47 protein-coding genes and 2 pseudogenes (1 of these 49 running past the window's edge) are annotated in these 57,671 nt (G+C 70.4%); 25 read left to right on the forward strand and 24 right to left on the reverse strand.

Annotated elements, in window-relative coordinates; translation table 11 throughout:
- Positions 1–356: 356 nt before the first annotated feature.
- From ACIHAR_RS06625 to ACIHAR_RS06640, 4 genes and pseudogenes are all read right to left on the reverse strand, one after another.
- A pseudogene (locus ACIHAR_RS06625) lies at positions 357–1,534 on the reverse strand (ABC transporter substrate-binding protein).
- Positions 1,535–1,910: 376 nt separating this feature from the next.
- A complete protein-coding gene (locus ACIHAR_RS06630; RefSeq protein ID WP_400017439.1) occupies positions 1,911–2,597 on the reverse strand; it encodes a response regulator in 687 nt (228 codons plus the stop codon).
- Positions 2,594–4,006 carry an ATP-binding protein gene (locus ACIHAR_RS06635; RefSeq protein ID WP_400017441.1) on the reverse strand — a complete coding sequence of 471 codons (1,413 nt, stop codon included), beginning with the start codon at positions 4,004–4,006 and terminating at the stop codon, positions 2,594–2,596. Before ACIHAR_RS06635 ends, ACIHAR_RS06630 begins: the two co-directional genes overlap by 4 nt.
- 10 nt (positions 4,007–4,016) lie before the next feature.
- Positions 4,017–5,993, reverse strand: a complete 1,977-nt coding sequence (locus ACIHAR_RS06640; RefSeq protein WP_365453591.1) for an APC family permease — start codon at positions 5,991–5,993, stop codon at positions 4,017–4,019.
- Positions 5,994–6,837: 844 nt separating this feature from the next.
- Here ACIHAR_RS06640 and ACIHAR_RS06645 point away from each other — a divergent pair.
- The 8 genes from ACIHAR_RS06645 (at position 6,838) to ACIHAR_RS06680 (ending at position 19,828) form a co-directional block, all read left to right on the forward strand.
- Positions 6,838–7,599: a nucleotidyltransferase gene (locus tag ACIHAR_RS06645; RefSeq protein ID WP_400017443.1), complete on the forward strand. Its 762-nt coding sequence runs from the start codon at positions 6,838–6,840 to the stop codon at positions 7,597–7,599.
- Positions 7,600–7,681: 82 nt separating this feature from the next.
- Entirely contained in the window at positions 7,682–9,991 is a 2,310-nt protein-coding gene (locus ACIHAR_RS06650; RefSeq protein WP_400017445.1) for a protein kinase, read from the forward strand.
- Between the two features lie 295 nt (positions 9,992–10,286).
- Positions 10,287–10,709, forward strand: coding sequence for an SseB family protein (locus ACIHAR_RS06655; RefSeq protein ID WP_400017447.1), 423 nt, complete (start codon positions 10,287–10,289; stop codon positions 10,707–10,709).
- Positions 10,699–11,355, forward strand: a complete 657-nt coding sequence (locus ACIHAR_RS06660) for a hypothetical protein (RefSeq protein WP_365453579.1) — start codon at positions 10,699–10,701, stop codon at positions 11,353–11,355. Before ACIHAR_RS06655 ends, ACIHAR_RS06660 begins: the two co-directional genes overlap by 11 nt.
- 2 nt (positions 11,356–11,357) lie before the next feature.
- Entirely contained in the window at positions 11,358–16,076 is a 4,719-nt protein-coding gene (locus ACIHAR_RS06665) for a putative T7SS-secreted protein (protein WP_400017449.1), read from the forward strand.
- 128 nt (positions 16,077–16,204) lie between these two features.
- A complete protein-coding gene (locus ACIHAR_RS06670) occupies positions 16,205–16,534 on the forward strand; it encodes a hypothetical protein (protein ID WP_365453573.1) in 330 nt (109 codons plus the stop codon).
- Positions 16,535–16,628: 94 nt separating this feature from the next.
- The gene (locus ACIHAR_RS06675; RefSeq protein ID WP_400017451.1) at positions 16,629–17,732 is read left to right on the forward strand and encodes a DUF6183 family protein; all 1,104 of its coding nucleotides are present in this window, start codon (positions 16,629–16,631) and stop codon (positions 17,730–17,732) included.
- Between the two features lie 260 nt (positions 17,733–17,992).
- Positions 17,993–19,828, forward strand: coding sequence for a glycoside hydrolase family 15 protein (locus tag ACIHAR_RS06680; RefSeq protein ID WP_400017453.1), 1,836 nt, complete (start codon positions 17,993–17,995; stop codon positions 19,826–19,828).
- Between the two features lie 137 nt (positions 19,829–19,965).
- Here ACIHAR_RS06680 and ACIHAR_RS06685 read toward each other — a convergent pair whose 3' ends face one another.
- A complete protein-coding gene (locus ACIHAR_RS06685) occupies positions 19,966–20,487 on the reverse strand; it encodes a hypothetical protein (RefSeq protein ID WP_400017455.1) in 522 nt (173 codons plus the stop codon).
- A 266-nt stretch (positions 20,488–20,753) separates the two neighbouring features.
- Positions 20,754–22,214, reverse strand: a complete 1,461-nt coding sequence (locus tag ACIHAR_RS06690) for a dihydrolipoyl dehydrogenase family protein (protein ID WP_400017457.1) — start codon at positions 22,212–22,214, stop codon at positions 20,754–20,756.
- Between the two features lie 436 nt (positions 22,215–22,650).
- On the opposite strand from ACIHAR_RS06690, the gene ACIHAR_RS06695 reads away from it, so the two are divergent.
- Complete coding sequence (locus ACIHAR_RS06695) at positions 22,651–23,670, forward strand: alcohol dehydrogenase (RefSeq protein WP_365453558.1); 1,020 nt, start codon at positions 22,651–22,653, stop codon at positions 23,668–23,670.
- A gap of 80 nt (positions 23,671–23,750) precedes the next feature.
- Here the strand turns inward: ACIHAR_RS06695 and ACIHAR_RS06700 are convergent.
- Together ACIHAR_RS06700 and ACIHAR_RS06705 are read right to left on the reverse strand one after the other, a co-directional pair.
- Positions 23,751–23,876: pseudogene (locus ACIHAR_RS06700) on the reverse strand (glyoxalase); the annotation flags it as partial.
- Between the two features lie 156 nt (positions 23,877–24,032).
- Positions 24,033–24,938: an NAD(P)H-binding protein gene (locus ACIHAR_RS06705; RefSeq protein ID WP_400017460.1), complete on the reverse strand. Its 906-nt coding sequence runs from the start codon at positions 24,936–24,938 to the stop codon at positions 24,033–24,035.
- 425 nt (positions 24,939–25,363) lie between these two features.
- Here ACIHAR_RS06705 and ACIHAR_RS06710 point away from each other — a divergent pair, with 425 nt between their 5' ends.
- Positions 25,364–26,788 carry a family 43 glycosylhydrolase gene (locus ACIHAR_RS06710; RefSeq protein ID WP_365454057.1) on the forward strand — a complete coding sequence of 475 codons (1,425 nt, stop codon included), beginning with the start codon at positions 25,364–25,366 and terminating at the stop codon, positions 26,786–26,788.
- Positions 26,789–26,870: 82 nt separating this feature from the next.
- Here the strand turns inward: ACIHAR_RS06710 and ACIHAR_RS06715 are convergent, their stop codons facing one another.
- Positions 26,871–27,620 (reverse strand): NAD(P)H-binding protein, encoded by a 750-nt coding sequence (locus tag ACIHAR_RS06715; protein ID WP_365453552.1) that lies wholly within the window; start codon positions 27,618–27,620, stop codon positions 26,871–26,873.
- Positions 27,621–27,757: 137 nt separating this feature from the next.
- Between ACIHAR_RS06715 and ACIHAR_RS06720 the strand changes: the two genes are divergently transcribed.
- From ACIHAR_RS06720 to ACIHAR_RS06730, 3 genes are all read left to right on the forward strand, one after another.
- Complete coding sequence (locus ACIHAR_RS06720; protein WP_400017462.1) at positions 27,758–28,336, forward strand: hypothetical protein; 579 nt, start codon at positions 27,758–27,760, stop codon at positions 28,334–28,336.
- An 81-nt stretch (positions 28,337–28,417) separates the two neighbouring features.
- Positions 28,418–28,597: a hypothetical protein gene (locus ACIHAR_RS06725; protein WP_400017464.1), complete on the forward strand. Its 180-nt coding sequence runs from the start codon at positions 28,418–28,420 to the stop codon at positions 28,595–28,597.
- A gap of 656 nt (positions 28,598–29,253) precedes the next feature.
- Positions 29,254–30,093: an endonuclease/exonuclease/phosphatase family protein gene (locus ACIHAR_RS06730; RefSeq protein ID WP_365453543.1), complete on the forward strand. Its 840-nt coding sequence runs from the start codon at positions 29,254–29,256 to the stop codon at positions 30,091–30,093.
- A 43-nt stretch (positions 30,094–30,136) separates the two neighbouring features.
- On the opposite strand, the gene ACIHAR_RS06735 is transcribed toward ACIHAR_RS06730, so the two are convergent.
- Positions 30,137–31,267: an XdhC/CoxI family protein gene (locus ACIHAR_RS06735; protein WP_365453540.1), complete on the reverse strand. Its 1,131-nt coding sequence runs from the start codon at positions 31,265–31,267 to the stop codon at positions 30,137–30,139.
- Positions 31,268–31,927: 660 nt separating this feature from the next.
- On the opposite strand from ACIHAR_RS06735, the gene ACIHAR_RS06740 reads away from it, so the two are divergent.
- From ACIHAR_RS06740 to ACIHAR_RS06755, 4 genes are all read left to right on the forward strand, one after another.
- Positions 31,928–32,398, forward strand: a complete 471-nt coding sequence (locus tag ACIHAR_RS06740) for a winged helix-turn-helix transcriptional regulator (RefSeq protein ID WP_400017467.1) — start codon at positions 31,928–31,930, stop codon at positions 32,396–32,398.
- A 508-nt stretch (positions 32,399–32,906) separates the two neighbouring features.
- The gene (locus tag ACIHAR_RS06745; protein WP_400017470.1) at positions 32,907–33,437 is read left to right on the forward strand and encodes a (2Fe-2S)-binding protein; all 531 of its coding nucleotides are present in this window, start codon (positions 32,907–32,909) and stop codon (positions 33,435–33,437) included.
- The gene (locus ACIHAR_RS06750; protein ID WP_400017472.1) at positions 33,424–34,413 is read left to right on the forward strand and encodes an FAD binding domain-containing protein; all 990 of its coding nucleotides are present in this window, start codon (positions 33,424–33,426) and stop codon (positions 34,411–34,413) included. The genes ACIHAR_RS06745 and ACIHAR_RS06750 overlap by 14 nt, the downstream gene beginning before the upstream one ends.
- A complete protein-coding gene (locus ACIHAR_RS06755) occupies positions 34,410–36,620 on the forward strand; it encodes a xanthine dehydrogenase family protein molybdopterin-binding subunit (RefSeq protein ID WP_365453531.1) in 2,211 nt (736 codons plus the stop codon). Before ACIHAR_RS06750 ends, ACIHAR_RS06755 begins: the two co-directional genes overlap by 4 nt.
- 152 nt (positions 36,621–36,772) lie before the next feature.
- Here the strand turns inward: ACIHAR_RS06755 and ACIHAR_RS06760 are convergent, their stop codons facing one another.
- Positions 36,773–37,423 carry an NAD(P)H-dependent oxidoreductase gene (locus ACIHAR_RS06760; RefSeq protein WP_365453528.1) on the reverse strand — a complete coding sequence of 217 codons (651 nt, stop codon included), beginning with the start codon at positions 37,421–37,423 and terminating at the stop codon, positions 36,773–36,775.
- A 141-nt stretch (positions 37,424–37,564) separates the two neighbouring features.
- On the opposite strand from ACIHAR_RS06760, the gene ACIHAR_RS06765 reads away from it, so the two are divergent.
- A complete protein-coding gene (locus ACIHAR_RS06765) occupies positions 37,565–37,933 on the forward strand; it encodes a helix-turn-helix domain-containing protein (RefSeq protein WP_365453525.1) in 369 nt (122 codons plus the stop codon).
- 480 nt (positions 37,934–38,413) lie between these two features.
- Here the strand turns inward: ACIHAR_RS06765 and ACIHAR_RS06770 are convergent, their stop codons facing one another.
- The 4 genes from ACIHAR_RS06770 to ACIHAR_RS06785 all read right to left on the reverse strand — a co-directional run bounded on the left by ACIHAR_RS06770 (position 38,414) and on the right by ACIHAR_RS06785 (position 43,511).
- On the reverse strand, positions 38,414–39,619 hold the full coding sequence (locus tag ACIHAR_RS06770) for a VWA-like domain-containing protein (protein ID WP_400017873.1): 1,206 nt from the start codon (positions 39,617–39,619) through the stop codon (positions 38,414–38,416).
- A 443-nt stretch (positions 39,620–40,062) separates the two neighbouring features.
- Entirely contained in the window at positions 40,063–41,382 is a 1,320-nt protein-coding gene (locus tag ACIHAR_RS06775) for an AAA family ATPase (RefSeq protein WP_400017476.1), read from the reverse strand.
- Positions 41,383–41,499: 117 nt separating this feature from the next.
- Entirely contained in the window at positions 41,500–43,002 is a 1,503-nt protein-coding gene (locus ACIHAR_RS06780) for a hypothetical protein (RefSeq protein WP_365453519.1), read from the reverse strand.
- Positions 43,003–43,154: 152 nt separating this feature from the next.
- Entirely contained in the window at positions 43,155–43,511 is a 357-nt protein-coding gene (locus tag ACIHAR_RS06785; protein ID WP_365453516.1) for a helix-turn-helix domain-containing protein, read from the reverse strand.
- A 64-nt stretch (positions 43,512–43,575) separates the two neighbouring features.
- Between ACIHAR_RS06785 and ACIHAR_RS06790 the strand changes: the two genes are divergently transcribed.
- From ACIHAR_RS06790 to ACIHAR_RS06810, 5 genes are all read left to right on the forward strand, one after another.
- Entirely contained in the window at positions 43,576–44,475 is a 900-nt protein-coding gene (locus tag ACIHAR_RS06790; RefSeq protein ID WP_400017479.1) for an LLM class flavin-dependent oxidoreductase, read from the forward strand.
- Positions 44,472–45,782, forward strand: coding sequence for an FAD-dependent oxidoreductase (locus ACIHAR_RS06795; protein WP_400017481.1), 1,311 nt, complete (start codon positions 44,472–44,474; stop codon positions 45,780–45,782). Before ACIHAR_RS06790 ends, ACIHAR_RS06795 begins: the two co-directional genes overlap by 4 nt.
- Before the next feature lie 146 nt (positions 45,783–45,928).
- The gene (locus ACIHAR_RS06800; RefSeq protein WP_400017483.1) at positions 45,929–46,411 is read left to right on the forward strand and encodes an HIT family protein; all 483 of its coding nucleotides are present in this window, start codon (positions 45,929–45,931) and stop codon (positions 46,409–46,411) included.
- A gap of 124 nt (positions 46,412–46,535) precedes the next feature.
- Positions 46,536–47,552: an alpha/beta fold hydrolase gene (locus ACIHAR_RS06805; RefSeq protein WP_400017485.1), complete on the forward strand. Its 1,017-nt coding sequence runs from the start codon at positions 46,536–46,538 to the stop codon at positions 47,550–47,552.
- Between the two features lie 153 nt (positions 47,553–47,705).
- On the forward strand, positions 47,706–48,332 hold the full coding sequence (locus ACIHAR_RS06810; protein WP_365453501.1) for a glyoxalase: 627 nt from the start codon (positions 47,706–47,708) through the stop codon (positions 48,330–48,332).
- A gap of 320 nt (positions 48,333–48,652) precedes the next feature.
- On the opposite strand, the gene ACIHAR_RS06815 is transcribed toward ACIHAR_RS06810, so the two are convergent.
- Entirely contained in the window at positions 48,653–49,435 is a 783-nt protein-coding gene (locus ACIHAR_RS06815) for an alpha/beta fold hydrolase (RefSeq protein ID WP_400017488.1), read from the reverse strand.
- Positions 49,436–49,688: 253 nt separating this feature from the next.
- On the opposite strand from ACIHAR_RS06815, the gene ACIHAR_RS06820 reads away from it, so the two are divergent.
- Positions 49,689–50,069, forward strand: coding sequence for an antibiotic biosynthesis monooxygenase family protein (locus ACIHAR_RS06820; protein WP_400017491.1), 381 nt, complete (start codon positions 49,689–49,691; stop codon positions 50,067–50,069).
- Positions 50,070–50,162: 93 nt separating this feature from the next.
- On the opposite strand, the gene ACIHAR_RS06825 is transcribed toward ACIHAR_RS06820, so the two are convergent.
- From ACIHAR_RS06825 to ACIHAR_RS06860, 8 genes are all read right to left on the reverse strand, one after another.
- Positions 50,163–50,507 carry an STAS domain-containing protein gene (locus ACIHAR_RS06825; RefSeq protein WP_400017493.1) on the reverse strand — a complete coding sequence of 115 codons (345 nt, stop codon included), beginning with the start codon at positions 50,505–50,507 and terminating at the stop codon, positions 50,163–50,165.
- An 8-nt stretch (positions 50,508–50,515) separates the two neighbouring features.
- Entirely contained in the window at positions 50,516–51,820 is a 1,305-nt protein-coding gene (locus ACIHAR_RS06830; protein ID WP_400017495.1) for a PP2C family protein-serine/threonine phosphatase, read from the reverse strand.
- The gene (locus tag ACIHAR_RS06835) at positions 51,820–52,623 is read right to left on the reverse strand and encodes an alpha/beta hydrolase (RefSeq protein WP_365453490.1); all 804 of its coding nucleotides are present in this window, start codon (positions 52,621–52,623) and stop codon (positions 51,820–51,822) included. The genes ACIHAR_RS06830 and ACIHAR_RS06835 overlap by 1 nt, the downstream gene beginning before the upstream one ends.
- Before the next feature lie 236 nt (positions 52,624–52,859).
- Complete coding sequence (locus ACIHAR_RS06840; RefSeq protein WP_400017498.1) at positions 52,860–54,146, reverse strand: SpoIIE family protein phosphatase; 1,287 nt, start codon at positions 54,144–54,146, stop codon at positions 52,860–52,862.
- A 136-nt stretch (positions 54,147–54,282) separates the two neighbouring features.
- On the reverse strand, positions 54,283–55,242 hold the full coding sequence (locus ACIHAR_RS06845; protein WP_400017500.1) for a hypothetical protein: 960 nt from the start codon (positions 55,240–55,242) through the stop codon (positions 54,283–54,285).
- Positions 55,243–55,275: 33 nt separating this feature from the next.
- Positions 55,276–55,434, reverse strand: coding sequence for a hypothetical protein (locus tag ACIHAR_RS06850; protein ID WP_365453481.1), 159 nt, complete (start codon positions 55,432–55,434; stop codon positions 55,276–55,278).
- 62 nt (positions 55,435–55,496) lie between these two features.
- The gene (locus tag ACIHAR_RS06855; RefSeq protein WP_400017502.1) at positions 55,497–56,045 is read right to left on the reverse strand and encodes a hypothetical protein; all 549 of its coding nucleotides are present in this window, start codon (positions 56,043–56,045) and stop codon (positions 55,497–55,499) included.
- A gap of 126 nt (positions 56,046–56,171) precedes the next feature.
- A complete protein-coding gene (locus ACIHAR_RS06860) occupies positions 56,172–56,888 on the reverse strand; it encodes a Crp/Fnr family transcriptional regulator (RefSeq protein WP_400017504.1) in 717 nt (238 codons plus the stop codon).
- Positions 56,889–57,125: 237 nt separating this feature from the next.
- Here ACIHAR_RS06860 and ACIHAR_RS06865 point away from each other — a divergent pair, with 237 nt between their 5' ends.
- A protein-coding gene (locus tag ACIHAR_RS06865) for an ATP-binding protein (RefSeq protein ID WP_400017506.1) crosses the window boundary here: on the forward strand, positions 57,126–57,671 show its 5' portion. It continues 2,229 nt past the right edge of the window; only the first 546 of its 2,775 coding nucleotides appear in the window; it begins with the start codon at positions 57,126–57,128; the stop codon falls past the right edge of the window.

Genomic DNA, 57,671 nt, shown 5'->3' on the forward strand with positions numbered 1-57,671 from the left:
GCCGGCACCCCCCAGGCGCCCCCAGCCCCCCAGGGCCATCCTGGAAGAAGACCCCGACACGGGGAGAACGCCATGACCGGCCCCCCCCCCCCCCCCCCCCCCGGGGCCCCCCCCCGCCCCCGGCGGCCCCCCCCCCCCCCCCCCCCCCCCCCCCCCCCCCACAAACCCCCCCCCCCCCCCCGCGGGCCCGCCCCCGCCCCCCCCCCCCCCCCCCCGACCAAGTCGAAAGCCCCGCTCAAGCCACGAGCCCGTATTAAGCGGAGAGAGCGTGTTGAGCCCAGAGCCCGTATTGAATTCGTAGACAGGTGGGAGCTCCCGGTGCGGACGCATCCGGGCAGTCGGAGCTCCGTGCTCCCTCAGCCGGAGTGCAGAACCCGAAAGCGGCCGGGTTCCGCCGGATCTCGATCAACGACTTGGATCGGCGCCGCAGCCCATTGCCAGACGCTGACGCCCGGCATGCGGGAGAACCGGATCCGCCCGCGGGTGCCCTCGACCGCGACGCGCGGCCAGGACCCGGCAGTGCGTGCCCGGTCCGTGCCGTGAGAGCGCAGCACCTCGGCGAGGACGGTGACCGCGTCGTAGCCCTCGAAGGCGACGAAGGAGGGCGCTTCGGCCAGCCGCTCACGGAGGGCCGTCTCGACCCGCGCTCCGAGCGGGCCGAGGCGCTCGGGCAGATAGCGCAGGAACGGGATCGCGGCGCTGTCGTCGCCCAGCGACGTCGCCCACTCGGCGAACTCCGGTTGCCCGGCCGGAGCACCGATCGTGATCCCGGCGAGGCGCTCGTCGCGGCGGACGGACTTGACGATCGACACCGCCGGCTCCGGGTGGCCCACCAGAAGAAGGAGGGCTGTCGCGCGATGGCTGACGATTTCGTCGCAGACGGCTCCGGGTGGCCCACCAGAAGAAGGAGGGCTGTCGCGCGATGGCTGACGATTTCGTCGCAGACGGCGGTGGGGGTGAGCGCGCGCATGTCGAGTTCGATGACGGTGCCCCCGAGGGGAGCGAGGTGGTCCCGGAGAATGCGGGCCCCGGAGGCCCAGTAGACACTCGGCTCGGCTGCTACGGCGATGCGATGGTGCCCCGCGTCGAGGAGGAAGTCCGCGTAGATCCGCCAGCCGCGGGACTGCGCCGGGGGAAGGCGCGCCACCCAGTCCGTCGGCTGTTCGGTGAGCGTGTCGAGAACCGCTGAAGAGCAGAGGAACGGCAGGCCGAGAGCGTCGGCCCTGGCAGCGGCGGCGCGAGCGACGACGCTGTGGTACTCCCCGGCCAAGGCGGCCACGCCCAGGCGAGCCAAGTCATCCACGGCGGCCGCGGCCCTCTGTGGATCGGCCGCGGTGTCTCGGACCACCAGCTCGAGTGGTCGTCCGGCGACCCCGCCGGCTTCGTTGACGTGGCGAGCGGCCAGCTCGAGTCCGGCGAGCAGGTGCCGGCCTGCCTCGACCCAGCCGGGGCGAGTCAGCGGAACGAGAGCGCCGATCCGGACGGACGATCCGTGAGCCCCGCCCGTCTCAGGTGGCATCGCTGGCGTATTCATGCGGCGGCGTCTCCCGTGCGACGACTCGGCTGCAGTCTGCCGGGCTCACAGAGTGACAGGGCCCGGCAGCACGCGTTCATCTCATCTCGCCGTGACGGGCGCACCTGGCCGACCATGCCGGACATTGCATCCACCGACACCGCCGACAGGCAACCGATTATCTGCAGGTAGCCAGCCGCGTTCCCGTCGCGGTGGCGAGGGAGGTGCGTCCGCACCCCAACGGCAGCCTGTTGAGGGACACGGCCGCACGCTGGAGGTCGTCGCCTCGTTGATGCGACAGGTGTCGTGACTTGGTGCGGTTCCGGCCCCGCACCCTACGCTGAATCCGACCAGACCAATCCCGCAGGTTCCCGAACGTGCGTTGCCGACCGTGGAGTCAGGCAGGGGCGTCGGGAGTGAAGCGGTAGCCGATGCCGGGTTCGGTGATGAGGTAGCGGGGCCGGGAGGGCTCGGGCTCGAGTTTGCGGCGCAGGTTGGCCAGGTGGACGCGCAGGTAGTTGGTCTCCTTCTCGAAGCGCGGTCCCCAGACCTCCTGGAGGAGCTGGCGTTGGGTGACCAGGCGTCCGGGGTTGCGGACGAGGATCTCCAGCAGGTGCCATTCGGTGGGGGTGAGGCGGGTTTCGCCGACTGCGGTGGTGACGCGCTTGGCGGCGAGGTCGATGGTGAAGGCCGCTGTGGTGATCACGGGCTGTTCGTCGGCGGGGGCGGCGCGGCGCAGGGCGGCACGGATGCGGGCGAGGAGTTCGCCCATGCCGAACGGTTTGGTGACGTAGTCGTCCGCGCCGGCGTCCAGAGCGTTGATCTTGGCGGTCTCGTCGTGGCGGGCGGACAGGACGATGATCGGGGCGGTGGACCAGCCGCGGAGGCTCTCGACGATGTTGATGCCGTCGAGGTCCGGCAGGCCGAGGTCGATGACGGCCAGGTCGGGGGCGGCGGTGGCCGCGGCTTGTAGGGCGGTGGTGGCGTCGGAGGCGGCGTGTGTCCGGTAGCCGCGGGCGGTCAGCGCGATCGTCAGGGCGCGCAGCAGGTGGGGGTCGTCGTCGACGATGAGGATGCGGGTCATGGCGTTGTGGGGAGGGTGAGGGTCATGGTCAGGCCGCCGCCGGGGGTGTCGGTGGGGGAGAGGGTGCCGTTCATGGCTTCGGTGAAGCCGCGAGCGATGGCCAGGCCCAGGCCGAGGCCGTGATGCGTGGTGCGGTCGTCCAGGCGCTGGAAGGGGGCGAAGATTCGTTCTCGCTGGTCGGCGGGGACGCCGGGGCCGTGGTCGGTGACGTGCAGGCGGATCACGTTGCCATCCTGACGGGCGTGCACGTGGACGGGCTGGTCCGGTGGTCCGGCTTCGAGCGCGTTGGCGACCAGATTGGCGATGACCCGTTCCAGGAGGCCGGGGTCGGCCCAGGCGGGCGGCAGGTCGTCCGGGACGTCGACATCGACGGCGCGACCGGGGGCGGGCGGGGTGTGCAGGAGGGCGGCGGCGGTGATCTCGTCCAGCGCGGTGCGGCGTGGGTGGACGCTGAGGGCGCCGGCCTGCAGGCGGCTGAGCGCGAGGAGGTTTTCGACCAGGTTGTTCATCTTGTCGGCGGAGGCGTCCACGGTGGCCAGGAGTTCGGCCTGCTGGACGTCGGTGAGTTCCAGGTCGGGTTCACGCAGGCTGGACACGGACGCCTTGATGCCGGCCAGCGGCGTGCGCAGGTCGTGGCCCACGGCAGCCAGCAGGGCGGCGCGCAGTCTGTCGATCTCGGTCAGCTCCCGTGCGCGGGCGGCCTCGGATGCGAGACGCTCGGCTTGCAGCGCGCGGGCGGCCGCGGTGGCCAGCAGGGCGAGAAAGCGTTCGTCTGCGGCGAAGACGGGCGGCCCGTCGGCCACCAGGCGCAGGTGTTCCCCGGCCGGCACGGACAGCGTCGGATCGGCCGATGGCGGCTCGCCGACGACGGCGACCGGGCGTTCGCCGTCGGCGTCCCGTTCCAGCAGCGCGGTGCCGGTCATGCCGAAGGTCTCCCGGACGTGCTCCAGCACCGCGCTCAGCGGCCGCTCCTCCAGCGGCGCCTGGGTGATGCGGGCCAGCAGGGCGGCCTCGACGCCGCTGCGGGCCGCGGCGGCGCGCTGCCGGGCGGCCAGGTCGACCGCGACGCTGACGGTGGTCGCGACCGCCACGTAGACGGCCAGAGTGATGACCGAGTCGTGGCTTTCCACGGTCAGGGTGTGGAAGGGCGGCACGAAGAAGAAGTTGACCAGAACGTCGGAGGCCACCGCGGCCGCCAGCGCCATGGGCAGGCCGCTGGTGGCGGCCACGATGACCACCGCGGTGAGGTAGATGAGCACGATGCCGGCCAGCGACAGCGTCTGACGCGCGGGCACGAGGAACGCGGTGAGGACGGTCAGACCCGCCGCGTCGGCGCCGGCCGTGGCCAGCCGACGGCCGATGCTCCAGCGGCGCCGGCCACCATGGTGCGGCAGTTCGAAGCCCTTCATGAGCGGAACGCTAGCCGACACCGGCACCGGCGCCGCGCCGGTCTTCGCGCGGCTGCATGCGGTCGCTGGAGTTCAGCTGCCACGGCACGCTGGTCACCATCACCCCGCGCAGGAACAACAGCCGGGCCTTCAGCCGCAATGCGGACTGGTTGTGCAGCAGATGCTCCCACCAGTGGCCCACCACGTATTCGGGGATGTAGACGGCGATCAGGTCCTGGGGGTGCTCACGGTGCAGGCCGGTGATGTACTCGAGCACCGAACCGGTGATGTCGCGGAACGGGGAGGCCATCACGGTCAGCGGAACCGGGATCCCGCGTTCCTCCCAATCGGCGCGCAGGGCGCTCACCTCCTCACCGCTGATCTCGGCGGTGAGTGCGGTGAGGGTGTCCGGGCGGGTGGCGCTGGCGTAGCCCAGCGCACGCAGGGTCGGCTGGTGGAGCTGGGAGACCAGCACCACCGCGTGGATACGGCTGGGCAGCACGATGCCGCCGGGCTGGGGGCGCAGCTCGCGGGCCACTAGGTCGTAGTGGCGGCGAACGCCGCGCATCATCGCGTACAGCACCGGCATGGCGATCACCACCAGGTACGCACCATGGCTGAACTTGGTCACCAGGACCACGACCAGCACCAGCGCGGTCAGGCAGGCGCCCAGCGCGTTGATCGCGCGGGAGCGGTGGATGCGTCGCCGCCGTACGGGGTCGGTGTGGTCGGCGAGTTCACGGTTCCAGTGCCGCACCATGCCGGCTTGGGAGAGGGTGAAGGAGGTGAACACTCCCAGGATGTAGAGCTGGATCAGACGGGTCACCGATCCTTCGAAGGCGTAGATCAGGGTTCCGGCGACCACGGCCAGGATGACGATGCCGTTGGAGAACGCCAGCCGGTCTCCGCGGGTGTGCAGCTGCCGGGGCAGGTAGCGGTGCTCGGCCAGGATCGCCGCCAGCAGGGGAAAGCCGTTGAACGCGGTGTTGGCCGCCAGGATGAGGATCAAGGCGGTCGCGGCCTGGATGCAGAAGAACATCACCGTGTCCGTGCCGCCGAAGACCGCCGCCGCGAGCTGCGCGATCACCGTGCGCTGCGAGTCGGTCGCACAGTCGCCGGGGAACCCGACGAGCCGGCAGGCGTCCTCCACGTACCGCACGTCCGCGATCAGGGCAAGCGCCGTGATCCCGGCGAACATGCTGATCGACAGCCCACCCATCACCGCCATCGTGGTGGCCGCGTTCCGCGGCTTGGGCGGCCGGAACGCCGGCACACCGTTGGAGATCGCCTCCGCACCGGTCAGAGCCGTGCAGCCGGAGGAGAACGCCCGCAGCGCCAGCAGCACCAGGGCCATCCCGGTCAGTCCCGTCTCGCCCGGCTCGGCGTGGACCTCCCACCCGGCGCTCTCCGCCACCGGCGCGTGGCCGAAGGCCGTCTGCAGCAGCCCGGTGACGACCATCGCCAGCACGCCGGCGATGAACAGGTAGGTCGGCACCGCGAACAACCGCCCCGACTCACGGACCCCGCGCAGGTTCATCGCGGTCAGCAGCGCCACGAATCCCAGGTTCACCGCCACCCGGTGCTCGCCCAGTGCCGGCACCGCCGAGATGATGTTGTCCACGCCGGCCGCCACCGACACGGCCACCGTCATCACGTAGTCCACCATCAGCGCCGAGGCCACCACCAGCCCCGCCCCTGGACCCAGGTTGCGGGAGGCCACCTCATAGGAGCCGCCGCCGGAGGGATAGGCGTGCACCACTTGCCGGTAGGACAGCACCACGACCGCCAGCAGGACCACCACCGCGGCCGCCACCCACGGCGCAAGGTGCAGGTAGGCCAGCCCGCCCAGCGTCAGCACGAGCAGGATCTCCTGCGTGGCGTAGGCCACCGACGACAAGGGGTCACTGGCGAAGACCGGAAGGGCGATCCGTTTGGGCAGCATCTGCTCACCCAGACGGTCACTACTGAGCGGACGGCCCACGATCAGCCGTTTGATGGATATCGACACAACCGGCAGCCAACGCGCCTGTCCGAGCGGCGCCCGTATCTTCGCGCGTTCTTGACGCCGGCACCGTCGGTCTTCACGCCGTCTTGGCGTGAGCGTCCAGCGGCCGTACAGCCGTTCGTCCGACCGGGGCGACTGCGCACGATCCCACGGGCGCCCGGGCCCTGCCTAGGCCCGACCGGAGCGCAGGGCGACCGCACGCAGGAGAGCGTCCCGGCAGGCCCGCACGGCGGGGTGCCCGCTTCCACCGCGGCGTACGAACGTGAAGACGCGCCGCGTGCGCTGACCGCGGGGGAGCTGCCGCAGGGCGCCGCTGGGGGACTGCCCGTTCCAGACGAGGTCGGGGAGGAAGGCCGCGGCGTGCTGCTCCTCGACGAGGCGCAGGTGGAGCAGCAGGTCGGTGGTCTCGGCGGGATCGTCACCGGACCGCTGCTCTGGGGCGCGGTGACCGTGGCCGGACTCGCGGCGGTGCTCGCCGCCGCCGGCGGCCTACCTGGCCGTCAAGCTCCTCGGCGCGGGACACCTGGTGTTCCTGGGCGCGCCGGCGCTGTGGCAGAACCGCCCCACCGCCCCCACAGCCCCCACCGCCTCGACGGACACCGGTCCGGCCGCCGTCGGGAGCCCCTGGGCGGACGGGCCTGATCAGCAACGTCGTCAACCCGAAGATCGCCGTCTTCCACACCGGGCTGCTGCCCACGCCGGCCCCGCCGCAACTCCCCGTCGCCTGGGCCATGGCGCTCCTCATCCTCCTCCACACCGCCCTCACCCTCGTCTAGCTGGGAAGCTACGTGATCCTGCTGTCCGCAGTTCTTCAAGCAGGTTGTCCTGGTACCGCGGTGGTTCGTCGATGGAAGCTGCCCTGCGCCGTGTCAGTTTCGATCCCAGCACGTCGATGCCGCCCGCGCACATCCCCGAGACGTTCGGCAGCACGCGTCTGCACAGCGCCTACCTCTACGGCAGCATCCCCCGTGGCACCGCCACCCCCGGAGTCTCCGACCTCGACCTCCAGCTCGCCCTCCACGACGAGCCCACCGGAGCCGACAGGGCCGACGCCCGAGCGATCGAGGCCGTACTCGACCGTGCGTTCCCGCAGAGCGACGGCGTCGGGATCCTGCTGAGCAGCACGCGGGTTCTGCTCAGCGACGTCGAGCGTCACGACGGCGGATTCTTCATCGCCTGCCTCTGCACCCCGTTGCTCGGTCCTGACCTCGCGGAACAACTGTCCCGGTACCGCACCACAGCACTGCTCGCGCGGGAGACCAACGGTGACCTCGCCCGCGTGCTTCCCAACTGGCGGGCCGAGGCGGCCGAAGCCACCACGGACGCCGACCACAGGAGGCTCAGCCGTCGCGTCGGCCGGCGCGTCGTCCGCACAGGACTCACGCTGGTCATGCCCCGGTGGGGCGGCTGGACCAGCGACCTCGACCGGTCCGCCGAGCTCTTCGGCCGCCACTACCCCGAGCGCGCCGAGCAGATGCGTGTCGCCGCGTCCGTCGGCCGTACCCTCTCACCCGACCCGACGGTGCTCGGCATGCTCGTCAACGACCTCGGCCCCTGGCTCGCAGCCGCGTACACAGCCGTGCACGGCGAGAAGGCCCCGCGGCCCTGAAGGGCGGCCCACGCCGTGGCCCGGCCTTCCGCCACCGCCCCCGCGCTCTTCGTGTCATGCCCCCGCCGTAGAGTACTGACGCGTGCGCGGACGACGACTTGGCCAACGCTACGAACTGACAGAGCTCTTGGGCTCCGGCGGCATGGGGGAGGTCTGGCGGGCCCGGGACTGCGAACTGGGCCGTGAGGTGGCGGTCAAGGTCCTCCTCGAGACGCGGGACGACGGCGCCGACCGGGAGGAGTCGCTGGCCCTTTTCCGGCGCGAGGCGAGGGTCGCCGCTGCCCTGGACAGCCCGCACATCGTCGCCGTGCACGATCACGGGACGGACGGCGGGAGCCCGTACCTCGTGATGGCTCTTGTCGAGGGGCGGACACTGGAGCAGATCCTGCGGGAGAGCGGGCGGGTCCCCGTCGCCGACGCGCTGCGGTGGATGGCGGACGTGTGCCGGGGCCTGGACGCCGCGCATACGGCCGGCGTCGTCCACCGTGACATCAAGCCCGCCAACATCATGGTCACCGGCGAGGGCACCGCCAGGATCGTCGACTTCGGCATCGCCAGGTTCACCGAGCTCCGGGCTAGCGACCCCCGGTTGACACAGACGGGGCAGCTCCCCTTCGGCAGCGTGCAGTACCTGGCGCCCGAGCGCTTCCACCAGCGCCGCGGTGACGGCCGTACCGATCTCTACGCCGTGGGGTGCGTGCTGTACGAACTCCTCGTCGGGAGGAGCCCGTTCGTCGGCGACGCGGCCGGCGTGATGTACAACCACCTGCACGACGAGCCCCTTCGGCCCAGTCGGGCACGCGCCGAACTCGCCCCCGCCGTCGACCGGTTGATCCTCGACCTCATGGCCAAGGACCCGGACGACCGGCCCGGCGACGCGAGGACCGCGCTCGCACGGATCGAGGCGGTGGCTCAGGCACTCGCTCCGACGTCCGGGGCGGAGACGGAACCGCCTCCCGCGCCCGAGCCGGAGGCCGGACCCGCGCCCGCGTCGCTCCCGGATGTCGTACGGGAACGCGGCCCCGAGGACGCCGAGCCGCCCGCCACCCCACGGCCGGTGTCCCACGGCGTCTCCAAAGGAACCTCGGCGCAGTCCCCCTGGATCCCCGCCTCCCCACCCCCCTCCGCTCCGCGCCGCACTCGCCGCACCCCCGTCCTCGCCGCCGTCGCCGCCCTGCTCGCCCTCGGGGTCCCGGCCGGCATAGGCCTGAGCCTGTCGTCCGGAGACGGGGACGACGGCGGGGGCCAGGCGCAGGCGCCGTCCGCCGGCAAAGCCTCCGCGGCTCCGACGTCGTACACGCTCGGTGTGGCATACCACTGGGGAGACGACGAGGCCGACGGGCAGGATCCCCGGATCACCACGCAGGTCGTCGAAGCCGCGCTGAAGGAGGCCGAGCGCAGGGCGAAGCGGAAGATCCCGGTGAACGTCGTCGCGGTGCAGGATTACGGCGGGACGCCCGCGCAGGAACTGCTGGAGCAGCACCCCGGGATGATCGCCCTCGTCGGAAAGATCGACGACTTCGCGGACGTCGACACCAACTGGGCCGACGACATGGCCGTGGTCGACACCTGCGACGGCGGCGGCGCACCGGAGTGGGAGTACGCCCTTCCCGCGACGGAGTTCGAGGTGGGACGGCAGGCGGCCCGTTACCTCGCGGGGGCGTACGGCGTCAACAGGGTCGTGGACGCGTCGGAGAGCCACTGGGACACGGACACCGACCGGGACACCTTCGGACACGGCCTGCGCGACGCCGGCCTCACCGCGCTGCCGCTGCCCTCGCAGAAGGGCACCGACGACCTCACCGCGAGCCGCGTCACAGCGGACCTGGACACCTCACGGCCGGACGCCGTGACCGTGTCCGATCTGCGGACCGCCGAAGAGGCCGTCGTCCCGACCGTGCGGAAACGCGGCACGCTGATCGCCGTCCACGCGCGCTACGCGTCGGCCTGCGACATCGGCGACGACTTCGAGATGTTCGCCAGGGAGGACGCGCAACTCCCTGACGGCAGCCTTCGCTTCCGTACCTTCGACGACGAGCGGCAGAAGCGCGACTGCACGGAGTTCCCCGCATTGTGCGCCGCCCCGGCCGACCTGAGGAAACTGCTTGCCCACCGCGGCGCGGCCGAGTTGTACGACGGCACGCTCGCGATCGCCGCGGGCCTCGACCGCGTGCTGGGTGACGGTGCACGGCCGCCCGCCGACAGCGTCCGTCCACAGCTCCGGGCCGCGCTCGACTCGGTGGTGACCGACGGGCTCCTCGGGCACTACTCCTTCAAGGGGCACCAGGCGCAGAGCCGTCCGGTGTGGGTCGACCGCCTGGTGGACGGCCGTTGGAAGCAGCTGGGAACGGTCCAGCGGCTCACGGGCGAGGCGCCGAAGGGGACCGGATGACGACGTATGGGCGAGGTGTGTGCCGTACGGCCGACTGTACGCCGACGACGACCGCCCGTTCTGCCCGAGCCACCCGGGGACTGTCGGTGCGTCAACTCGAGCGCCGAGCCGGGTTGTGCCGCTGGGGGCACTCGCTGACATTGCCGGCCTCAGCGACGCGAAGGAACGGTCGGCACGTCCAACGGCCGCCGGGCCGCGCCCCTTTCCTCCCGGGCGAGCCTTCACGAAACCGCCTGCTCCTTCGTGCGCGTCCTGCTCTACGGTGCCAATAGTCACATAGGTACAGGGAGGAACCGTGCAACAGTCAGGGGCGGCGCTCGCCGAGCGGATTGCCGAGCGGAGGAGGGGAGACGACGACCCTCGTGCTCTGGTCGGTGAGATGCGGCGTTCGGTCCTGCTGGTGCCGGTGGCCGACGGAGGGCTGTGGTCGGCGCGTTCGGGCGGGGTGCGGTGGATCTGCGCCTTCACCGACGAGGCCGCACTGGCACGGTTCGCCTTGCATCACGGTTCCGGTGACCAGCCCATGGAGTACGCGGCGTTGCTGGGGGCGCGCATCGTGGACGAGATCGTGCCGTCCTTGGGTGAGCCCGCCGGGCTGGCGGTGGACATCGCCACCGAGGACGGGTCGATGTTCTTCCCGCCGGTCATCGGCATCGTTCCGGACGGAGTCGCGGTCGACGCCGGTGAGGCGGGGGAGGGGCGCGGTCATGGGCGGTGAGGGTCAGGATCTGCGGCTGGGCAAGGCGGCGGTCGCGAAGTTCACGCAGGGCGTGGGCGCGACCATCGACGAGCTCGGTGAACTCGGCGGCGCCACCGGTTCGGTGATGGGCAAGGGCTTCTCGGAGTTGGCGATGACCGGGATGGAGGCCGGGCACCACGGCCTCTCGGTCGACTTCGAGGACTTCTGCGAACGCTGGGAGTGGGGCGTGCGGGCCCTGGTGAGCGACGCCAGCGCGATCGCGAACCTCCTCGGCCTGGCGGCGGGCACGCAGTGGGAGCACGACCAGTACGTAGCGGGCTCGCTGAAGGTGGGCGTGAACGCCGTGATGGGCGGCAATCCGCACGCCACGGAGGAGGAGATCGCCCGGCAGGACTGGGGTGACGTCTTCACACCGGACGCCCTGAACCCGGACTGGAGCGCCGAGTCGTGGGATCGGGCCGGTCAGGACATCGAGCAGACCTGGAAGGACACCGGTCGCACGGTGCTCACCGAGGGGCAGGGCGGCCAGCGGTCGGAGGTGCTCAAGGACGCGTTCGGCATCTCCGACGACCAGTGGGACCAGGCGCTGGACGAGACGTTCGGACCGTCGCCGCAGGAGCGCGCCCAGCAGGCGCAGCAGCAGGGTGAGTCCGGGGGGAACTGACGGTGGGTATCGGCGACTTCATCAGTGACATCACGCCCGACTCGGTCGAGAACGCGGTCGAGGACGGCGTCGAGTGGGTCGGCAACCGGGTCGAGGACGCGGGCAACTGGACCGCGGACCGGCTGGACGACGTCGGCTGGGAGTCCGGCGCGGACTGGGTGCGTGAGCAGTCCCGTTCGGTCGCCAACCGGATGGGCGCCGAGGTCGACGAGATGGACCTCGGGCAGACCGAGGACAAGACCAAGCTGATCTACGGCAGCGCGGACAAGCTCCGCTCCACCGCCGAGAAACTCCGGGCATTCCAGAAGGCGTTCGACAACGCCGGCGAAGGGCTCAAGGGGCTGGACTCCTCCCAGCTCAAGGGTGAGACGGCCGAGGCCGTGCGGACCGCGGTGAGTACCCAGCCGCCCAAGTGGTTCACCGGTTCCGATGCCTGTGAGAAGGCGGCCGCCGCGCTGGAGGCGTTCGCCGGCACGGTCACCTGGGCGCAGGGACAGGCCCAGACGGCGATCGACAAGTGGAAGGAAGGAGTCAAAGCGTCCGAGGACGCCGCCGAGGCCCACCGCAAGAAGGTCGACGACTTCAACAGCGCCGTCGACCGCTACAACGCCCAGCCCGCCGACAAGCGCGACCCCTCCACGCTCCCGCCGCGCCCCGCGGCCACGTTCGACGACCCCGGCAAGAAGCTGATGGCCGATGCGCAGGACATCCTCGCCGATGCCCGCAAGCAGCGGAACGCGGCGGCGGAGACCGCGCGCTCCGCGGTCCGGGCCGCCCGCGACCTGGCCCCGAAGAAGCCGTCCTACGCCGAGCAGTTGGGTGACGGCGTCCAGGAGCTGCAGATCATCGGCGACCATGTCGGTGGCGGCATCATCAAGGGCACGGCCGGCATCCTGAACTTCGTCCGCTCGGTCAACCCTCTGGACCCGTACAACATCACGCACCCCGCCGAGTACGCCACGTCGCTGAACAGCCTGGCCGCGGGGCTGGTGGTGGCGGCCAACGACCCGGTCGGCACGGGCAAGCAGATGGTCAGCGACTTCATGAAGGACCCGGCCGAGGGGTTCGGCCGGCTGATCCCGGACCTGGCGCTGACGGCTGCGACCGGAGGCGGCGGCGCCGCGGTCAAGGGTGTGCGCATCGCCGAGGAGGCCGCCGACGCCGCACGGGCGCGCAATCTGGTCGACGACGCCCCGGAGGGGACCCACAACCGACCGGACGGGGAGCGCACCACCGACGGCACCGACCCCGTCGACCTCGCCTCCGGCCGGATGTTCCTGCCGCAGACCGATGTGGAGATACCCGGCATCCTGCCGCTGGTCTTCACCCGCCGCACCGAGTCCGGCCTGACCACCGGCCGCTTCCTGGGGCCGTCCTGGTCCTCCACCGTCGACGAGCGGCTGGAGATCGACGCGATCGGCGTCGTCCACGTCACCGCCGACGGCCTTCTGATCACCTATCCGCACCCCGTCCCCGGCGATCCCACCCGCCCGGAGACAGGCACCTCCCGCGCCCTTCTGGCCCGGGACGGGCACGGCGACTACACCATCACCGACCCCGACACCGGTCTGACCCGCCACTTCGCCGCCCCGTCCGGCAGCGAACCGGGCGGCGACGGAACCGCCTGGCTGACGTCCATCGCCGAACCCAACGGCCACACCGTCACCGTCGACCGCGACGAGGACGGCCTGCCGCTGGCCCTGACCCACTCGGCGGGCCACCAGGTGGTGCTGTCCATAGCCGACGGCCGCGTCACCGCGCTGTCCCTGGCCGGTGCGGGCGAGGAAGGCGCGAACCTGCCGCTGATGGGCTACGGCTACGAGGACGGCAATCTCACCGCCGTCACCAAGCCCTCCGGCGCCACCACCGCCTTCCTCTACGACGACCGCCGCCGCGTCATCGCCTGGATCGACTCCAACGGACGCCGCTACGACTACGTCTACGACGACCGCGACCGGGTCGTCGCCGAGGGCGGTGAGGCCGGCCACGTCCAGATCACCCTCACCTACACCGAACCCGACCCCGAGACCGGCCACCGCACCACCACCCTCACCACCGCCGACGGGCACACGACCCGCCATCTGATAGGTGCGGGCTCCCGGGTCCTGGCCACCACCGACCCTCTCGGCCACACCACCCGCTCCACCTACGACACCCACGGCAACCTGCTGACCCGCACGGACCCACTGGGCCGCACCACCGTGTTCTCCTACGACGAGGAGGGCCGGCTCGTCACGGTCTCCCGTCCCGACGGCACCGAACTCCGTGTGACGCGAGGCTTGTTCGGCCTGCCCACGGAGCGTCAGGATCCGGACGGCGCCCGGTGGCTCCAGGAGTTCGACGAGCGGGGTAACCGTACGTCGGTCACCGATCCGGCCGGCCGCACCACCCGCTACGCCTACGACGAGTCCGGTCTCCTGACGTCGGTCACCGATGCCCTGGGGGCCACCACCGTCGTGCGTTGCGACGAGGCCGGCCGTCCCGTGGAGGTGACCGATCCGGCCGGCGGCACCACCCGCCTGGAACGCGACGCTCTCGGCCGTTCGGTCCGCATCACCGACCCGGTGGGCGCCGTCACCCACCTGGAGTGGCACGCCGACGGGCAGCTCGCCCGGCGTACCGGCCCCGACGGCGCCACCGAGTCATGGACCTACGACGGCGAGGGCAACTGCCTCACCCACACCGACGCTGCGGGCGGAGTGACCCGATTCGAGTACACCCACTTCGACCTCATCGCCGCCCGCACCGGGCCCGACGGCGCCCGGTACGAGTTCGCACACGACGCCGGCCTGCGGCTCACCCGGGTCACCGACCCGCAGGGCCTCACCTGGAAGTACGGGTACGACCGGGCCGGTCGGCTCGTCTCCGAAACCGATTTCGACGGCCGCACCGTCACTTACGGCCTCGACGCCGCCGGACAGCTCACCACCCGTACCGATCACCTCGGCGGCGTGGCCGTCTACGAGTACGACGCCCTCGGCCGGCTGATCCGCAAGGAGGTCGCAGGCCGGGTCACGGTCCACGCCTACGACCGCGCCGGACGCCTGGTGCAGGCGTCCGGTCCGGACAGCGAGCTGGTGCGCCGCTACGACCGGTGCGGCCGGCTCAGGACCGAACTCGTCGACGGCCGCGCCACCGAGCACGCCTACGACGCCGTCGGCCGGCGCATCCGTCGCACCACCCCCACCGGAGTGGTCACGACCTACGCCTACGACGCCGCAGGTCGCACCACCAGGGTGACCTCCGGCGGACACGACATCACGTTCACGCACGACGCGGCCGGACGTGAATCGAAACGCGTCATCGACGACATCGTCACTCAGGTCTCCACCTGGGACGAGGCAGGGCGGCTGTCCGCCCAGCACCTCGCCACCGGTTCCCGCACGCTCAACGAGCGCGTCTACGCCTACCGCGCCGACGGCCGCCTCACCGCAACGTCCGACCGGATGTCGGGGACGCGCACCTTCGACCTGGACCCGGCCGGCCGGGTCACCGCCGTCCACGCACGCGGCTGGAGCGAACGGTACGCCTACGACGCGAGCGGCAACCAGACGTCGGCCGCCTGGCCCGACGCGCACCCCGGCCACGAGGCCACCGGCCCTCGCGCCTACACCGGCACCACCGTCACGCGTGCGGGCGACGTCCGTTTCGAGCACGACGCCCTCGGCCGCGTCACCCTGCGTCAGAAGACCCGGCTCTCCCGCAAACCGGACACCTGGCGCTACACGTGGGATGCCGAGGGCCGCCTCACCCGCGTGGTCACCCCCGACGGCACCCGCTGGCGCTATCGCTACGACCCCCTCGGCCGGCGCACCGCCAAGGAGCGCCTGGCGGCGGACGGCGAGACCGTGGCGGAGGAAGTCCGTTTCAGCTGGGACGGCCTGATCCTCTGCGAACAGACGACCGTCTCCGACGACCTGCCCCGTGCGGTGACGCTCACCTGGGAGCACCGCGGCCTCGTGCCCCTGGCGCAGACGGAGCGCATTCTCACCCCGGACGCCCGTCAGGAGGAGATCGACCGGCGCTTCTTCGCCGTGGCCACCGACCTGATCGGCACCCCCACCGAACTGGTCGACGAGTCCGGGAACATCGCGTGGCGCACCCGCACCACGCTGTGGGGAACCACCGCCTGGTCCCGCTCCAGCACGGCCTACACCCCGCTCCGCTTCCCCGGCCAGTACTACGACCCGGAGACCGGGCTCCACTACAACCTCTTCCGTCACTACGACCCGGAGACCGGCCGGTACACGTCCCCGGACCCACTGGGGCTTTCACCCGCGCCGAACCCGGTGGCCTACGTGACCAACCCGCACACCGTCTGTGACCCCTTCGGCCTGTCGCCGTACCCGAACGGCGACGGTCCGACCATCGGCGAGTACACCTCCAAGGGCGAGGGGCAGGACCTCAAACGCTCCGCCATGGTGGGCGACGACCAGTGGCACTTCAACACCGGCCACGGCTACGACCGGGCCCACACCGGACCGGACGGAACCACGAACGACCTGCGCACCACCAACCTGAAGCCCGACCAGATCGAACAGGCGATCGTCTCCGACGTGTACGGGTACATGAGGGACGGCGGGGTCGTTCCCCGCCCCGGGCCCGGGTTCACCGGCCCACTCGACAGGTCGGTGCAGATCGACGGGCACGACGTCGGCTACCGGGTCATCCAGCGGCCCGACGGCGCCTACCAACTGTCCACGTACTGGCTCAACTCCTAGCGACCGGTCACGAGCCCGGCGCCGCCCCGGCAGCGGCGCTGAACTCGACTGCTAAGTTGGGCCCCTGCCGTCCACGACCACCTCGGCGCTCCGGCGCGCCGGAAGAAATCCGTCAGGAGAAGCGAGAGATGCCCGATCCGACTCCCGCGGCCAGGAGCCTCAGCCAGGCGATCGACGGCGCCGACAGCCGGCAGGTCAACGAGGCGGCCCGTGAGTTCGTCGAGACGCTCACCTTCGCGACGGCGGACGAGATCCTCGCCATGCTCCGGGACGTCCTCGCCGAGGACTGGATGGGCCTGCCGCCCTGGGCCCGGAACCTCGCCTACCGGCTCGCCTGCCTGCAACGTCCGGACGACCCGGGGCTGCTCCGGGAGGCGGCCGCGGACCTGCTGTCCTTCGGACCCGACTGGGACACGTTCGCCGAAGACCTCAAGAGGCGTGCGGCGGAACTGGAGTAGGGCCCGGTTCCCTCAGGAACGCCCATGCAGGTGAGTCGGGGCGCTGACATCCCCTCGCGGCCGCTTTGCCCGTGTCGGGGCTGGAGTTGAGGATATGGAAGAGACCGAGGAGAACCTCGCTCCCCTCGTATGGGGCCAGGCCGAGCAGTGCGCCGCGCGGGGTGACACCGCGTTCGTCCGCAGGCTGGGGTCCCAGCTCGCCGACCGGCGTGCCGCCGCCCTGGAACAGGCGCGGGACCACCAACGCCAGCTCGCCCACGTCATACGCGTGCTCGCGCTCACGCCCGGCCGCGACAGCCTGACACAGCTGCTGCGACTCCTCGAAGACAAGCCTCACGCAGGAACGCATCCCTTCATCGCCTCGCTCCTCGCAGAGCATCAGCAGGTCCCCGACCTGGTCGCCACCGTCTTCGACCGGAGCGAGTGGAGGGAGCTGGACGAGCTGCGCGCCTGCCTCTTCCACGAGCTGCTGCTGCGCGGCGCGGACACCGAAACACGAGGGCCCCTGCGGGACTGGACTCTTGAACGACCCGGCTGGCATCCCCTCGCATGGCTTCCGACACACCGCCGCGACTTCGAGGCCGGCGCGACGTTTCCCCGCCGTTCCGTGCGCGGCTCCGCCGGTGGGGCGTCGTCCCGGCTGCCCACCAGGGGTCGGATGGATCCACCCACACCACGCTCGGTTCCACCGTCCGCCCTCCGGGACGTCGCCACGGTCGACGTGTACGAGACGATCGTCGCCGCTCCGCAGGCAGGCGACTGGGGCGCCTGCGGGGCCTGGGTCTTCCAGCTGGACCAGGCCATCGCTCCCGACCAGGTGCCCGCCCTGCTGCCGACCCTGCCGATGGCCTGCGTGGACGGACTCGGCCCGACGGATCGTTTCGAGATCGCGGCCTGCCCGATGGAGGAGATCTGGTGCCTGCTCTTCGAAACCGCCTCGATGGGAGGCGTCTACGGCTCGCGTGTGCACGGTGCCTTCGGCAGGTTGTGGGCATGGCGTTCGATGGCGGGCCTCAGCGGCGCTGCGGCGGACGCGAGCGCGCCGGAGGTGGAGCGGCAGGCCCGGCACAGTACGTGGTTCCACTTCGAGGCCGGCGCGGAGTGGTTCCACAACGAGATCGGCTCCGACTACGGCATAGCCGCGCTCTCCCCCGACCGCTGCCGGATCGCCGTACTGGCGGCGACGGACACCGACTAGAAGCGCCAGGGCCAGGCGCCCCACGCGGATCCGGCCGGGCGCCCGGTGATCGCCATTGCGCTGGGTGCGACAGACGGCACCGCCGGTGATGCTCCGGAGGGAGTTGCTCTTGGTGACGGGCGTGAGCGCACGGTCACCGTGGTGGGTGCCCGTCGGGCCGCGTGCGGCGGTCCGCGCGGGCCGCCGCCGGGCAGCGCTGCGGCAACCGATTGCGCCTAGGCTGGAAGCCTCAGGCCGGGGCCGGGCCCAGGGAGGCTGCGATGACGCAGACGACGAGCGACCAGGACGCGCTCAACGGCGGCCGTTACCTGCCGATCGCCGAGCACGGGCTGATCGGCGACCTGCGCAGCGTGGCTCTCGTGGGGACGGACGGCACGATCGACTGGTACTGCTGCCCGTGCTTCGACGCCCCGAGCGTCTTCGGCTCGATCCTGGACGCGGAGCGCGGCGGCTGTTTCGAACTGGCGGCGGCCATCCCGGCCAGGACCAAGCAGTTCTACTTCCCCGACACCAACGTCCTGCTCACCAGGTTCTTCACCGAGGACGGCGTCGGCGAGGTTCAGGACTTCATGCCGGTCGACGGCGGGTCCGTCGAGGCGAAGCGCCACCGGCTGATCCGGCGCGTGCTCTGTGTGCGCGGCTCGATCCCGTTCCGTGCCCGCGTGGCCCCGCGCTTCGACTACGGCGCCCTGCCGCACACGCTCCGCATGGTCGGCGACGTGGCGGTGTTCGATTCCGGCGGTCTGTCGCTCGCCCTGACCGCCACGGTGCCCCTCGAAGTCGACGGGCCGGACGGGCGCGCCGATTTCAAGCTCGCCGAGGGCGAGGCGGCGGTGTTCGCCCTCGACCAGGTCGGCGGCGAGGTGGCCCCCCGCTCGTGCGCCTGCGCCGAGGCCGAGAGGCAGTTCACCGCCACGGTCGCGTACTGGCGGAACTGGCTGTCCGCATCCCGCTACCGCGGCCGCTGGCGGGAGATGGTGCACCGCTCCGCGCTCACCCTGAAACTGCTCACCTATGCGCCCACGGGCGCGATCGTGGCCGCGCCGACGACGAGCCTGCCCGAGCAGCTCGGCGGCGAACGCAACTGGGACTATCGCTACGTCTGGGTGCGCGACGCCGCCTTCTGCGTCTACGCGCTGCTGCGGCTGGGATTCACCGGCGAGGCGCAGGCCTTCATGGAGTTCGTGACCCGGCACGTCAGTCCGGGTGAGGTCAAACCGGCGGGCCCCCTGCAGATCATGTACGGCATCGACGGGCGTACCGAACTGCCGGAGCGTGAACTCCCCGATCTGGAGGGCCACCAGGGCTCCGCGCCCGTGCGCGTCGGCAACGACGCGGCCGAGCAGCTCCAACTCGACATCTACGGTGCGCTGATCGACTCCATCTACCTCTACGACAAGTGGGCGCAACCCGTCTCCAGCGACCAGTGGGACAACGTGTGCGCGCTGGTGGACTGGGTGTGCGAGCACTGGGACCAGCCGGACGAGGGCATCTGGGAGACCCGTGGCGGCCGCAAGAACTTCCTGTACTCACGGCTGATGTGCTGGGTGGCGATCGAACGGGCGATCCGCATGGCCCACCGGCGTGGCCTGCCCGCCGACCTGCTCCGCTGGCGCGAGTGCCGCGACACGATCTACCGGCGCATCCACAGCCGGGGCTGGTCGCAGGCGCGCCAGGCCTTCGTCCAGGAGGAGGACGGCGACGTGCTGGACGCGGCCGTGCTGATGATGCCGCTGACCAAGTTCGTCGCCCCGACCGACCCCAAGTGGCTGGCCACGCTGGACGCCCTCACCCAGGACCTGGTCTCGGACTCGCTCGTCTACCGGTACGACCGGGTGGCCAGCCCGGACGGAATGCGTGGCGACGAGGGCACGTTCTCCATCTGCTCGTTCTGGTACGTCGAGGCCATGGTCCACGCCGGCCGGGTCGACGAGGCGCGGCTGGCCTTCGAGAAGATGCTGACGTACGCCAACCATCTCGGTCTGTACGCCGAGGAGATCAGCCACACCGGCGAACAACAGGGCAACTTCCCGCAGGCGTTCACCCACCTCGCCCTCATCAGCGCCGCGTTCAACCTGGACCGGGCGCTGGGCTGACGGACGCGAGGGCAGGTGCATGTCGACGGTGGCACGGGCGGGGAGGACCGCAATCCGGTGCCGTCGCCCCGGCGCTCCGGCCTGCCGAGACCTTCGGGCCCACGCCGCACCGGCCGGTGGGTGGGGCGCGGGGCCCGTCAGCGCTGGAGGTGGACGGTGAAGTGCCGCTCGGTCGCACCCGCCGGAACGGTGCGGATGAAGCCCCGTGCCGTGCGGTAGTCGCCCGACCCGCCGGTGATGCCGACGTCGACGGAGCGCGCGGCGGGCAGGTGCAGCAGCGACTGCGCGGTGAACTGTCCCTCGGGGAGGGCGAAGGTGCCCAGGCACTGGAGGGCGGCCGGGCTGACCCGTGTGAAGGTGCAGACCGAGCTGTGATCTCCCACCTTCTCGCCATTGCGGTAGAGGTCCTCGTGCACGATGCGCTGGTCACCCACGCTGATGCCCTGCTCGCCCACGTCCACATCCCCGGCCGAGGTCTGTTTGCCGACCAGTTCGAAGATCTTCGCGGGCGGCTTCGCGGCGGGTGCGTCGGCCGACGCCGACGGTATGAGCGCCGCACCACCGACGATGGTCACGGCTGCTCCGACCGCGATCAGGGAGCGTGAGCGCGCCGTGCTGGTCCTGCTGATGTCCGGCATCGCCGCTTGCCTTCCGTTCATCGGTGTTCCGCCTCACTCCCGGCGGAAAGGTGTGTCGTCGACGCCCCGGCCATCGGTGCACACCGCCTGAATGCTCTTCATGTGTGGCCGGGCCCGCAGGCCCGCCGGCAGGTAGGCAGGTCCGGGGCCCGAGGACGAGGCCGTCGAGCCCCAGCCGGCCGTGCGCCGCGCCATGCGTGGCACCGAATTCCCCCGGGCGACGACCTGACGCCGTGGGCGGGTGCGACGGACATGCCTGGGATCGCACGGCGACGGGGGAGAGCGCCTCACGTCGCCGGGCGGACGCCGTCCCGGTAGGTCTCGAGAATGCGCAGCCAGATCTCGCTGATCGTCGGAAACGCCGGGACGGCATGCCACAGCCGGTCCACGCGCACCTCACTGGCGACCACTACGGTCGCCGAGTACAGCAGCTCCTGCGTCCCGGGGCCTACGAAGGTCACACCGACGACCGTGCCGCGATCGGCGTCGATCAGCACACGCGCCTTGCCGCGGTAGCCATCGGCGTACTGGGCCGCGCCGGCGACGCGGCCGATGTCGTAGTCCACCACGTCGACCCGCAGCCCAGCGCGCTCCGCGTCCCGGGTCGTCAGTCCCACACTGGCGACCTCGGGCTCGGTGAAGACCACTTGCGGGACCGCGGCGCTGTCGGCCGTCGAGGCGTGCGCACCCCACCGGCCGTCGTCGAGCGGTTCGCCCTTGGCCCGTGCTCCGATCACCGCACCGGCGATACGCGCTTGGTATTTGCCCTGGTGCGTCATCAGGGCCCTGTGGTTGACGTCACCGACCCCATAGAGCCATCCGTCGGCGACGTCCGTCACCCGGTACGAGTCGTCCACGGTCAGCCAGTCGCCAGGGGTGAGGCCGACGGTTTCCAGGCCGATGTCCGCGGTGTGCGGCGAGCGACCGGTCGCGAAGAGGATCTCGTCGGCCACGAGTGACTCCCCGTCGGCAAGCTGGACATCGACCGGACTTTCCGTTCCGTCCTGCCGCGCGACGCCGGTCACCGACGTGCCGAAGCGCAGGTCCACACCGGCGGCGCGCAGGGCGTCCGCCACCATCTCCCCGGCGAACGGCTCCATGCGGTTGAGCAGGCCCTTGGTTCCGCGGACCAGCATGGTCACCTGGGAACCGAGCGCCTGCCAGGCGGTGGCCATCTCGACGGCCACCACGCCGCCCCCCACCACGACGAGCCGGTCGGGGACGTGCCGGCTGGAGGTCGCGTCTCGGTTCGTCCAGGGACGGGCCTGCTCGAGTCCTGGGAGATCGGGGAAGGCGGTGACCGTCCCGGTGCACACACCGACGGCGTGCCGGGCCGTCAGGCGCAGGGCCCCACCGTCCGCGGTGTCCACCACCACCTGCCGCGGTCCGTCCAGCCGGCCGTGGCCTCGCACCAGGTCCACGGACACGGAGCGCAGCCAGTCCACCTGGTCGTCGTCCTTCCAGTAGGCGGACATCTTGTCGCGGTGGGCGAGGACCGCGGGGACGTCCAAGGGCCCCTCGGCCGCTCGCCTCAGTCCCGGTATCCGGCGAGCGTCGGCCCTGGCCAGCACGGGACGCAGCAGCGCCTTGCTGGGCTCACACGCCCAGAACGAGCACTCCCCGCCGAGCAACTCGTTCTCCACGATCACGGAGGTGAGCCCGGCGGCACTCGTGCGATCTGCCAGGTTCTCCCCGGTGGGCCCGGCACCGAGAACCACCACGTCGTAGACGTGAGAAGTGCCGTTCATGTCTGCTCCCGTCTCTCATTCGACTTCCACCCGCTGTGGGGCGACAGAAGGGGGAGGTCACTGCGTGACGATGGCGCCCACCGACGCCGCGGCAGCGCTTTTCCATACTCCTCCTGTGGGGGAGACATCGCCCGGTGGCACGAGTGGGGTCGACGTCCTCGGATCGGGGGAAGCCCAGGCCTCCCGTCCGACGCTGAAACGGTCAGCGGTTGCGAGGGCAAAGTGGCGGATGGTGAAATGTATGTGCTATAGCGCGCCATACGGACGGGTTGGGTCGAGCGGCTGCCGGATGCCGCGATCATCGAATCGACCGACCCAGCGGTGGTGGCTGGGCTGTCCACGGGACCCCTCTCGGTTCCACCACTCACACTGATCGGCCAGAAGCCGGTGCACCGCGTCGCATGGCTGACCCACCGTCGTCCGAGGAGAGACGAATATGTATCGAGTGGCGCAGGTAGGCAACGTCGGTGGAGAATTCGAGATCGCTGAACGTGAAGTGCAGCAGCCGGGCCCTGGACACGTGCGGATCGCCGTCGAGGCGTGCGGCATCTGCCACAGTGACGATCTCTTCGTCCATGCCGCGGTGCCCGGTATCGAGTTCCCCGTGGTTCCCGGGCACGAGATCGCCGGGCGTATCGATGAACTCGGTGACGGTACGGGCGAGAAGGGCTGGCAGGTCGGTGACCGGGTCACCGTGGGCTGGTTCGGAGGCAGTTGCGGCCACTGCACACCCTGCAGGCAGGGCGACTTCATCGTGTGCCAGAACCTCAAGGTACCCGGGTGGGCCTATGACGGTGGATTCGCCGAGACCGTCACAGCTCCCGCCGACGCCTTGGCACGTGTCCCTGATGCGCTGTCCGCCGCGGACGCGGGGCCGATGGCCTGTGCCGGGGTGACCGTGTTCAACGGACTGCGGCGCAGTGCGGGACGGCCCGGCGACCTGGTGGCGGTGCTCGGCATCGGCGGCCTGGGGCATCTCGGGGTGCAGTACGCGGTAGCCATGGGATTCGAGACCGTGGCGATCGCGCGGGGTGCCGGCAAGGCGGACTTCGCCAAGGAACTGGGCGCGCACCACTACATCGACAGCACGGGCGACACCCCTGTCGCGGACGCTCTGCAGTCCATGGGCGGCGCCAAGGTCATCCTGGCCACCGCCGGCAACTCCAAAGCGATCACGGCCGTCGTGGACGGACTGTCGCACCGCGGCGAGCTGGTGATCATCGGGGCGGACACGGAGCCCATGGGCATCAACCCGGTCCAGCTGCTGATGAGCGGAAGAGTCGTGCGCGGCCATCCGTCGGGCACCGCCCGGGACGTCCTGGACACCATGGAGTTCAGTGCCCTGCACGGCATTCGCCCGATGACCGAGGCGCTGCCGCTGGACCAGGTCAACGAGGCCTACCAGAAGATGCTTTCGGGAAGTGCCCGCTTCCGCATGGTCCTCACCCCGCGCTGAGCGCAGTCCAGCTCGCCTGGCAGATCGTCTCTCGGGGTACCGCGACGGATCGCAGTTCGGACCCGTCGCGGTAACCCTCCTCACCGGCCGGGCAGACGCTCCTTGATCTCCTGAAGCACCCAGCCGTTGCCGTCCGGGTCGCTGAACGTGAGATACGAGGCATAGGAGGTGCGGTCTGGGTGCGGGCCGGCAAGCCTCTCCTGACCCTCCAGGAAGAGGCCTACGGAAACTGTCCATGGATATCGATTTTTCTGGTTAAGCCTTCACCCATCGCGGAAACGCCCCTCACCAGACAACCGACATCGTCACGTCTGCAACGCCGTTGGGAAGGCCAAGCACCGTACCGGCCTCGACCGGGCCAGTCAGCTCAGATAAAGGTCCTTGCGAGCGGCCACGAACGCCTCGATCGATTGGGCGGGTACGCCCGTCACCTGTTCGACGTCGTCGGTCGCGCGGTCGTAACGGTTCTCGGCGTGCAGTCGGGCCATGGTGAGAATGTGCTGCTCGGTGTGAGGCGAAAGGCCCGCCTTGGCGAGAACCTCGGTATGCCAACTTTCCAGGGGCACGTCGGAAGAGGTCACCCGGCGTCCCAGCGCCCGCGAGAACTCCTCGGCCATCTCCGTCATGTCGACCGTGCGCGGCCCGGTCAGCTCGTAGACGTGTCCGACGTGCGGTGCCGGCTCGCTCAGCACGGTGGCGACCACCCTGGCGACGTCCTCCACAGCGACCGGCGACGTGCGGCCGGCACCGAACGGCAGCGCGATCGTGCCGTTCTCCCGGATCGACTGCGCCGCCAGCGTGGTGAACAGCGGGTTGTCCAGGAACGACGTCGGGCGGATGTGCACCACGGGCAGACCCGACCAGTTCAGCACCTGCTCCGCCAGCCAGTGCAACCGCTGCTGGTGCGACTCCTCGGTGCTGGTGGCGGTCATCTGCGACACCGTCATCTGGGACATGCCCACCAGGCCGTCCAAACTCCCGTACTCGCGTGCGACGCTGGCCACCACGGTCGTGGCCAGCAGGTGGTCCGGCGACACAGGCATCGCGAAGTACATCGCTCCGACGCCCCACAGCGCGGGGGCGACAGTCTCGGGTCTGGTCAGATCGCCGACGACGACTTCCGCACCGCTCGCGCGCAACGCGGCCGCGCGGTCGTCGTCACGGCGGACCATCACACGTACCGGCACGTCCTGCGCCCGCAGTTGGTCGAGAACCTGACGACCTACGCCTCCGGCGCCGGTGATGAGTACGAGGTTGCTGGCCACCATGGGGAAGTCTTCCGAAGGTGAGACGGGGTCGCAGGGCGGAGTCGTTCAGGGCCGCGCGAACGGGCCGAAGGACACGGACCTCGCGGTCTCCATGTCCCCATATCTCGATGTTCCTATGGTGACGCCGGGCCGGGGGCGCCGCACCCGGGGCCTTCGGCCGGGCCGTGCAGGGGCGGCGTTGTCGCAGCGGATCGCCGGGCTCGGTGGCGGTACTGCTTCCGGCGTCACCGGTCGTGCACGTCCGATCCGGACCGGCCCGGGATCTGTTGTGTGACAGAAGCGTTGACTGGGTCAGGCAGAGAACCTATCTTCTGGCCGAGCTGACGAACCGTGTTCGAAATACCGACAGAATGTGAACGGTACCCCGCCTCCAGACCAGGGAGTAGTGCGTGAGACCTGCGCCCACCCGTCGGACCGTCCTCGGCGTGATCGCCGGCTCGGCCGTGGCCACCTTCACCGGCGCCTCGGCCGGTACCGCCCACGCCGCCGTGCCCGCGTCACCCGGTGTGACGTACACCAACACCCTTGCCGCGCAGCGGGCCGACCCCCACATCTGGAAGCACACCGACGGTTTCTACTACTTCACCGCCACGGTGCCGGCGTACGACCGTATTGTGCTGCGCCGCGCCACCACCATTCAGGGGCTTTCGTCGGCTGCCGAGACGACCGTCTGGACCAAACACGCCAGCGGCGTGATGGGCGCCCACATCTGGGCTCCCGAAATCCACTTCATCGACGGCAAGTGGTACATCTACTTCGCCGCCGGTGACGCCGACAACGTCTGGAAGATCCGGCCGTACGTCCTGGAGTGCACCGCCGCGAACCCGGTCACGGGTGCCTGGACCGAGAAGGGGCGTATCGCGCTGCCGCTCGACACCTTCTCCCTGGACGCGACGACCTTCGTCGTGAACGGCACGCGCTACCTCGCCTGGGCGCAGAACGACCCGGCCGTCGGCCCCGGCACCAACATCTACATAGCGCGGATGTCCAGCCCGTGGACCATCACCGGCACACCGGTCATGATCAGTCGGCCGACCGCCTCGTGGGAGACCGCCGGAGGCCAGACGGTCAACGAGGGCCCGGCCGTGATCCAGCGCAACGGCAAGGTCTTCATGACCTTCTCGGCCAGCGCCACCGACGCCAACTACTGCATGGGCCTGCTGACCGCGTCCGCTTCGGCCAACCTGCTCAACGCCTCGTCCTGGGCCAAGTCCGCCAACCCCGTCTTCGCCAGCAACGCCGCCACCAGCCAGTACGGCCCCGGACACAACCAGTTCACGGTCTCCGAGGACGGCAAGTCGGACATCCTCGTCTACCACGACCGCAGCTACAAGGACATCAGCGGCGACCCGCTCAGTGACCCCAACCGCCGCACCCGTGTGCAGAAGATCTACTGGAAATCCGACGGCACACCCGACTTCGGCATCCCGGTCGCCGACGGCCTCACTCCGATCCGGCTTTCCTCGTACAACTTCCCCGACCGGTTCGTCCGGCACTGGGAGTTCCGCGCCAAGATCGAGCCGAACATCTCCCCGTTGGCCGACTCGCAGTTCCGTGTCGTCACCGGCCTCGCCGGCAGCGGCACCGTCTCCCTGGAGTCGGCCAACTTCCCCGGTTACTTCCTGCGCCACAGGAACTTCGAGGTGTGGGTCGAGAAGAACGACGGGACGGCTCAGTTCCGCAGCGACGCCTCCTGGACCGCCCGGGCCGGGCTCGCCGACTCCGCCGGAGTCTCGTACGAGTCGTACAACTCACCAGGCCGCTACATCCGCCATTACAACTATCTGCTGCAGGTCCAGGCTCCCAGCACGGCGACCGACCGGGCCGACGCCACCTTCTACACCCAGTGAGCACAGCCCTGCCCCGTTACGCCGGTGCCCTTGTGGGCGTTGCGCGGGATGGCGTAGGCGGGCAGGGCAGGGCAGGGTGACGCTATTGCGGCTGAGCGAGCCATGCGTCGAAGGTGGTGGGCGCGATACGGGCGTTCTCGCCGGGCAGCAGTACGTCCCCGGCCATCTCCGATCCCAGCAACGACGACCAGGTGGGCACGAGCTTGACCGCGTGGCCGCGCGCGTCGTTGGTGCGCCGGGCCATGTCCACGAGGTCCTGCGGTTCCGGGCCGGCGACGTCGCGGTAACGCCCCTGCGGCGTGCCCGTGGCGATCTCGGCGAGGATGTGGGCCACGTCCGCGGGGGCGATCGGCTGCATGAGCAGCGGTGGGATCGGGGCGACGCCGTCCTGTTCGGTCCAGCTCGTCACCGTCGCGGCGAAGTCGTAAAACTGCGTGAAGGGAACGATCGTCCAGGGCACCGGGCTCTCGGCCACGAGGCGCTCCTGCTCACGCTTGCCGGCGTAGTGCGCGTTGCCCTCGACGCGGTCGATGCCGACGATCGAGAGCAGCACGTGGTGACGGACACCGGCTCGTTCCTCGGCGGCGAGCAGGTTGCGGGTGGCGGTGCCGAAGTACCTCACCGCCTCGTCCCGGTCGGCTCCCTCGTAGCTCATGGCGTCCACGACGGCGTCGACGCCGGTCAGAGCGGCGTCGAGGCCGCTCCCAGTGATCAGGTCCACCCCGAGTGAGCGGCTGATACGCACGACTTCGTGTCCGGCCTCCTCGAGGACGGTGGCGGTGCGAGCCCCGATGTTCCCGGTGGCTCCGGCGACGGCGATGCGCATGGTCATCTCTCCTCGTCATGTGCGATATGTCTCGTTCTCCCCTTTCTGTCGGTATTTATGAGAAAGGAGGCCTTGCCGCCGTCAAGATAAGAGCGTGCTCCTATTGCGAGTGGGGCTCAGCCCGAGCCTCCCCTTCCAAGGTTGTGGACGTCGTCCCTCTGGCGAAGCACGACGCCCGCGGCCTGGCCGGCTTCTATGTGGCCTTCGGTGTGAGCCTGGCAGGCTTCGTTCTGGGCTCGAACGTCCTGGGGCTGGCCGGCGTCATGCGTCTGCGGCACCGGTTCTTCCTGCTCATCGGAGCTTCTGTCGCCATCGGCAGCGTCGGGGCGATCGTCGTCGGGCCCGTCCTGGGCGCCCTCCCGGCCCCGGCGGTGCCCCTGGTCTTCGTCCTGGCCTCGCCGGCCGCCGCGACGGCGTTCACCACCAAGCTCCTGGGCGTCTACCTGGGCCCGATCGGGCTACCGATCACTACGCTGCTGCTGACCGTCGGCAATGCCACGAGCGGCGCGGTCATCGGCGCCGACCTGCTGCCCTCCGCGGCCCGGGCGGTCTCCGCCCTGCTGCCCCCAGGAGCGGATGTCCGGGGCATCGCCGATCTCAGCTACTACAACGGCTCCCACCTGATCGGCCCCCTGATCACCCTGGCCCTGTGGGCCATCGCCGCCGGGATCCTGTCGAGCCTGCGCCCTCGCCTGACGCGGCGCCGAGCAGCCGTCGCCTGACCGGCGGCGCCACGGGCCTCGCACCTGCCCTTCCGGATGCCAACGAGCGCGGCGCGAACGCCGCGATGAGGAGACGCTGAAATGGAAAACGAACGCACATCCGCCGTCCCGGCACGTCGGGAGCCCAGTCCGCGGTTCTCCAAGCTGCCGGAGCCCATCCGGCTGGAGGACGCTGTGGAGGAGCGGCCGGCTGTGCCGCACGACTCGGTGAGTGGCGCCTACAACGCGGATTGGTGGCTCATACGCATGGGCGGCCTGTGAGTTGCTGCCCCGGCTCCTGGCAGGAGCCATCACTGGCAGGCTTCGGTGAGAACACGTGGAGGAAGCATCCGAGCGCGACCGTTCCGGCGGTCAGGATCGATGTCAGCCGAACAAGGATCTTCCGGTACCTCACGACGCCCTCTCCCTAGCGGAGCTATGCGGACCGCGGCTGGGTCGGTACGCGGTTCGCAGTGGTGTCGGCGGACGGGACCGCCGCGGCCGGCTTCCGAGCTGAGCGATCCGGTCCCCCTGTGGTATGCCTTCGGGCCGCCCGTGGGTGGCGGTACGAGCCGACCGTTGAGCGGGTGACCGGGCCGTGCCTTGTCGTGTGGGAAAGACACGCGTCTTCTCCGGCAGTCCGATCTCCGGGTAGCGCTGTCCAGGCGCGACGTTTCTGATCAGTGGGTGGGGGTCTGGCTTGGGTTGATCAGTCTGGAGCACGGTGTGGTCGCGCGGTCCAGTCTTCAAGCGGCCGTTCGGCACGGCACGTGCAACGCACTCGGCCGGCAGGGCGGTCGAGGATGTGGCTTGGTCGAGCCGGCGAGTTCGTCCGGGAGCAACCAGATCCGGCACAGCGCATGTGTCCTTGACAGCCCTGTCTCATAACCTCTTGGGGGGAGACGTCGGATGCCAGGTGTATCCACTTCGAGGAGGCGATGGTGCTCGGAAGGGTCACGCGGTTGCTCATGGGTGCCATGACCGTGGTCTGCGTGGCGCTCGCCGGCCCCAGTGCCCCAGGCGCTGCCCTCTTCGCCGGGTCGCTGCCCGTCGAAACCGGCAGGGACGTCGTACCGAACCGTGTCATGACGTGGAACATCTGCAACCCCTGTGAGGCAGGCAACGGTGACCGCGCAGCGGAGATCGCCGCGTATGCGCCCCAGGTCATCGGCTTGCAGGAGGCGTGCGTGCGTGACGTCGAGAGAATCCGGGGCTATCTGAAGAGCCGTTACGGGCTCGTCTACCACGTCGAGTACGGGACGGTCCTTCGGAGATGGGGCCGCTGCGGGGGAGCGCCGTGGAGTCCGGGGGCCTTCGGTCAGGCGGTCCTCTCGGCGGCACCGATGACCGACCCCGTCAACGTGGAGTATCCCGACGGCGGATCCGAAGACCGTGGGTACATGGCAGTCACCACGACCGTGGGCGGCCAGTCCGTCCGGGTCTTCAACACACACCTCGCCGAACGACGTCAGGAGGACGTCCGAGCAGGCCAGATCGGTGTGCTCGCCGCAGAGGTCGCCCGGCACGACCGCGCGATCGTTCTCGGTGACTTCAACGCCAGGCCGGACGCCTTCGAACTCACCGGGATGTGGGCACTGGCCGCGGATACAGACCCCCAGTGCCATCCTTCGCCCACCGGCACCTGCAAGCCGACCACCGACTGGCAGAGCAAGTTCGACTACGTCTTCCTTCGAGGCATCGTCCCGCTCGAGCATCGTGTGCATCCGACCCCGTACTCGGACCACCATCTGCTGCACGCCGACTTGGACCCGGCTTGACCGGTCTCGTGCGGAGCGGGCCGTGCCCACTGCGCGACACCGGCTACTCCTGCCGAACCGCCACGTCGCGGTGGATCGGCTCCTGAACGTCCGTGAGCGGCAGACCGGTGCCTCCCCGACGGCTGGCGACAAGCTCGGCCATGATCGACAGCGCGGTCTCCTCCGGGGTACGGGCCCCGAGATCCAGACCGATGGGAGCTCTGAGCCTGGCCAGTTGCTCGTCTGTCGTACCTGCCTCGCGCAACCGGCGGACGCGGTCCGCGTGGGTGCGGCGGGAGCCCATGGCCCCGATGTAGGCGACGGGCAGCGTGAGTGCCCGTTCCAGTAGCGGTACGTCGAACTTCGCATCATGCGTGAGCACGCACAGCACCGTCCGCTCGTCGATGTCCGTTGCTTCCAGGTAGCGGTGCGGCCACTCCACGATGACGTCGTCTGCCTCCGGGAAGCGCTGGCGCGTCGCGAACACGGGACGGGCATCGCACACCGTGACCCGGTAGCCGAGGAACCTCCCCAGCCTTACCAGAGCGGCTGCGAAATCGATGGCACCGAAAACGATCATGCGCGGGGGAGGGGAGCTGCACTCCACCAGCAGTTGAAGAGGCTGCTCGCAGTACAAACCGTCGGCACCGACCTTGACCATCCCCGTGTGGCCGGCATGGAGTTGCGCGCGAGCCTCCGCTGCGACGAGCGCGTCCAACTCCGGCCGGTCGCTGAGGGATCCGTCCGCGGAACCGTCTGCCTTGACGAGCAGACCGCGCCCGATGAGATCCTCGGGCCCGTCGACGACCCGCGCCAGGGCCACCGTGCCGCCGGATCGAACCGCGGACACCGCGGTGGCGAAGAGCGGACGGTGCGGGTCCTGCCTACGGATCGGCGTAATGAGGATGTCGATGATCCCACCGCAGGTCAGGCCGACGGCAAAGGCGTCCTCGTCGCTGTAGCCGAAGCGCTGCACCTGGCTGGTGCCGCTCTCCAGCACGTCTTGACACAGCTCATACACGGCTCCCTCGACACACCCGCCCGAGACGGACCCGACAGCCGTGCCCTCGTCGTTGACGGCGAGCGCGGCACCGGGGGGCCGGGGTGCGCTGCCGCTCACACCGACGACGGTCGCGACGGCGAAGTCATGGTCGGCTTCGATCCATCGGGACAGATGCTCAGCGATATCCAGCATGTCCTGCTCCTGAAGGGGCCCATCGCGACGACCGGACCCGGTGCCGTGCCACTGCGACTGTCGACACCCGTCGGACCGCCGGGCCGGCTGTCGTGCGGGTCGACGCAGCTTGGAACCAGACTAATGGGACAAACGGGTACCCGCTCGACCGCAGGACTGATGTCGAGGGCGCCGATGCCCGGTGCTACCTCGCGGCCACGGGTGTCATCTGTCCTCATTCCGGCGTGCCTGGCGCCTTGGCGCCAGACATGGAGCGTATTGCTCAAGCCGCTGGAATCCTTCCGTCCGGCTCGCATCCATGGCGAATTCCACAGCGTTGCCATAAATACCTCGCATTGCTGTCGGCGATCAATGAGATGGACTCTGTGATTCTCTTGTGCGCGAGGTTTTAGACGCCTACCAAGGCAATTTCGTCGAGACGCGATCATGGTTGAACGAGTAAGAGTGAAGGGAGGCGGGCCGCATGGCAGCGGACATCCGCCCCGGTCCCGGTCGCGAAGATGGTCGTCCAAGGGGGCGGGCAGGTTCTCGCGTCGCATGGTGCCGGTAGCGGGGTGCCTCGACCGACGTGCAACGCCCTGTTCCGAAATTTGTAGGCGCCCTTCAACCAACCGGAGGTGCAGTGCAGAGGAGCGAATTTCCAGAACCCTTGCTACGCTGGTGAACTACCAACGCTTTGCTGTACTGGTTGCTTGTCGAAAGGCTGGCGCAGAAGGGATTACATCGCTGCTGAAGGAGGCCGAGCAGGTGCACAGAACTACGTTCACTGACGCGGCCTGCCCCGTAGCGCGCTCCCTGGACCAGATCGGTGACCGGTGGTCCCTGCTCATTGTTCGAGAGGCGCTTGATGGGGTCGCCCGCTTCGGCGAATTCCACAGAAATCTGGGGCTTGGCAGAAACATTCTGAGTGCCCGCCTGAGCAAACTCGTGTCGCTCGGAATACTGCGTATGCAGCCCGCATCAGATGGAAGCCCGTATCGGGAGTACGTGCTCACGGAGAAGGGCGAGTCGCTTCGTCTGGTGATACTTGCGCTCCACCGATGGGGAGAAGAGTACCTTTTCTCGTCTGATGGCCGGTCGCCCCACCCCGAGAGTCAGGCGGGGGTCAGGCGGCTTGCCGGGCGGGAGTGACGGGCGATCAGCGGCCGCGTCGGCGAGCACCCAACTTGTCCACCGATTGCTGATCGAGTGGGCCGCGCACTGTCGTGTCCAGGATGCAACGGCAGATCGAGATCCCCCCTGTGAACCGGGCCCGCCTCCGGGAGGGTGCTCGGCTTCCTGATCAGGGGGGTGCGTTCATCCATGCCCGTAGCGCTCCCACAGGGTCACGCCGGGAGACGCCGTCCGGACCTGCGGACCATCCCTGGAGCGAGCAACTCCATTATTTCGTCTGTGTGTTCATGGCGGCGCGCCCGGCATCCACACCCGCCACGCTGCCACCACTCCGGTGATCCTTGACGTCGTCCCTGGAGGAGACGCAATTATTCGCGACGTGGCCGGCGTGGCGGCATCCTCGGTATCTCGACGTCACAAATGGCGAGCCAACCGGACCGGTCCTAGTATCAAACAGATACCGCCTTGGATGGTGATCATTTCCCTGTCATCGTCCTGTGTCAGGATCGAATCGAATTGAGGCGCTATGAAGCATGTCGAGACCCCAGCGCGCCCTAGCGAGGCAACTCCCGAAGTTCCCAGCGTAGACGTCACGCTGCGTGTCAACGGCGATTCCTATCGCCTGCGGTTCGACTCCCGAGTGACGCTGCTCGACGCCCTGCGGGACCATCTGGGGCTCACAGGAGCGAAAAAGGGCTGCGACCAGGGCGCTTGTGGTGCGTGCACCGTCCTGGTCGACGGGAAACGGATTGTGTCCTGCCTGGCGCTGGCCGCCCAGTACGACAGCGAGGAGATCACCACGATCGAAGGGCTGGCCGACCACGGTGAGCCTCACCCGATGCAGCAGGCGTTCTCGCGACACGACGCCTTTCAGTGCGGCTACTGCACTCCCGGCCAGATCATGTCCGCCGTCTCTCTGCAGGCGGAGGGCCGGGCGGGCACCGAAGAGGACATCTGCGAGTTCATGAGCGGGAACATCTGTCGTTGCGGGGCGTACCCGAATATCCGCGCGGCGATCCGTGACGTTGTATCGGAGGGAAACGATGCGTCCGTTTGAGTACGTTCGGCCCTCCGGAACCGAGGAAGCGGTGGCGCTTGTGGCCGCGGACCCCGGAACGTCGTTCCTGGCCGGCGGCACGACCCAGCTCGACCTGATGAAGGACGGGGTTCTGGAGCCGGAGCGACTGGTCGACATCACGCGGCTGCCGCTCAAAGGGATCATGCACGCCGAGACGGCGGTGCACGTGGGGGCGCTGACGACGATGGAGGAACTCGCCGCGGACGCGTTGCTGCGCGAACGGCTGCCGTTCGTGCGGGAGGCGCTCCTGCTCGGGGCCTCCACGCAGCTGCGGAACATGGCCACGATCGGCGGCAACCTCCTGCAACGCGCCCGGTGCCGGTACTTCAGGGATCCGACGGTCGCTGCGTGCAACAAGAGGAACCCGGGGTCGGGCTGCGCCGCGATCACGGGAGTCCAGCGGATGCACGCGATCCTCGGCACGAGCGATCACTGCATCGCCTTGCACGCGTCGGACCTGGCCGTCCCGCTGGTGGCGTTGGACACGGTCGTGCACGTGCAGGGCCAGGACGGTGCGCGTTCCATCCCGCTGACGCAGTTCTACATGCCCCCGGGTACCACTCCCGACGTCGAGAACGTGCTGAACCACGGTGAGCTGATCACCGAGGTGGAGATCCCCCTGTTGCCCGAAGGGACCAGGTCGCACTACCTGAAGGTGCGTGACCGTGTGTCCTACGAGTTCGCCCTCACCTCCGCGGGCGTGGCCGTCCAGCTCGACGGTGACATGATCACAGAGGCCCGCGTCGGACTGGGCGGGGTGGGCACGATTCCGTGGCGGGCCTGGGGCGCGGAAGAGGTCCTGAGGGGGGCAAGAGTCGGGCACGACAACTTCCGAGCGGCCGCGGAGGCGGCCCTGGAAGGCGCTCGGACACTGCCGGGAACCGCGTTCAAGGTGGAACTGGCCAAGCGCACCCTGGTCCGTACCCTCGAGACCGTTACGGGAGGCCGATCATGACCACCCTCACAACTCCCACCGTCGTAGGCGCGGGCGTGGAACGTGTGGACGCCCCTCTGAAGATCACGGGAGCGGCACACTACCCCAACGACTTCAGCTACCCGGGCATGGCGCATGCGGCCCTGGTGGGGAGCACGATCGCCGCAGGACGCATCCGCAGCATCGACGCGTCGGAAGCGCAGGCGGCCCCGGGCGTTCTCACCGTGATCACGCACCTGACCGCGCCGCAGCTGGAGGCCGGACCCATGACGCTGCTCGGGCCGTCCCCGCCGGTCCCGATGCAGGACGACCGGATCCTGCACTACGGCCAGCACATCGCGGTCGTCGTGGCGGACAGCCCCGAGCAGGCACGGCACGCGGCCTCCCGCGTCCGCGTGGAGTACGAGCCGGCCGAAGCGCTCCTGGACGTGGAGGATCCTCGAGCGGCGATCGTGGAGAACCCATGGGGCCTGGACACCGAGCGCGGCGATGTAGCGGCCGGCTTCGCAAAGGCTGATGTGGTGGTCGAAGAGCGGTACACCACCCCGGACAACACCAACAATCCGCTCGGTCTCATGACCACGGTCGCCGCCTGGCACGGTGAATCCGTCACCGTCCACGACTCCACCCAGTGGCCCCACAACGTGCGCAGCACGATCGCCCAGATCTTCGGGATCCCCGAAAGCGGTATCCGCGTACTGGCGCCCTTCGTGGGCGGAGGTTTCGGCGCCGGGCTGCGTGTGTGGCCCCACACGGTCCTGACCGTGCTGGCGGCCCGCGAGGTGCAGCGTCCGGTCAAGCTGGTGCTGACGCGGCCACAGATGTTCACCTCGGTGGGACATCGACCCAACAGCGTCCAGCGCATCAAGCTCGGCGCCACTGCGGCCGGTGACCTCGTGGCCGTCGAACACCACAGCATCTCGTCGGTGGCGATGGAGGACGACGACTACGAGCCGGTCTCCTTCGGCTCGGCGGTGGCCTACGCGTGCCCCAACGCTCTGACGCGCGACCGGCAGGCCCGGCTGAACATTCCGTGTCCGGGCTCCATGCGCGCACCCGCGGAGGGGCAAGGCAACTTCGCCCTCGAGTCGGCGATCGACGAAGTGGCCCACGCCGTCGGCATGGACCCGCTGGAGTTCCGACTGCGCAACTACGCGGAGGAGCATCCCGTACTGGGGCTGCCCTGGTCGAGCAAAGCTCTCCGCGAGTGCTACACCCAGGGCGCGGAAAGGTTCGGATGGTCTCGCCGGACACCGGAGATCGGCTCGATGCGTGACGGCCGGTGGCTGGTCGGATATGGCATGGCAGGGGTGTCCTACCCCTTCTACCAAGTCCCCTGCCAGGCGCGTGCTTCGCTGCGCCGCGACGGCTCGGCCTATGTGCGCAGCGCCGCCACCGACATCGGCACAGGTACCTACACGGTCATGACGCAGGTCGCGGCCGAACGCCTGGGCCTGGAGATCAGCAGAGTCCGCTTCGACCTCGGTGACTCGGACATGCCCTACGCCCCCCAGGCGGGCGGGTCCGGCCTCACCGGAGCACTGGCGAACGCGGTCCACATCGCTTGCCGGAACCTCGTGGCGGAGTTCCTCGAGGTCGTTCGGGACGACGAGGCCTCACCGCTGCGTGGCGCGGCACCGGACGAAGTCACCGTCGGGGGAGGCCGTCTGCACCGCGTCGGCGCTCCGGACGTGGGCGAGGCGTACGTGGACATCCTGGCCCGCCACGGCCTGGAAGAGCTCAGCGCGGACGGCCGCAGCACGCCTCCGGATGCGCAGAAGATCGGCATGGCGACCGCGGGCGCCTTCGGTGCCAAGTTCGTCGAAGTGCGCATCGACCCCCACCTCGGGCTGCTGCGGGTTGCGCGCGTGGTCTCGGCCATCGACGGCGGTCGCATCCTCAACGAGAAGACCGCCACCAGTCAGATCATCGGCGGCACCGTCGGCGGCATCAGCCAGGCGATGTTCGAGGAGACGGCGACCGATGCCGGCACCGGACGTATCGCCAACGCGACGTTCGGCGACTACCTGATGCCCGTCAACGCTGACATCCCCGATATGGAGGTCATCTTCTGCGGCGCACCCGACCGTGCCACCGAAGTGGGCACCAAGGGTGTCGGAGAGATCGGTCTGGTCGGGATGGCCGCGGCCATCGGCAACGCGGTGCACCACGCGACCGGTCGCCGCCTCCGCTCCCTCCCGTTCACCATCGACCAGCTGCTTCTCTGAGCGCACACCCCGTCGAGGTGGCGCGGGAGACACCACGTTCCCGCGTCACCTCGACGCTGTCCGCAGCCAGTTACCGTTCCCTGGCTTGCGAGTCCTGGGGTACTGACGGACGACACCCGTACGGGACGAAAACTGCGGCTGCGCGGGCGGCGTCAGGAGGCGATGCGCCCCGCCACTTCCTTCGCCTTGGCGGCGGCGTCCGCCAAAGAGCGCTCACGCGACGCCTCGTAGAGGGGCACCAGGCTTTCCATGGCCGGGTTGTGCGGAGCCATGGTGAGCTCCGGAACGATGAAGTGGACATCCATGGCGAGGGTGTCGGTGAGGATCGCCCTGAGGTAGTTCCGGACGTACTCGAAAGACTCCTTGGGTGTGCCCGGCTCGTAGGAGCCGCCTCGACTGGCGATGACGGTGACGGGCGTGTCCTTGGCGGTGGGCGCCTCGCCCGCGGTGCGGCCGAAGAGGATCACGTTGTCCAGCCATGCCTTGAGTGTCGACGGGATCGCGTAGTTGTACATCGGGGCGCCGATCAGCACCGCGTCCGCCTGTTCGAGCTCCTCGATGAGCCGTACTCGCTCCGCGAAGGCGGCGGCCTGCTCGGGCGTGTGTGCCGATGGGTCGCTGAAACCGGCGGTGTGGGCGTCAGCGGTGATGTGCGGCACCGGGGCGGCGGCGAGGTCTCGGTAGATCACCCTGCCCTCCGGGTGCTGCTCGCGCCAGACGCTGAGGAACGTCTCGGCGACGGTCCGTGACGCGGACGCGGAGGTGGGGAAGACGGACGAGTCGATGTGCAGAAGGGTCGTCATCAGTGATCTCCAGCAGAGCGGGATGTCTGGGCGGACTCGCCAGGACAGGCGGATCGCCACTACGTTTTCGTACTCGACTATAGATACCACAGGGGCTTACTTTTTCTCACCTGCGGATGTCGAGGGCGGTATCTTTGTGGCATGGCGGAGGATCACAAGCACGGGGAGTCGGCATGCAAGAGGGTGGACGGGGGTATCACCCGGGTCTTCCAGCTGCTGGGTAAGCGTTGGACCGGCCCGATCGTGGCGGTACTCGTGGAGCAACCCGCTCACTTCGCCGATCTGTGCCGGGCTGTCCCGGGTATCAGCGAACGCATGTTGTCCGATCGGCTCACTGAGCTCGGCGCCGCGGGACTGGTCGTGCGCGAGGTCGACGAAGGTCCTCCGCTGCGTGTTTCGTATCGGCTGACGGAGGCCGGGGCCGCGCTGGAGCCCGCGCTCAAGGAACTGGGCAGGTGGGCCGAGGAGCATCTGCCGGAGAGCCGACCCGGGGCTGAGGACCTCGGCTGAAGTGCTCGCGCGGGACGGCAGATCCGGCGCGGCTCCATCCGAACGTGTCATCGCAGCACAGTGCCGCGGCCAGGCTCACCGGAGCCTGCGCGGTGATCGACGCGTTCGCGCTTGCTGACCAGCGTGGGCGGGGGCAGGTGTATGTGCGGCTGCTGCTGGACGGCAGACGTGAGTCGGTAGAGCCGAAGGCGGCCGGGCTGGGCGGACCACGGCCGCGATCGGCCGGCGGCTGGTCATTCCGGCCGGCCGGCACCCGGCATCGCCGGAGGCGGATGCGGCCCAGGTCGCTCGCCGCGGCCACTACGGCACCCCCGCCCAGGCGGGACACGTGGAGAAGTGCCAGCCGGCCCTGTACGTGATCAACGAGACACGGTCGTGGGGCACGGTAGCCCATGGATCACACGGGCCGGCCGCAGGAGGCCAACAGGGCGCACTGACATCGCCCGCACCATTATTCGGCGGCCGACCCGAGGCGTCTCGTCAGCCGATGGTGACCACGCGCGCCCAGGGCGGCGGGGCCGGCGGGACGTAGTCGGGGTCGTCCTCGTGCACGGCGCGGACGGGGCGCGGGAAGAGGCCGACGACCGTACGGCAGGACGGCTCCGCCGAGGGCCACGGCGTCTGACCGTCCGTCAGCACGACGATCACGTCCGGGCGCGGCTGCGAACGCAGCGCCCGCGCGAAACCGGAGCGCAGATCCGTACCGCCGCCGCCGACCAACTCGATGTTCTCGGCGCGGCAGAGCGGGACCGCCACACCGGCCGCCGCGTCGCAGGAGATCACCGAGACCAGGTCGCGCCGCCCGCCGACCGCCCGCGAGATCGCCGCCACCTCCAGCAGCGCGCTGCCCAGCTCGGCATCGCTCACCGAAGCCGAGGTGTCGATCACGACGCAGACACGGGGCGGCATACGGCGCAGACTCGGCAGCACCACACCAGGGACGCTCGCCGAACGCCGGGACGGGCGCCGGTAGCTGTGGTTCTCGCCCACTCCCGGCGCACCCGCCGCCGAGCGGATCGCCGCACCCAGCAACTGCCGCCACGGCTGCGGCGGATGGAACGCCTCGTCGGCCCACCGCCGCCACCCGTCCGGGGCGTCGCCCGGCCGGCCTCTGATGCCCTCGGCGACCCGGAAGCGCACCGCGTCCCGCTGCTGCCTGGTCAGCCCGTGTGCGCCCTCGGGCCCCAGCTCCCAGGGCCGGCCCTCCCCGTCGGCGCCCCCGCCGCAGTCCAGCCAGGCCAGGTCCGCGGCGAGCCCCGACATCGACGCCTGCCGCAGGTACTCCTCCATCAGCAGCCCCTCCGGCAGCCGCAGCAGCGAGGGCAGCACCGCCCCGGCGGGCCGGGGCAGACCGTCACCGTAGATGTCGTCGTTGATCTCGAAGTCGGCGGCGATGTTGCGCCGCAGCCGTTCGCCCGGTCCGTGCTCCCCGTGCTCCCGCGCGTACCGCTCACCCCGCGCGTGGTGGTCCCGGAGCAGATGGGAGACCTCGTGCACCCAGACGCCCGCCAGCTCCTCCACCGGGGTGCGCGCCACGAAGCCGGGGGAGACGTAGCAGCGCCAGTGCGCGTCCACCGCCATCGTCGGCACCGACCGGTCCTCCACCACGTGCAGGGCGAAGAGCGCGGCGGCCAGATACGGACGGACCTTCACCGCGTGCAGCCGCGCGGCGAGCAGCTTCTCCATGTCCAGCGGCAATCCGAGCCTGTCGTCCGTCCCGCCGTGGCCGGCCGGCCGCCGCGGCACGGTGGCCCGCACCGGTCGCGGCGGCGCGGGCGGCGCCATCGGCCGCGGCAGTGGACGCTTCACGGCGGAGGGGGGCGACGGCCTTGACGGGGACGGTGATGGTGATGGTGACGGAGGTGAGTGCGGTTGTGCGTGTTGTCCGGAGAGGGGTGCGGGTGCGGGCGCTGCGGCCGGCGTCGGGTGTTGTGCGGACGCCCGTGGCGGGTGCGGTTGTGCGTGCTGTCCGCAGCGGGGTGTGACCTCCGGGTGGGGGACATCCTCTCCTGAGGCGGCCGGTGCCCGCGCCGGCTGCTTCGCGGGCCCTGGTGGTGGGGTCGGCTGAGGGGGTTGTCCGGGGCCGGCCGTCGACGGCGAAGGCGGCGCCGGGCGCCGCGTGGTCGCGGTCATCGGTGCGCACCCGCCGTCCGCCCGGCGCCGGCCTGCGCCGTGGCCCGCTCCACCGACCGGTCGGACCGCTGGGCGAGACCGATCACCCCGACCAGCCGCTCCACCGCTTCCGGCACCTCCCAGTCGTCCCGCCGCAGCGCGGCCAGCGTCGTCGCCGGGGCGACCAGCAGGTCCGCGGGGCCGGTCTCCAGGGCCCGGACGAGCACCGCCCAGCCCGCCTCCCAGCGTTCCCGCTCCGGCCGTGCACCGACGGCGGCCACCACCGCCTCCAGCGCGGCCTGCCGCAGATCACCGCGCTCCGGCAGCTCGGCGGAGGCCGGATCGGCGAGCAACGACTCCGGGTCCGGCAGGTCCATCCGGTCCAGGTGGGCGAGGAGTTCGAGGCCCGGCCCGTCGCCCACCGCGCCGCGCACCAGCAGCGCCAGTACGTCCCGGGAGACGGAGGCCGCCGTGCCGAAGGCCAACAGCGTCAGCGCGGCCTCCCAGCTCCGGGGTGACGGCCAGGCGCCGCCGCGTCGCGTCTCGGTGGTGGGCAGCCGATGGATCAGCGTCGGCCGCGCCTCCAGGAAGCCGCACACCGCGCGGCGGGCCAGAGCCACCGCTTCCGGCAGCCGCTCGGGCACCAGCCGGGGCGGCTCCGCCCGCGGCCAGACCCCGCCCAGTCCACGCACCACCACCTCCCGGTCGTGCATCCAGTACAGATGCACGAACCGGTTGGCCAGCGGTGGGCTCAGCTCCCATCCGTCCGCTGCCGACGCGCGCGGATTGGCCGCGGCCACGATCCTCACGCCCGGCGGTAGTTGCAGCGCGCCGACCTTCCGCTCCAGGACGACCCGCAGCAACGCGGCCTGGACGGCCGGGGTGGCGGTGGACAGCTCGTCCAGGAAGAGCAGCCCTCGCCCGGCCCGCACCAGCTCGACCGCCCACTGCGGCGGCGCCATCGGCACCCCGCGCACCTCCGGGTCGTCGCCCACGATGGGCAGTCCGGAGAAGTCGGTCGGCTCGTGGACGCTGGCGATCACGGTCGTCAGCGGCAGGTCGAGCGAGGCGGCGAGTTGGGTGAGGGCCGCGGTCTTGCCGATGCCGGGCTCGCCCCAGAGCAGCACGGGCAGGTCGGCCGCGACGGCCAGGGTGAGCGCCTCGAGCTGCTCGTCGGGCCGCGGCTCGGTGGCGGTCGTCCGCAGCAGGCTCAACAAGTCGTCGGCGACGGCGAGTTGAGCGTCGGCCGTCGACGGCCCTACGGCGACGGGCGCGGTCTCGTCGGCGATCGGGGCCGGGACCGGAGTGGGCAGGAGGATGGCGGAAGTCATGGGCATCACCTGGAGTGGGGTTGGGGAACGGGAAGTCCCGTCCCGGAGATCGAGGACGTGCGGCGCCGAGCGCGCAACGCGCGACGCGCAACGCGCGGTGTGAGAAGGCGAGTGAGGCGGAGGTCAGCCGCTCAGGCCGGTGCGCGGCCGGCCCCTGCTGCTGCGCTTGCGGCGCATCACGAGCGGCGCGCGACGGTCGAGCCGGGGACGGTGACCGGTGTCCCTGTGATCGCCGTCCGACGCGTTCCCGGCACGCTTGGCGTCACCGGCGGCCGGGTGCACGGCGACCAGCCCCGAGCGGAAGAGCCCGTGGTCGACCCGGCGGGCCGCGGCCGACGCCAGCTCCTCGTGGAGCGGGCCGTCGCGCAGGATCGCACCGGGACCGAGCAGTCCCTCGACCACGGCCAGCGCTCCTGCGACGTCACCGTGGCCGAGCCGTTCCCGGACCGCGGGCAGTGCCTCCGGGTTGCGGTGCACCGCGTCGATGGCCCGGAGGCAGGGCAGCGCGGGCCCGCCCAGTGCCACCAGCAGTTCCTCCCGGCGCAGTTGCGCCGGATCGTGATCGACCGCCCTCAGCACACCGTCCCGCAGCGCGATCCGATGGATCTCGCCACGGCACTCCACCCGGTGCGGATCACCGGGCTCGGGCGCGTGACCGACCACCGGCATCGAATCGGAGGGGACCGTCAGAGTCCCGCCGGACCTCGCGTGTACCGCACCGGACGCCGCCAACGCCGAGGCCACCAGCGGGTGCAGGCGATCGGCCTCCACCAGCCCCGCACGCAGCAGTTCCAGATCCGGGAGGACCCGGACCGCCGCCTCCGGCAGCACGGGGAGCGCCGCGACCTCCTGCGGCGGCAACGCCTCCCGCAGCGGCCGGACCGTCGGGGCATGACTGTCGTCGGGGGCGACGAGCTCGAGGACGACGCGGTTCCGCGCACCGAGCCGCACGGTGAAGGCCCCGTGAGGCAGCCCTTCGGCCCGCAACAACAGTTCCGCCTCCACGGCCCAACCGCCCGACGCACAGGTTTCGTCGGCGATGCCCGTCAGACCGGGCGGCGGCACGGTGGATGCCGGGTCCCCGACCGCACCGCACCGTCGCGCCAGTTCGCCGCTCCGCCCGGCATCCCACAGGTGCCGGTGCAGGTCGAGGCGGAAACGACGGTCGGGGTGCGGGTGCGGATGGTGCCCTGGAGCGGCGTCTCCGGACTCCTCCCACAGGGCCAGCGACATGCGCTGCCCGGCGTCCGCCCAGGCGGGCGGTGTCCGCACCACCAAGAGCAGCGGCGTGGCGCCGGAGCCGCTGTAACGGGCGAGCGAGAGGGTGAGGCCGGGGCGGAGCCGCCCGTCGGGGGCGATCCGGGGCATGTGCCACCGGAGCAGCTCCGGTGCCAGGCGACGCAGATCCGCGCGGAGGCGGTGGACGAGGTCGGCGCCGTGGCGGTCACGCACGGCGCGCAGATCGAGGTCGACGTCGATCCGGGCGGCGGCGCAGGCACCCGCCCAGTCGCCGACCGCACGGCGTGCGGTCGCGGTCTCGATCATGGACGGTGGCACGGCGTACTGACGCACGCGCTGCCACATCAGCAGGCGTGAAGGAATCGTGTTCGCGAAGTGATGTGCCATCAGCACTCACCTTGCGCGGACGATTCCTCCCATCCGAAAGAGGAGAGGTTCATCATCGCCAGCATCATAAGCATGGTGATGATGATCTGTCAGTCCTCTTTGTTCCCGACGGACGGTGGGACCTTGCGTCTCCCGGACCTTCACAAGGTCGGTCACGAGCGGCGAGCAGCAGGGAGCCGTCCCGTGCTCCGGGAGCCGGAACGTCTCATGCTCCACCGCGCGAGCGGCATCAACGCCTCCAGCAGTGCCTGACCGTCCGGTGCCAGTCGATAGTGGATCTGCACGGGCGTCGTGGGGATGACGTCACGTTCGATGAGGCCCGCGGCCTCGAGCTCCTTGAGCCGCTGGGAGAGCAGGCGGTCAGAGATCCCGTCGATCATCGCGCGGTACTCGCCGAAGCGCCGGGCGCCCCGCTCGGCGGCTCGCAGTACCGAGCCCGTCCAGCGGCGCCCGATGAGTTCGAGGGCGCTCTCGAACCTCGGGCAGGTGTCGTCATGAATGGTCTCCACTTACGAAAGATTAGCAACTTACTCGGCGTTTTGCCGGGCGAGTGTCCCGGCGCACTGTGAAGGCATGACCGACTACCGACGCCCGCTCTCCTTCGGACTGAGCCTCGACCCCACCGCCGGGCGATGGGCGCAGACCCAGCGGCTCGCACAGGCCGCGGAGAACCTCGGCCTGGAGTACCTCGCCGTGCAGGATCACCCCTACCAGCCCGGCCACTTCGACGCCTGGACCCTCATCTCCCACCTGTCCGCCTTCACGGACCGCATCTCCTTCCTCACCGATGTCGCCGATCTGCAGCTCCGACCGCCGGTGATGCTCGCCAAAGCCGCTGCGTCACTGAGCGTGCTCACGGACGGACGGATCCAGCTAGGTGTCGGCGGGGGAGGCATCCCCGACGCCATCGCCTCGATGGGCGGACCGGCGCGACGGGGCCCTGACATGGTCGCGTTCGCCGAGGAGTCCCTCGGGCTGCTGCGGAAGTCCCTGAACGGGGACGCCGTGCGGCTGCACAGTCCGTACCACGCCATCGGCGGTTACCGGGCCGGACCGGTGCCCCCCAAGCCCGTCCAGCTCTGGCTCGGCGCACAGAAGCGCCGCATGCTCGCTCTGGCCGGCAGACAGGCGGACGGCTGGATCTCTCCGCTGAACATCTACGTCCCCCCGCATGCGGTGCCCTCACGCCAGCAGATCATCGACGAGGCGGCCGTCGAAGCGGGCCGCGATCCCAGGACGCTCCGGCGCGTCTACAACGTCATCGGCAGCGTCGGCACCCACGGGGGCGGGCCCGGGCTGGTGGGCGACGTGTCGCGGTGGGTGGACACACTCGCCGAGTGGACCGTGGGACTCGGTTTCGACACGTTCGTCCTCTGGCCGGTCACCGACCCCGAGCAGCAGCTCTCGCTCTTCGCGGAAGAGGTCGTGCCTGCGGTGCGTGAGCGCGTCGCGGAGATCCGGAGCGGGCGATGAGCGACATCCTCAGGAAGGCCCCGGCGGACCTCGCGGGCAGGATCGTCCTGCCCCGCGACAAGCGTTACCCCCGCCTCCGGTCCACCTACACGACGGTGGGCGACCCGGCCGTCGTGGTGCTGCCCGAGTCCGCGAACGAGGTCGCGTCGGCGCTGCGGTTCGCGCGGGAGACAGGACTGCGACTGGCCGTCCGCAGCGGTGGGCACGGTCTGTCCGGCAGCGGCACGAACGACGGCGGGCTCGTCATCGACCTGAGCCCCTTGCGCCGGGTCGACGTACTCGATCGCCGCTCTCGCCTGGTCCGCGTCGAGGCGGGCGCGCGCTGGGCACAGGTCGCCCGGGCGCTCGCCCCGCACGGGCTGGCCATCAGTTCGGGCGACCACGGCGGCGTCGGTGTCGGCGGCATCGCCACAGGTGGCGGTGTCGGCTGGCTCGTACGGAAGTACGGGCTCACGGTCGACCACGTCCGTGCCGTCGAAGTCGTCCTGCCCGACGGCACGACGGTGCGCGCCGACGCCGAGAACGAGCCCGACCTGCTCTGGGTCATGCGCGGCGCGGGGGCCGGCGCCGGCATCGCGGTCGCCTTCGAGATCGAGGCCATGGACCTCCGCGCTGTCGGCTACGCGCAGCTGGTCGCGGCGGTCGACCCGGACGGGAGGACGCTGCGGCGCTGGGCGGATGTCATGGCGCGGGCGCCGCGCGAGCTGTCGACGGCGGTGATGCTGGCCGCGCAGGGCGCCACCACCGCGGCGTTCATCACCGCGGTCGTGGCCTCGGACAGTCCGCGTGTGATCCGCGAGGCTCTCCAGCCGCTTCTGGGGATCGGTGACGTGGTGGTGCGGCAGGCGCACGTCGTCCCCTACACGGAGCTCGTTCCGCCGTCCCACCTTCACGCCAACTCGGGGCAGATGCCGTCCAGCACGACCAACGGACTGCTCACCGACATGTCCGCGGGCGCGGCACGCACCCTGGCGCAGGCGTCGTCCGGGCCCGCTCCGGTCCTCGTGCAACTGCGGTCGCTCGGCGGCGCGACCCACGACCCGGACTCCTCCGCCACGGCGTTCGCACACCGTCATCAGAACGTCCTCGTCGTCGCCTCGGCGTTCCCGCCCGACGAGCGAGCCACCCTGGCCGCCGGCTGGGCACCCCTCGCCCCGTACATGGAGGGCGCCTACGTCAACTTCGAGAGCGCCCCCGGTGCGGAGACGTTCGCACGCTTCTACCCGGGGCCGACCGGCACTCGGGTGACCGACCTGTGGAAGCGCTACGACCCCGATGGCGTCCTGCGTCCCCGGACATCGGCCTGACCCGAGGCCCCCCGACGCCGACGGACACGACCCGCGCGGCGCCCGTCATGGGCGCCCGTCCGGCGACCCCGGACCCTGCTCACCCACGTGTGAGGAAGGTGGGGAGCGAGGAGCGGGGCTTGATCACCCGCGGGTAGGTTGAACCCATGGCTGAGGGCTGGCGGACGGATCGGATCGGGGCTGCTCTGCGAGGGGAGAACCCGACCGTGCTGCGGCGGCTCGAGTCGGGATTCGCGGTGATCGGGGACGTCCAGTTCTTGCCGGGCTACTCGGTCCTCCTCGTCGACGAACCCGGAGTTCAACGGCTGTCCGACCTGCCGAGGGCCAAGCGACTGGCGTTCCTGTCCGACCTGGACCAGCTCGCAGAAGCCGTTGAGCGGGCCTGCCACCGCTTGGATCCCGATTTCCGACGGATCAACCTGGAGATCCTCGGCAACACGGACCCGTTCCTGCACGCCCACGTCTGGCCGCGGTACGGGTGGGAGCCGGCCGAGTCGGTGGGCCGGCCGGTGTGGCTGTATCCGCGTGAGCGGTGGATCGACGAGCGGTCCAGGCTCGGTCCTCAGCATGACGTGCTGCGGGAGGCGATCAGCGGCGAACTGGACCGGTTGCGTTCGACTGATTGCTGAAGCGGCAACAAGGCTCGCTCCGCCGCAGGGTCCTCAGCATGATCGGGTACGGGCCGCGGGCACGGCGGATCGGCGATCGCGGTCGCGGCTGCGGCTCACACAAGCCGATGGATGCGGAGGGCTCATGTCACTGCACGTCACAAACGTCACGCATCGCCTGGTGTCCTCATCGGCGGGCCGGATCCACCTGGTGGAGCAGGGAACCGGGCCGCTGGTGCTGCTCGTGCACGGTTTCCCGGAGTCCTGGTACTCCTGGCGCCACCAGTTGCCGGTACTGGCCGCGGCCGGCTATCGCGCGGTCGCCATCGATGTCCGCGGCTACGGCCGCTCCTCCAGGCCCGCTGACACGGCCGCGTACCGGATGCTCGACCTGGTGCAGGACAACGCCGAGGTGGTGCACGCCCTGGACGAGGAGTCGGCCGTGATCGTCGGCCACGACTGGGGGGCGGCGATCGCGGCCAACTCCGCACTGCTCGAACCGGACGTCTTCCGCGCGGTGGGGCTGCTCAGCGTGCCCTACACACCGCGCGGTGGACCGCGGCCCAGCGATGTCTTCGCACAGATGGGCGGGGTCGAGGAGTTCTACGTCTCCTACTTCCAGCAGCCAGGCCGTGCCGAGGCCGAGATCGAACCCGACGTGCGCGGCTGGCTCGCGGGCTTCTACGCGGCTCTGTCCGGCGACACGATGCCCGGGCCGGGGGCCCCGGACCCGCACTTCGTCGGCAAGGAGGGGACGCTCCGTGACCGGTTCCCCGCCGACCGGCTTCCCGCCTGGCTCGGCCAGAGCGACCTGGACTTCTACGCCGGGGAGTTCGAACGCACCGGCCTGACCGGGGCGCTCAGTCGGTATCGCACCATGGACCGTGACTGGGAAGACCTCGCCGCCTTCGACGGCGCCCCCATCACCCAGCCGTCGTTGTTCATCGGTGGCCGCCTGGACGCGTCCACCATGTGGCTGGCCGACGCGATCGACGCATACCCCGCCACGCTGCCCGGGCTGACCTCCTCCCACCTCCTGGACGACTGTGGCCACTGGATCCAGCAGGAACGCCCCGCCGAGGTCAACCAGATCCTCATCGACTGGCTGGCCACCCTCCCGCCTGAAGCGCTCGCGCAGGCGGCCGGTGCTGTCGAAACCTGACGTGCACATCGTCGTCCCTGGCTACGGCTCCGCTGCCGCCGGAGGGCTTCACAAGGCGGCAGGGTGGCCCGATGGCCGGGTCACCCTGCCGGTGCCGGTACTGGTCAGGAATGAAGAAGCACAGGTCCGGGGCCCGCGGCTAGCGTCATCATCATGACTTCCATCGCATCCGTCACCCTCGAGGTGGCCGACCTCGCCGCCGCCGACCGCTTCTACACCACCGCTTTCGGTCTGGGCGCTCCGCTGCTCCTGCAGGCCTCGCAGGCACCGACGACCGGATTCCGCGGGTTCACCCTGTCGTTGGTGGTGTCCCAGCCGGCCAACGTCAACGCCCTCATCGACGCAGCCGTGGACGCCGGCGCCACGGTGGTGAAGCCCGCCGCCAAGTCGCTGTGGGGTTACGGGGGCGTCGTACAGGCCCCGGACGGGACGATCTGGCAGGTCGCGTCGTCGTCGAAGAAGGACACCGGCCCCGCCACCCGGCAGATCGACGAGATCGTGCTCCTGCTCGGCGTCGAGAACGTGAAGGCCAGCAAGCAGTTCTACGTCGAGCGCGGCCTCGCCGTGGCCAAGAGCTTCGGCAGCAAGTACGTCGAGTTCGCCACCGGATCGGGTCCCGTCAAGCTGGCGCTGTACAAGCGCCGTGGCCTGGCCAAGGTCGTCGGCGTCTCTCCCGACGGCACCGGTTCGCACCGGCTCACGATCGGCGGCGACGCCGGGCAGTTCACCGACCCGGACGGGTTCGGTTGGACGACCGCGTCGCAGAGCGCGTTGCTGTGAACCGGTGACGCCACCGCACGTCGCGACCGGCATTCAGGCCGCCCTCGCGCCCGCGGTGCCCGGAACTGCTGACCGGTCGAAGCGCTCCACGACCGGACCCGTGTGGGCCTGCGTTCCCGTCACCGTCCACCTCGCCCTCTCCGCCGCGGCTCGTCGACCCGCCCGTGGGTCCCGGCGCCAGTCGTCTCGCTGTTCACCCGCTGACCTGACAGTGCCGGGCCGGAGGATCCGTCCGACCAGACTTCGACCACAGCTCTGCCCCACGCCGTGCCCTGTCCCGGCCGGTGCCCGATCCCGGCCCGTGCCCGACCCAGGCCCCTTCAGCCCCTGCTTGCGGACAGCAGGAGCGCGGCGATCCGGCCCGGATCGTCGGTCATGGGGGAGTGGCCGCAGCCTGGGAGCCGGACATGGCTGGCCGCGGGCAGGAGCCGGGCCGCGCGGTGGGCCTGATGCCGAGGGGTGAGGTAGTCGCGGGTGCCCCAGGCGATGGTCACCGGGACGCCGGGGGTGAAGCCGGTCAGCCGATAGCGGCGGACTGCCCGGCGGGTGGCTTCAAAACCGGGGGAGCGGGCCAGGTTGCGCAGGGCGCCGTCGGCGGCCTCGGCCGTCAGCCGCCGAGGACGCGCGACGAGTTGCCAGAACGCCAGCGTGCGGCCCAGCGGGCTGTCGGCCACCCGTGCCGTGCGGTGGCCGAGGGTCTGCGCCGTCCTGCGCGCGATCCGCAGCGAGCCCAGGGCGTAGGCGGCCTCCGGGCCGGTCCACAGGCCGATCGGGGACAACGCGACGGCGCTGCCCACCACGCCCATCCGGGCGAGCTCGAGGGCGACGGCGGCGCCGAGCGAGTTCCCCGCGACGGGCGGGCGCGTGAGACCGGTCGCGGTGAACCATCGGGCGACCTCGGCGGCCAGTGCCTGCACGGTGGGGGTACGGCCGTCCGGCAGCGGGGGGCTGTCACCGAAGCCCGGCAGGTCGACGGTCACGACCTCGCGCTCGCCGACGAGCAGTTCGACGACGGGCGACCAGCCCTCACGGTCCAGCTGCCGGAGCACGACCAGGGCCGGTCCCGCGCCGTGGTGGCTGCCGGCGAGCCGAGTGACGGACATATGTGGATCATACGGTCACGTTGGCTGCTCGGCCTCCATCGCCTGTCGGCGGGCGGAGAGGGGCCGGCACGGCCATGTCTCACCGCCGACGTGAGCATGCGGTGCCCCGAACCGCAACCCGGACAGGCCCGGCTGACCTGGGGCGCGAGGCCAGGACAGCCGTCGGGTGGCCGGAGGACGTCAGTGCCGACGGCCTTGGTCAAGAGCCGGGAAAGACGCCGGAGCCTTGGACGCACCGCCCTACAGTGGCGCCATGAGCGATCACTCGGAAGCGCCTGTCACGCCGGTCGAGGCCTTCGAACCCCCCTACTACGTGGCTGTCTTCACCGCGGTGAGAACCCAGGACCAGAGCGGCTACAGCGAGACCAACGCACGCATGGAAGACCTGGTGAAGGAGGTCCCCGGATTCCTGGGGATGGACCACGCGCAGACTCCTGGCGGGCTGGGCATCACCGTCGGGTACTTCCGAGACGCCGACGCCCTCACGGAGTGGCGGACCAACGCCGAGCACCGCGCGGCGCAGAAGCGCGGGCGAGCCGAGTGGTACCAGAGCTACACGCTGCACGTGGCGAAAGTGGAGCGGAGCCACGGGTTCGAGCTGGTGGAGGTCCCGCAGAGCCCGACAGCAAGCTGACCCTCCGAGGCCATCGCACCTCATGGCGGGCGACGGCGGAACGCAACGACTGAGCAGCCGGCCACGGGCGCGGGACTTGAGCCGATCTCGTCGTCAGGAGCGGGTGGTGGTGCCGGTGTCGTCGTCGGGACAGAGAGAGAAGATCTGGTCGAGGCCGACGATGCTCAGCACGCGCAGGATGTGGGACGGGACCGCGGTGAGTGCCATGTCGGCCTGGGCGGCGTGGGCGTGATGGCGTGCGGCGATCAGGGCGGTGATGCCGCTCGAGTCGCAGAATTCCATGCCGGCCAGGTCCAGAACGAGGCGTTGGCCCGGCTGGAGGGCGAGGGCGGTGATCAGTTCGCGCAGCTCGGTGGCGTTGCTGTAGTCCAGGTCGCCGATGATCTCCAGAACGGGACCGGTCATGGCGTCTCGGGTGATGATCTTCAGGGGGCGCATTCGGGGATTCACGTCGCTGCAGAGGTGGGGAGGTGGGCGGGGGCGCCGAGGGCGAGCAGGGCGGTGTCGTCGTCGAGGCCGTCGCCGAAGCTGTCGAGCAGCCCGATGAGGGCCTGGACGACGGCGTGCGGGGATGCGCCGGCGTGGCTGGTGGCGAAGGCGAGCAGGCCGTCGTCCCCGTAGAGGCTGGTGCGGTCTTTGCCGGTGCGGGCTTCGGTGAGGCCGTCGGTGTAGAGCAGGAGGGTGTCGCCGGGGGCGAGGACGGTGCGGACGGCGGTGAAGCGCGCCTCGGGCAGAACGCCGACGAGGAGGCCGCCGGGGGTGGGCAGGTAGTCGGACGTGCCGTCGGCGCGCAGGACGAGCACGGGCGGGTGGCCGCCCGAGGCGAGCTGGACGGCGACCTGCCCGGTTGTGGCGTCGGATTCGAGCGTGCCGAAGATGGCGGTGCAGTAGCGCGGATCGCCACTGCCGGTGTAGCGCTCGTGGAGCACCTTGTTCAGGCTGGTCAGGGCGGACACCGGGTCGGGGTCGTGCATGGCGGCGGCGCGCAGGGTGTACCGGGTCAGTGAGGTGAGCGCCGCGGCCTGCGGTCCCTTGCCGCACACGTCACCGAGGAAGAACGCGAAGCGCTTGCCGTCGACCGGGAAGACGTCGTAGAAGTCGCCGCCGAGCCGGTCCGGTGAGGCGGTGTGGTAGTAGGCGGCCGTCTCCACTCCCGGGACCGGCGGCAGGCTGTCGGGCAACAGCGACTGCTGCAGTACGGCGAGGGCGTCCTGCAGCCGGGCCCGGTCGGCCTCCGCCTGCCTGCGCGCCTCTTCGGCCGCTTGACGACGGCGCAGGAGTTCCTCTTCGTAGGCGCGGCGGTCCCGGGCGTCGAAGACGGTGGTGCGCACCAGCAGCGGCTCGCCCATGCTGCCGTGCTTGATCACCGAGGAGACCAGCACCGGTATTCGGCCGCCCCCGGCTTGTTTGACGTCCAGGGCGATGCCGCTGATCTCCCCCTGCATCCGCAGCAGCGGCGCGAAGTGTGTCTCGTGGTACAGCTTGCCGCCCACGGTCAGCAGGTCGGTGAACCGCATCCGGCCCACCACCGCCTCGCGATCCAGCCCGAGCCAGTCCAGCAGCGTGGCGTTGATCTTCGCGATGGTGCCGTCCATCAGCGTGGACAGATAGCCGCACGGCGCGGACTCGTACAGATCCTCGGCGCTGTCCTCCAGCAGCGTGGCGAACGCCGCGTCCGATGCCTTCTCGTCGTCGGCGTCGTCGGCGTCGTCGGCGTCGTGGGGGTCGGGCTGCTGTTCGGTGCGGCACATCATCGCAGGGCCGCCAGGAACTCGATGATCGCCTGATTGGTGGACTCGGGCGCGGACAGGTGGGGGCAGTGCCCGGTGGCGTCGAGAGTGACCAGCGTCGAGCCGGCGATCGCCTGGTGGACGAAGGCGCCGACCTCCCGGGGAGCGATGACGTCCTGGGAGCACTCCAGCACCAGCGTCGGGACCCGCACGTTCTTCAGGTCGTCCCGCGAGTCCGACAGGAAGGTGGTCCGTGCGAAGACGCGCGCCATGTCCGGGTCGGTGGCGCAGAAGCTGTTCTTGAGTTCCTCGCCGAGTTCGGGTCGGTCGGCATTGCCCATGATCACCGGTGCCATCGCCGCCGACCAGCCGAGATAGTTGGACTCCAGAGACTCGAGCAGCTCGTCGATGTCCTCGGCGCTGAACCCGCCCCGGTAGCCGTCGCAGTCGATGTACCGCGGCGACGGCGCCACCATCACCAGCGCGCCGATCCGCTCCGGAGCCATGCCGGCGGCCATCACGCCGATCATCGCGCTGACGGAATGCCCCACGAACACCGCGTCGCGCAGGTCCAGCGCTTCACAGACCTCCACCGCGTCCCCGGCGTATCCGTCCAGGGACGAGTACCGGTCCTCCGAGAACGCGGACGAGTCGGAGCGGCCCGAGCCGACGTAGTCGAACATCACGACCCGGTAGTCCCGGACCAGCGCAGGGACCGTCAACCGCCACATGTTCTGGTCACAGCCGAACCCATGGGCCAGCACCACCGTGCGCCCCTGGGGGTTGCCGGTGACGGTGACGTTGTTCCTGCGGACGATATCCATTCCGCCAGTGTCTCAGGCCGTGACCGCTCATCGCACACAGCACCGAATCACCTCAGGTCCCGCCAGCCTCCCGCACAACCGGCCCCGTCCCTGTGCCGGCCTGCGAGTGGGCGTCCGCCGCCGTGCCCGGCGTGGGGCGCGCCCCGGACACGGTCGGGCGGCGAGCAGGACGGTGATGCCGCTGGAGTCGCGGAAGGTGAGACCGCGAGGTCGACGGCGAGCTGCCGGCCGGGGGGTCACCTCGTTCCCGGCCGCTCGTCACGGTCGGGGCGGGGCACGTGGACGGCCAGGACGGCGGCGTCGTCCTCCACCCCGGGGCCGAGGGTGTCGAGGAGGTCGCGGATGGCTGTGATGGCGTGCTGGGCGGTGGCGGGGGCCAGGGCGCGGCCGAAGTCGAGGAGGGCGTCGTCGCCGTAGCGGTCGCCGCGGATGGTGGTCTGGGCTTCGGTGAGGCCGTCGGTGTGCAGGAGAAGTGTGTCGCCGGGATCGAGGCGGAAGGTGGTGGTGGCGATGTGGGCGTCGGGAAGGACGCCGATGAGCTGGCCGCCGGGAGTGGGCAGGTAGTCGGCGGTGCCGTCGGCGCGGAGCAGCAGGGCCGGGGGGTGGCCGCCGCTGGCCAGGGTGATGCGGAATCCGCCCCGGCCGCCGTCGGGGGTGAGCAGGCCGAAGATGACGGTGCAGAACCGTGGGTCGGCGCCGTTGTACTCGTGTTCGAGGACGGTGTTGAGGTTCTTGAGGACCGCGGCCGGGGCGGGGTCGTAGACCGCGGCGGCGCGCAGGGTGTAGCGGGCCAGGGAGGTGACGGCCGCCGCCTCGGCGCCCTTGCCGCACACGTCGCCCAGGAACAGCCCCCAGGTACCGGCGGCGAGGGGGAACAGATCGTAGAAGTCTCCGCCGACCTCGTCGATGGAGGCGATGTGGTAGTGCGCCGCCACGTCGAGACCCGGCACACTCGCCAGAGTGGGCGGCAGCAACGTGGCCTGCAGGGTGGTGGCGAGCTGCCGGAGGCGTTCGCGTTCGCGCTCCGACTCCTGGCGGGCGCGCAGCAGCTCCTGCTCGTAGGCGCGGCGGTCGCTGGCGTCGAAGACGGTCGTGCGGATCAGTAGTGGCTGTCCGTCGCTCCCGGTCTTGACGGTGGAGGTCACCAGGACCGGCAGCCGGCTGCCGTCGGCCGCTGCCATCTCCAGTGCGATTCCGCTGATCTCACCCTGCATGCGCAGCAGCGGCGCGAAGTGCGTCTCGTGATACAGCCGCCCGCCGACGGTGAGCAGGTCGGAGAACCTCCTGCGGCCGACGAGGTCGTCGCGCTGGTAGCCCAGCCAGTTCAGCAGGGTGGTGTTGACCTTGGCGATCCGCCCGTCCAACAGGGTGGAGAGGTATCCGCACGGGGCGTTCTCGTACAGGTCCTCGCAGTTGTCTTCCGGCAGGGCGGAGAACGTCTGGTCGTCGCCCGGGCGCTTCTCAGGGGCAGGGCCGTCCGGCCCACCGGACGCTCGCGTCCCGTTCCTGCTTCGCACGTCCATACGGTTCATCCTCGCAGAACGGGGACGCCGGGACCCGGCGAGCCACAGGTGATCACCGGCCTCTCGGATGCGCGGTGATCGCGACATGCCGCCTGTGGTCATGAGCAAGCGGGTGCCAGGGTTCCTGCGGCGCCGGTCATTCCTGGAGCCAGTCGGCGATCGCCGCCGTGATCCGGGACGCGGAGGGGTCGGGGAGGAAGAGCCATTGTCCGCCGGGATTGAGGTCGATGAAGTAGGTGTCGTCGGCCGTTTCGATCCAGTCCTGGCTGGAGTAACCGACGGACAGGGCGGCCGAGAGCCGCAAGGCCTGCTGTTCGACGTCGGGTGCGTTCACCGGGCGCCAGGAGGAGTGGGCGGCGGCGCTCTGACGCCAGTCGAGCGGCAGATCCTCGGCCGCGATGTCGAACGCCCAAGCGGTGTGGCGGACGGTGACCACGCGCAGGTGCCGTACGGCGTGGAGCCGTTCTTGCAGGATGAACGGGGCGCCGGGCAGGAGGTCCGTCCAGGCGGGATGGAGGGTGTCGACGGGCGCCGCGAAGACCACGCGCGGATCGTCGGGGGTGTCCAGCCAGAACTGTGCCGGCCCGAGAGGTTTGGCGACGAGACCTGCGTGCGGCGAGGGGGCGTTGGACGCGTCGTTGGTGACCACCGTGGGCGGCATCCTGACGCCCGCGTGCGAGGCGGCCCTGCATTGGACGATCTTGTTCTCCGCCGTGAGCAGCGCGTCGAGACTGCTGAGCCAGTCACACGCCAAGGTGCGCGGCAGCGCCGTCAGCAGTGCCCGCCACGCCCCGTGCACGGCGGCCTGTTTGCTTCCGAGCCTGATGCCGGTGTCCCAGTCGGCCGGCGCCAGACGTCGGATCCAGCCACGACGGGCCTGTTCGAGGTGGGCGGTTCCCTGCCCGTTGACGGTGTCCACGCTGAAAGAGGCGGAGGACGCGGTGAACCGCGTCCGCTGGATGCCGACCGTGTCCAGGACGGCCAGCGGGCGACGCGGACAGATGCGGTCGGTCACCTCACGCACGTGAGGGTCGGTGAGGTCTCCGATGACCACCACCGGGGCCGTCTGTGCGCCGCTGCGGGCCGTCCTGGTCATGTCGCTCCTTTCGCGCCGTGCCGCGGGAGGTCGTCAGAGGCAGAAGGGGTCGCCGTCGGTCGTCTCGACGGCCATCGTCGTGGTGCGTCCGGGAGCATCGGCGAAGTCCACGACCTCGGCCATCTCGTCGTAGAGGCTCAGCCGTGCGGGTTCGTCGCTCACGGCCACGTGGTGCTGTCGCTCGTCCTGCATGTCGGTCTTCCTTTCCCTTCTCGTGCGGAAGCGGCGGAGGTCCTGCCGCCGGGCTTGAAGAGTCACGCCGCCTGGTGCTCCGATCCTCCTTCCGTCGGCTCGTCGAAGATGTCGTCGGCGCAGGCGAGCAGGGTCGCGCCGATCCCCTTGATGAAGGCGTAGTTCACCCCGCCTCCGATGGCGGCCCCCAGCAGGGGGATGAGCCTGCCCGCCGCGCCGGCGCCGAGCCGTTTCACGATCTCCTGCGCCGCCTTCACCACCAGGAAATGCAGCCCCTTGGCACCGACCTCCACCCCGATCGACAAACCGACGATCTTCATGAACTGGTGGAAGCCGACCTTGTACCGGCCGGTGCGGTGGTAGATCACCGCCAGCGTCACCTTGAACTGCTGCGTGACGGTGTTGGCCATGTCCGCGGGAATGCCCAGAGCGAGCGTCAGACCACCGCCCAGTGCGCCGGCCGCTCCCGTGGCCGCGGCCAGGCGAGCGCAGTGGTTGATGTACCCCTCGATGCCGCGTTCGTCGACCTGCTGCTTGATCTTGAAGCCGTCGAGGTTTCGGTGGATGAACTCGAAGGAGCCTCCCAGCGGTCCGAACTCTTCCGCGCCCACAGCGCCTCCCGTTCCGGCGGCCCTCGCACGGTGCGTGCCGCTGAGACGAGGGTGCCGGTGGCGAGTGGGCCGGGTCTCCGTCAGAAGACGGGTTTGCCCGGCACGGCCTGACACGACGGCAGGATCTCAACCTGTACCGGTCGACCGGACCTTGGCGGCATCGCACACCTTCACACACCGGTATCCCGTGCGAACGGCACCTTCCCGTACCAGTGCGCGCAGGGCCCGGCTGACGCTCACCTCAGAGGCCCCTATGAGCGTGGCCAGTTCGCGCTGTGTCAACGGGACCTGGGCGGTTGCCGCGCCGGTCTGCTCGCACCACTCGGTCAGGACGCGGCAGAGCCGGACGAGGACCGGCACTCCTGCGAGGTCGACTCGCCGCCGCGTGGCTGCCCGCAGTCTTTCGGTGATGTGGCGGCTCAGGGCCACGGCGGCCGTGGGGTGCCGGTGCAGGTACGCCAGGAACTCGTGCTGGGCGATGACCCTGACGGCGGCGGGACCGACTGCCGTGACGGTGGCGATGCGCGGTTGCCCGTCGAGTCCCGACATCTCGCCGATCAGATCGCCGCTGTGCCTGACGGCCAGCAGTGTCTCCTGCCCGTCGGGCGTCGTGGCGCTGACCTTGACGGAGGCGTCGACGAGCAGCAACACGTGCGTGGTCGTGGAACCCTCGGACAACAGGGTCTGGCCGGCCCCCCAGGTGTGTGCGGAACCCAGCGCCAGGAGCGCGGCCCGGGCCTCCGCGGGAAGGACGGCGAGGAAACTGTTGCGCGGCCATGTCCGGTGGTGCCTGGACGCGCTCGAACTGGACAGGTGGGCCCCCTCCCCGCAACGCCTGTGCAACCGCCCTCCCTTGACGGACGACCCCCGACCCGGGGCGCGTCACCTCACGGCACGGCAGGAACAAACCGGATGCTAACGGAGTCTTCGTGGCCACACCGAGCAATGCATGACTTCGTGCGATCTGTCGTTCTTCGCCGGTTCGGAAGCGGTATACCGATGACTGAGACATGCGGGCCGGGGCGCGTGGGCATGCCCTCGCCGGGGCGGTCGGCGGGAAGGCAGTGGTGAGGAGAGTGTGTGCCGGGAAGGGTTTCGGACGCGCCGTTCGTCGGCCGTATACAACAGCTGACGCAGATGGCTGCCAGGCTCGGTCGGGCAACGCGCAGTGAGCCGCAGATCATCGTCGTCGACGGACCGGCCGGTATGGGGAAGACCTCTCTGGTGCGGCGCTTCCTCGCCGACGCGGAGCCCGGGCATCGTGTGCTGTGGGCGAGCGGCGAGGAGTTCGAGATGCAGCTGCCCTACGCGGTCGTGGCCCAGCTGCTGACGCACCCCTCCCGAGCACCGGGCGAGGCGGTCGAGCGGCCGGGGCGTGCCACGTGGCCCGGTCCGATCCTGCCCGACCCCGTGGAAGCAGGGGCTGTGTTGCTGGACGTGATCGGCAGGTCCCAGGGCCCTTCGCCACTGATCATGGTGGTGGACGACATGCACTGGGCCGACACCCCGTCCCTCCACGCGATCACGTTCGCACTGCGGCGACTGCGGGTGGACCGCGTCCTGGCCGTGCTGGTGATCCGGGACACCACTGACCCCCGGCTGCCCCAGGGGCTGCGCCGCATCATG

The sequence above is a fragment of the Streptomyces sp. NPDC052016 genome, assembly GCF_044548445.1.
In the GTDB taxonomy this organism is placed as follows: Bacteria; Actinomycetota; Actinomycetes; order Streptomycetales; family Streptomycetaceae; genus Streptomyces.

What these genes read in the sequence shown, in the direction of transcription:
- ACIHAR_RS06630 (WP_400017439.1), bottom strand. Translation starts at nt 2,597, where the DNA reads ATGACCCGCATCCTCATCGTCGACGACGACCCCCACCTGCTGCGCGCC.
- ACIHAR_RS06635 (WP_400017441.1), bottom strand. Translation starts at nt 4,006, where the DNA reads ATGAAGGGCTTCGAACTGCCGCACCATGGTGGCCGGCGCCGCTGGAGC.
- ACIHAR_RS06645 (WP_400017443.1), top strand. Translation starts at nt 6,838, where the DNA reads ATGGAAGCTGCCCTGCGCCGTGTCAGTTTCGATCCCAGCACGTCGATG.
- ACIHAR_RS06660 (WP_365453579.1), top strand. Translation starts at nt 10,699, where the DNA reads ATGGGCGGTGAGGGTCAGGATCTGCGGCTGGGCAAGGCGGCGGTCGCG.
- ACIHAR_RS06670 (WP_365453573.1), top strand. Translation starts at nt 16,205, where the DNA reads ATGCCCGATCCGACTCCCGCGGCCAGGAGCCTCAGCCAGGCGATCGAC.
- ACIHAR_RS06675 (WP_400017451.1), top strand. Translation starts at nt 16,629, where the DNA reads ATGGAAGAGACCGAGGAGAACCTCGCTCCCCTCGTATGGGGCCAGGCC.
- ACIHAR_RS06680 (WP_400017453.1), top strand. Translation starts at nt 17,993, where the DNA reads ATGACGCAGACGACGAGCGACCAGGACGCGCTCAACGGCGGCCGTTAC.
- ACIHAR_RS06685 (WP_400017455.1), bottom strand. Translation starts at nt 20,487, where the DNA reads ATGAACGGAAGGCAAGCGGCGATGCCGGACATCAGCAGGACCAGCACG.
- ACIHAR_RS06690 (WP_400017457.1), bottom strand. Translation starts at nt 22,214, where the DNA reads ATGAACGGCACTTCTCACGTCTACGACGTGGTGGTTCTCGGTGCCGGG.
- ACIHAR_RS06695 (WP_365453558.1), top strand. Translation starts at nt 22,651, where the DNA reads ATGTATCGAGTGGCGCAGGTAGGCAACGTCGGTGGAGAATTCGAGATC.
- ACIHAR_RS06705 (WP_400017460.1), bottom strand. Translation starts at nt 24,938, where the DNA reads ATGGTGGCCAGCAACCTCGTACTCATCACCGGCGCCGGAGGCGTAGGT.
- ACIHAR_RS06715 (WP_365453552.1), bottom strand. Translation starts at nt 27,620, where the DNA reads ATGACCATGCGCATCGCCGTCGCCGGAGCCACCGGGAACATCGGGGCT.
- ACIHAR_RS06725 (WP_400017464.1), top strand. Translation starts at nt 28,418, where the DNA reads ATGGAAAACGAACGCACATCCGCCGTCCCGGCACGTCGGGAGCCCAGT.
- ACIHAR_RS06730 (WP_365453543.1), top strand. Translation starts at nt 29,254, where the DNA reads ATGGTGCTCGGAAGGGTCACGCGGTTGCTCATGGGTGCCATGACCGTG.
- ACIHAR_RS06735 (WP_365453540.1), bottom strand. Translation starts at nt 31,267, where the DNA reads ATGCTGGATATCGCTGAGCATCTGTCCCGATGGATCGAAGCCGACCAT.
- ACIHAR_RS06745 (WP_400017470.1), top strand. Translation starts at nt 32,907, where the DNA reads ATGAAGCATGTCGAGACCCCAGCGCGCCCTAGCGAGGCAACTCCCGAA.
- ACIHAR_RS06750 (WP_400017472.1), top strand. Translation starts at nt 33,424, where the DNA reads ATGCGTCCGTTTGAGTACGTTCGGCCCTCCGGAACCGAGGAAGCGGTG.
- ACIHAR_RS06755 (WP_365453531.1), top strand. Translation starts at nt 34,410, where the DNA reads ATGACCACCCTCACAACTCCCACCGTCGTAGGCGCGGGCGTGGAACGT.
- ACIHAR_RS06760 (WP_365453528.1), bottom strand. Translation starts at nt 37,423, where the DNA reads ATGACGACCCTTCTGCACATCGACTCGTCCGTCTTCCCCACCTCCGCG.
- ACIHAR_RS06765 (WP_365453525.1), top strand. Translation starts at nt 37,565, where the DNA reads ATGGCGGAGGATCACAAGCACGGGGAGTCGGCATGCAAGAGGGTGGAC.
- ACIHAR_RS06770 (WP_400017873.1), bottom strand. Translation starts at nt 39,619, where the DNA reads ATGGAGAAGCTGCTCGCCGCGCGGCTGCACGCGGTGAAGGTCCGTCCG.
- ACIHAR_RS06775 (WP_400017476.1), bottom strand. Translation starts at nt 41,382, where the DNA reads ATGCCCATGACTTCCGCCATCCTCCTGCCCACTCCGGTCCCGGCCCCG.
- ACIHAR_RS06780 (WP_365453519.1), bottom strand. Translation starts at nt 43,002, where the DNA reads ATGGCACATCACTTCGCGAACACGATTCCTTCACGCCTGCTGATGTGG.
- ACIHAR_RS06790 (WP_400017479.1), top strand. Translation starts at nt 43,576, where the DNA reads ATGACCGACTACCGACGCCCGCTCTCCTTCGGACTGAGCCTCGACCCC.
- ACIHAR_RS06795 (WP_400017481.1), top strand. Translation starts at nt 44,472, where the DNA reads ATGAGCGACATCCTCAGGAAGGCCCCGGCGGACCTCGCGGGCAGGATC.
- ACIHAR_RS06800 (WP_400017483.1), top strand. Translation starts at nt 45,929, where the DNA reads ATGGCTGAGGGCTGGCGGACGGATCGGATCGGGGCTGCTCTGCGAGGG.
- ACIHAR_RS06805 (WP_400017485.1), top strand. Translation starts at nt 46,536, where the DNA reads ATGTCACTGCACGTCACAAACGTCACGCATCGCCTGGTGTCCTCATCG.
- ACIHAR_RS06810 (WP_365453501.1), top strand. Translation starts at nt 47,706, where the DNA reads ATGACTTCCATCGCATCCGTCACCCTCGAGGTGGCCGACCTCGCCGCC.
- ACIHAR_RS06815 (WP_400017488.1), bottom strand. Translation starts at nt 49,435, where the DNA reads ATGTCCGTCACTCGGCTCGCCGGCAGCCACCACGGCGCGGGACCGGCC.
- ACIHAR_RS06820 (WP_400017491.1), top strand. Translation starts at nt 49,689, where the DNA reads ATGAGCGATCACTCGGAAGCGCCTGTCACGCCGGTCGAGGCCTTCGAA.
- ACIHAR_RS06825 (WP_400017493.1), bottom strand. Translation starts at nt 50,507, where the DNA reads ATGCGCCCCCTGAAGATCATCACCCGAGACGCCATGACCGGTCCCGTT.
- ACIHAR_RS06830 (WP_400017495.1), bottom strand. Translation starts at nt 51,820, where the DNA reads ATGTGCCGCACCGAACAGCAGCCCGACCCCCACGACGCCGACGACGCC.
- ACIHAR_RS06835 (WP_365453490.1), bottom strand. Translation starts at nt 52,623, where the DNA reads ATGGATATCGTCCGCAGGAACAACGTCACCGTCACCGGCAACCCCCAG.
- ACIHAR_RS06840 (WP_400017498.1), bottom strand. Translation starts at nt 54,146, where the DNA reads ATGGACGTGCGAAGCAGGAACGGGACGCGAGCGTCCGGTGGGCCGGAC.
- ACIHAR_RS06845 (WP_400017500.1), bottom strand. Translation starts at nt 55,242, where the DNA reads ATGACCAGGACGGCCCGCAGCGGCGCACAGACGGCCCCGGTGGTGGTC.
- ACIHAR_RS06850 (WP_365453481.1), bottom strand. Translation starts at nt 55,434, where the DNA reads ATGCAGGACGAGCGACAGCACCACGTGGCCGTGAGCGACGAACCCGCA.